Below are 56,025 nucleotides of genomic sequence, written 5' to 3' on the forward strand. Positions count from 1 at the left end.
GAAGGACAGCTGAGGCTGAGCCCCGGCTGACGACCCGGTAACGGGAACTCCGACGCCCTTCCGGCGCTCGCATCCCTTCCGGGGAGAGACGGTCCCGAGCGACCGCTCTCTCCGGGAGGCCGCTCCGGAGGGGCGTGCCGTCCGGTTAGCCCCTGCCCTGCCCGGATCGGGTGTCACAGGCCCCCACTCCCCCCTCTTTCGACACGACGCCCTGCACCGGACAGTCCCCCGAAGGGACCGCCCGCACACACAAGCGCGTGCCGCGCGCCATGACCGACCCGCGCCGTCAGCGGGCCAGCTGCAAGCCGGGCAGCCGCGCCCGGTCCGGGACTGTGTTCAGGAAAATGGGGAAGGGTCATGCCGCACGGCCTGCGGCACGAAGCCGCCACACCGCGCGTCCTGCACCAGACCGCTCACGCCCCGCGCAAGACCGCCCGTCCGGCCGGCCCAAAGGCTCAGACCGGGACAGCCGGGCCAAAGGCTCAGAGGGGAGCAGCCGCTCCTAGAGCCATTTCTTGTAGCGGAAATAGGAAAAGGGCAGGATCGCCGACACCAGCATGAGGGCAAGGGCGCCGTAATAGCCGTACTCCCAGTGCAGCTCGGGCATGTTGTCGTAGTTCATGCCGTAGATGCTAGCAATCAGGGTCGGCGGCAGGAAGGCCACCGCGGCCACCGAGAAGATCTTGATGATGCTGTTCTGCTCGATGTTGATCAGCCCCAGGGTCGCGTCCAGAAGGAACTGTATTTTCGAGGACACAAACGTGGCGTGCTCGGTGATGGAGGCCACGTCCCGCAGGAGCGTCTTGGTGCGGTCCCGGTCCTCGCCCTTCATGGCGGGCTGGCTCGACAGGAACAGGACAAGGCGGTTCAGGCCCAGAAGGCTGTCCTTGATCTTGGAGCCCAGATCCCCCGTGCGCCCGATGCGCCGCAGAATGTCGGTAAAATCGCAGCCCGCCCCCGACTTGCCGGTGGCCCGGAAGATCTCCTTGGACAGACCCTCGAGGTCCGCAATAGAGGTCTCCAGGATATCGGCAAGGCGGTCCGTGACCTGCTCCAGAAGCCCCAGGAGAGCCTGCTCTCCGGTGGCGATCAGGGCGTGCTCGCGGTTGATGCGCCGGGTGAAGATCTTGAAGGACAGGGGATCCGTGTAGCGGATCGTCAGAAGCTGGTGGCGCACGAGAATGAACGTGATCGGAGCGGACTCCGGCTCGTCCGCCGCCGAGTTGTTCAGAACCGGCATGGTCATCACCAGAGCCGGGCCGTCCACGTACAACCGCGACGACAGCTCAATCTCTGCCATTTCCTCCCGGGAGGGAAGCTCGATATCCAGAAGGGCCTCCACCGCGGAAATCTCGTCGGTGGTCGGCATGAGCATGTCCAGCCAGACGGTCTGGCCGGGAAGACGCGGAAGCGTGCCCCCGGGGCGCTTTGCATTCAGTTCCTGCGCGTCCATGACGGCCCGCGACAGCACGCCGGTGCCGGGATCGTAGCCAAGGAGTGTCAGCATGGGGCGCCTCCAGTTCTTTTGGAAAAGGGTCTTGTGGCGATACGCTCGCCCGCCTTTTTTGTCAATCCCGAAGCGGCCTTGCAGCCCGCTCCCGCCTGGCCGCGCCTCCGCGAACGCTGCCCCCGAACCCGGCTTCTCGGTGCGCTCCGAGCCCGCAGAAACGGGCCCGCCGTCACCGCACCACGCCCCCCGGGGTGGGCCGGACAGAGCCCCGCCCTGCCCGTGGCCCCGGGGAACCGCGCACCGGGGGACGGATCCCCCGAGCGGGCGCCGGGCCCCAAAAAGAAAACGGGAAAGACGCCGTTCAGGCACCGTTCCCGCTTATCCTGAACCGGAGCCGGGACCGAACCGCACGCTGGCGCGGGTCCGGTCTGGCTCCCAACCCCGAGGCGGACCCTAGCGGTCCGGCCCCTCGTCTTCCATGTCCGGGAAGTAGTCCACGAACGGACCCGTCGCCGAATCCAGGTTCTGGACCTTCGCCCGCCGGTTCTGGGTGTAAAGGCTGCGAATGGTGGCGTAGAAGTCCAGCGAGGTCGCCCGCAGGGCGTCCAGCTGCGGCGTGGCCTGCCCGAGATCGTTGGACAGGCTGGCGTAGGCCCGCGCCGCCTGAAGGGAGTTCCCCCAGGTCTTGTCCGGCAGCCAGAAGAACGGGTCCGAGACGATGTCCACACCCGTACCCACCGCATCACGCGGGCTGGAGGGCCCGAGCAGCGGCAGGACAAGGTAGGGGCCGTCGCCGACGCCCCAGACGCCGAGGGTCTGGCCGAAGTCCTCGGAGTGGCGCGGCATGTCATGATCCGCCGCCACATCCGCGATGCCCAGCACACCCACGGTGGTGTTCACCGCAAAGCGCTTGGTCGTGGTCCAGGCCCGGCTGAACTCGCCTTGCAGCAGGTCGTTCAGAAGAATGACCGGAGTGCTGAGGTTGTGAAGAAAGTTGTCAATCGCCCGCTGGCCGCCCTCGGGGAGCACCATGTACGGAGCGATGAACGGCTGCGCCATCATGTAGACAAAGTCGTTGACGGCAAACACGTAGCGGTTCCAGGGCTCCAGCGGGTCATCCACCTGGTCCGAACCGGCAACCTGCGTGCCCGTCGATGCGCAGCCCGCGAAAAACGAAAGCGCAACAGCGACCGCCGTCACCCGCGCCAGCGAACCGAACGGTCTGCTCCTATCGATATGAGAACGGCCCATGCCCTGTGTTCCTCAGTAAAAAGGCTAAAACGAATGACGAGAGGCGCCGATTTGGACACAAAACAACTGTTAAGGGCCTGAATAGGCTCTAACAAAGGCAAGATTGGGTCCAAAATGCGACGCCTTTTGCGGTATTTTCGACTTTACGTGGTTTACAGCCGGCTCTCAAGGAAAAAAGGCCAAAAACTGCGGCTTTCCGGACGCGAGGACCAAAAAATCGTCTCCGGCCCCGAAAGCTGCGACGGAAAGGTGCGCCACACCCCCGATACCCCTGCAAACGGGCCCGGGCGAGGTCCGCAGCAGCGACGGAACCGGCGCCGCTCTACGCACGCCTAACGGGAATCGGGTACGAGCCCCGGCCCGGACGCATGCAGCCCGGGAGACCCGGGCACACCCCGGCGCTCCGTGACCGGAAACGGGGCCGGGGATCCCCTCCGGCCGGACAGGCCAAAGACAGGATCCGGTCCGGCGCCCTGTGGGTGCCCGCCCCCACCGGATGTTTTTTTCACGTCCCAGATTGACTTTAACCAGGGCACGGCCTACCAATCGGCAGGGTTCCCTCGCGGAACCTGCAGGGGAACGACCCCGCCTGCAACGGCCCCGGAGAGGTGGCAGAGTGGTCGATTGCGCCGGTCTTGAAAACCGGAGAGGGGCAACCCTCCGTGGGTTCGAATCCCACCCTCTCCGCCACAGGCCAGCGCGAGGGCCTGGCACCGCCGAAACCCCACACACCACACGCACACGTCAGACCGCACTCCCCGCCTGCAGGCAGGAGCCGGGTGTCCCGCTCCATCTCCTGTTCGGTTGTCGGGGGAAGGGCCCAGCCGGGCCAGCGGCGAAGAGCGGCCAACCCGCCGTACAGCAGGCGAACACCGCCGGGGAACGTGGCGGCACGCCCGTCAGACCGGGCACACCCCACGCCCGCAGGCCGGTGGCAAACCCCATCGATGCCGCCCGCCCGCAGACAAGGGGGGCGCGCACCACCGGGATCCCATCACGGACACCGCAGACGGCAGCCCCCTGAAGCCACGGGCGCACGCAAAACGGCGGCCCGCTCGGGACACCGGAGACGGCGCGGAACAGAGCCCAAGGGGCGTACTGATGGTTCGGGGAGGGAAGCTGGTGCGTCCGGCGGGATTCGAACCCACGACCTTTGGCTTCGGAGGCCAACACTCTATCCAGCTGAGCTACGGACGCCCTCTTCGTGAGGCTCCTGCGACCCTGTTCCAACGACAGGCCCGGAGCGCTCTTCAGTCCGGCATCCCCACCGGGAACGCCAGAGCGCGGAACTTAACCTGGAAGAGCCCGTCCGCCAAGGAAAAAAGTGCGCCCGCGGCCCGTAAAGACCAAACCGCCGGAACCGGGCCCGCGAAGAGCCGAAACAGCACGCCCTCCGGTGGCAAGTCGACCGCCACAAACGCAGAGGCAGGCCGGATCCGGCACAGAGCGACGCCCCCCGGGGCGCCCCCCGCTCCAGCCGGGCACACCCGAGTGCGCTTGTCCCTTCCGCTCCGCGTCCTGCCGGCCCTGCCCCGCCCGGGCCCGCGCCGGAGGCACAAAAAAACCCGGAGGCGGAACACCGCCTCCGGGCAGACGCAAGAAACCGGACAGGCCGGGATCAGGCTCTCATGGACCCGGCTTTGACAAACCGGGAGTGCCACGACAGGGCCTCGTCCAGGATGACCGGCGTGTGCTGGCCAACCGACACATCGCGGGCGCGCTTGTAGTAGTCCAGAAGCGCCGGGCGGTAATCCGGGTGCGCACAGTTGCGGATGATGGTCTCCGCGCGCTGCTTCGGGGACAGGCCGCGCAGGTCCGCAAGGCCCTGCTCGGTGACGATGACGCGCACGTCCTGGGAGCCGTGGTCCACGTGGCAGGCCTGGGGCACGATGGCCGAGATGGCGCCTCCCTTGGCCGTGGAGGGGGTCATGAAGACGGAGATCGACGCCGAGCGGGCAAAGTCACCCGAGCCGCCGATTCCGTTCATCACCCGCGAGCCCATGACATGGGTGGAGTTCACGTTGCCGTAGATGTCCGTCTCGATCAGCGAGTTCATGGCAATACAGCCCAGGCGGCGGATGACCTCCGGGTTGTTCGAGACGTCCTGGGGACGCAGGATCATCTTGTCCTGGAACTCGTGCATGTGGTCGTTGATGTACTTGGCCATGTCCGGCGACAGGGAGAACGCGGTGGCCGAGGCCATGCGCAGCTTCCCGGCCTTCAGCAGGTTGATCATGCCGTCCTGGATCACCTCGGTGTAGGAGGTCATGTTCTCGAACGGCGAGTCCATCAGGCCGCACAGCACCGCGTTGGCGATGTTGCCCACGCCGGACTGGAGCGGGAACAGGTTCTCCGGCATCCGGCCCATCTTCACCTCGTGGGACAGGAAGTCCAGGAGGTTGGCGGCAATCTTCATCTCCACCTCTCCGGGATCGGAGAAGGGCGCGTTGCGGTCCGGGATGTGGGTCTCGACCACGGCCACGACCTTGGACGGATCCACGGTCATGTAGGGCGAGCCGATCCGGTCGTCGGCCTTCATGATGGGGATGGGCTGGGTGTTCGGCGGGGGCGCGATGGTGTAGAAGTCGTGCATGCCCTCCAGGTCCGCATTCTGCCAGGAGTTGACCTCCAGGATGACCTGCTCGGCCGCATCAAGCCACGCCTGGTTGTTCCCGGCGGACGACGAGGGGACAAGACGCCCGTCGCTCTTGATGGCGGTGACCTCGATGACCGCGGTGTGAAGGGGCCCCATGGCGCCGCTCTTCACCAGGGGAGTGGAGTGGCTGAGGTGATAGTCGAAGTAATGCGCCTCTCCGCGATTGATCCGGTCGCGCATGTGGGTGTCAGACTGGTAGGGCATGCGGAACTCGATGCCGTTCACTTCGGCAAGGGCTCCGTCCAGCTCGGGGCCGGTGGACGCGCCCGTCCACAGGTTCACGCGGAAGGTCCGCCCGGAGTCGGCTTCCTCCTTGATTTTGGCGGCAAGGGCCAGGGGAACGGCCTTGGGGTAGCCCGACCCGGTAAATCCGCTGGCACCAATGGTCGTGCCGGGCTTGATGAATGCGATGGCTTCCTCGGCGGTCATCACCTTGGAGCGCATCGTCTCGCACGCAACGCGGCTGTCTTTAAGCAAAGCTTAGTCTCCTTCTTCCAACATCCAGCTTCATGCCTGTGGGAGGCCCGAGGGAACGGGCCGGCTATCGTGAAGTGACACTGCGGATCCCTGGGGCAGGTCCGCGCGTTTCCCGAAGGTGGGGCCGCACCCGACGGAAAGGAACGGGGGCGGCCGGGAATATTTCAGCTGCGAGGCTCTTCAGCGCACCTCACATCTTTTCGGGTGTGCAGTACTGCCCGCGGCTTTTCAGCGCCAGGCAGAGATTCGTCGCCACGCCGGACTCCAGCGGTCCGGCCAGCAGGCGGATGAAACGCCCCTCCCCTGTCAGGGTCACGGCGCGCAGCACGGACTGGCTGCTCCCGAGAAGGGCGGGGTATCGGGCCTGGAGTTCCTTCCATCCCTGCCGGGCCGCATCATCGGAGCGGTACGAGGCAAGGTGGACCAGGGTCGTGCGGGGCGGGGTGCCATCCGGCGCCCCCGCGGTCCCGGCGACCGGTCCGGCGGACGCTCCCGACGTTGCCACGCCCGATGCCGGGCCGCCGGACGCTGCCGGGCCGGACGGACCCGTGGGGCGGGTCGCGGCCGGTTCGGCCGAGGCTGGCCGGGCTCGCGGTCCGGACAGGGCCGCAAGCTCCCGTTTGGCCTCCGGCTCGGTCACCAGTCCGGTGGCGAGCAGGGTGTTCAGGCGCCTTGCGTATGTGGCCCGGGCGGCTTCCGACGTCCCGGGCTGGGCCACGGGCTGCCAAGCCGTGGGGCGGTCCGGCAGCAGGGCGTCCAGGATGGCGGTCCGCTCGGCGTCAAAGCGGCTCTGGGTGATCCCCCCTTTCTGGAGGGTCAGGCGAAGGTCGTTCAGGCGCCCGGACACCTCGGACGGACCGGGTGCTGGCATCAGGGCCCGGGTCGAGGGCGGCGGAAAGGTCAGGGGCAGCACCGCGCCCAGATTGGCAAGGCGGCGGGCGTCAAACTCGCCGCGGGAGATCAGCTTCTCGTCATAGAGGCGATGCAAGATGCGCAGCCGCTCCATGGCCGCCTGGGACAGGCCCTGGGGCCCTGGGGCCTGTGCCGGGGACGTCCTGGCCGCTGTCCGGTCCGGCTCCGCCACGGGGCCGACCACATCGGACCAGCCCGCGGCCGGGGTCATGGCGGCTCCCGCCCTGGCCCTCGGCTGCCCGGCCCTGGAGGCCGAAGCCTGAGCCGGATCCGGCTTCGCCAGTCCGCCGGAGAGAATCCGGTCCGCAACGGCCCGGGATCCGGTCACCGTCGGCTGGAGGGCAATGGCCGTACCCCCCTGCCCCTCGGTCAGGGCACGGGTCTCGGGAAGCATCTTCAGCACATCCAGATTCTTGCGGGCAATCTCGGTGATGGGAACGGCCTCCAGCGTGAACCACTGCCCGAGGACCGCCTCGGCGCCCGGTTTCAGGGCCAGAAGCGTCTGATAGGTCTGGATGGCCTCGGCCGGGCGGTCCGTGTTCTGATAGACAAGGGCCTGGGCCAGAAGCGCATAGGGGTTCCGGTCATCCGCGACCAGGGCGCGGCTGGAATAGCTCTCGGCGTTCAGGAAATCGCCCTTGGCCAGGGCCGCCAGGGCCACGTCCGAGGCCCGGATCGATGTGGTGATATAGGTTCCGTCCCGGGAGACTCCGGGACCGCAGGCGCCCACAAGAAGGGCGACCGAGAACATCAGACCCGCAGGGAATGCACTCTTTCGAAGCATGGCCATGTCTCTGTTCCAGAGTCCGTTCAGTTCCGTTCAGTAATGACACCCCATCGGGCACCATTGCGCAAGGCAAGGTAACCACGGAAGGTGAACAGAAGACAAGCCGGGAACTGTGCTCCCGGTCTTTTTTCGCGTTTCCGCCTGCCGGACCGGGACAGTTCCCGGGGAAAAACGCCCTGCAAGGCCCTCAAACCGCTTACAGATCCGTATCAAGCCAGCCTGAGAACGGATCGGGCGCATCAGAGAGGTGAAAGCCCAGCGCGGCCATGGAGGCCCGGAAGTGGGCCGGGACCGGGGCGGTGACCTCGAGGCGCCCGCCGTCCGGATGGGGGATCGACAGGGCGCGGGCGTGAAGGTGGAGCTGGCGGGCAAAGCCGTCCCCGGACAGGAACGCCCCGACCCCGGCGTACTTGCCGTCGCCCAGGATCGGCGTCCCGAGCGCGGTGGCGTGGACCCGCAGCTGGTGGGTCCGGCCGGTGCGCGGGCGCATCTCCAGCCAGGCGGCCGCCTTGCCCGCATGATCCACCATGCGGTAGTCCGTGACCGCCGCCCGTCCGTCGTCGCTGATGGTCATGCGCTCGCCCCGGGCCGCGGCCTCCTTGGCAAGGGGGGCGTTGATCGTGCCCTGCTCGAGCTCGGGCACCCCCACCACCAGAGCCCAGTAGATCTTCTGGGTGTCCCGGTTCCGGAAGGCGCGGGTCAGGAACTGGGCCGCCCGCAGGGTCCGGGCCAGCACAAGAACGCCGCTGGTGTCCTTGTCCAGCCGGTGCACCAGGCGGGGGCGCTCGCTGCCGTCGCGAGTGAACAGGTCCAGCAGGGCGTCAAGGTGCCGGGTTGTGCCCGTGCCGCCCTGAACCGCCAGCCCGGCCGCCTTGTCCAGCACCAGGACCGAGGCATCCCGGTGCAGCACCGAGGCCTCGAGGGCGCGCTCCTCCTCCGGTGTGGGCGGGCGCGGAGCCCGGGGCGCCCGCGGAACCCGGGGCTCTGTCCCGTCCCCGGACGCGGTGTCCGCGGAGACCTCACCGATATCGTGGGGCACCTGCACCCGGTCGCCTCCGGCCAGACGGTCACTGCTTTTTTTGGCCCGGCTTCCGTTGACCCGGACCGCCCCCTTGCGCAGGAGCTTCTCGATGCGCCCCTGGGTCAGCCCGGGGAACTGCCGGCGGAGCCAGCGGTCAAGGCGGACGTCGCCCCCGTCCTCGGGAACATCAAGGGTCAGGGGAGACTGGCGGGGCATTTCGGCGTGGATCATGGAAACCTGTCTGTACGGAAAAAAGGAAACGCGCGCAAAAAAAAAGCGCCCGCCCTGTTTAGCACCGGACGGGGGCCGGGGAAATGATTTCAGGGCCCGAAAAAGCTTTCCGCGCCGTGAATTTACTTAAATCTCTGTTTTTTTTGTCGAACAATTCGCCGAAGCTGATATCCTCAAAAGGTTGGCGAAGGAACGAGACGGCACGCCGGGCGACCCGGATCCTGCCGGGCGTTCACAGCCCGGAGCAAAACGGGCGGCAGCCGGACACGGCTCGGGCCGTCGTCGCTGGAGTGTACGCAGGTTCCATGTCGACCATTTCCCTGTATCGAGAAAAAACAACGTTCTACAAGATCTCGACCGCGTCCCTGCGACGGCTGGAGGACAAGACCTCCTACCTGCGCTCGAACCGGATCATTCTCGACATGAAGCCGTTCCGGGACCGGGTGGTGATCCGGGCCAACTCGGTCCACAACACGCTGCGCTGCGCTCACATGATCCTGGAACAGTTCTCCGAGAACTCCGCCGCCCTGAGCGAAAGCGCCGAAATCGACTGGAGCAGCCTGTGGCAGACGCGGCTCAGCAGCTATGACCGGGAGTGGAACCCCAGCGCCTGGTGCTCGGTTCACGTCAACGGCCGCCACCTGTTTGCCAGCCGCAAGTCCGAGCTGATCGACCAGATCGAGAAAGTCGCCCGCGGCGCCGACCTCTCGGAGGAAATCATCCGCGAGGCCGTGAAGCCCTACTCCCGGCCCGGGGAAGACCTGTTTGTCGAGCACGAGAGCCAGACTGCGGTGCTGTTCTCGATGTTCCCCACCTCGGTGCGAGCGACCGTTCTGGAGCGGGAGCGGGGCCGGACCCGGTCCTTCTCGGTCACCATGCCGTACAAGGAGGATCTCCTCCCCCTGTTCGGAACCCGCATGAGATTCGTCGCCGACGTGGTCGAGGCCATCGCCCTGCGGGAAATGCTGGAGGGCGCGGGAATCGCCTATGTGGGCTCGGTCCCGGCGGAACAGCTGCACTGCGCCCGGGAGCGACGCATCGAGTGCCTCCAGGATATTATCGAATTTGAACAGGCATCCAGTGTCGTTTACCGGCCCGAACGGCCCATCTGAGGCGGCGCGCCCGCACCGGGCGTTTTTTGCTTTTGCATCCCCCGTTGCATGATGCTAGGTTCGCGCCCGGAGCCGCTTTAGCTCAGTTGGTAGAGCAACCGCCTTGTAAGCGGTAGGTCGTCTGTTCAAGTCAGACAAGCGGCACCATTCTTCTCAAAGGGTTGGGGGCTGTTGCCCACAAAACCGCATGCCGGTTAGACACCCTTTTCGGAAAACTTAGACACCCTCCCCCCCTGAAACCGGCGCCTTTCAGCAGGCGGATCGCCTGTTTTTCCCGTGCCCTGCAGACCGCCACCGGCCACTCCGGGCTCTCGGGCAAACGCCCCCTGTGGTCGGGATCGGCCCGCAGGGACTGTGCGGACCTGCGGACCGCCCCGCCTTGACCGCCAAAGGTTGCCAGCACAAATTGACTCGCCTTAAAGTACATTCCATACTTCCCCGCTGGAACGTCCTGTCCGCACGCCAAGGGGGTAGATATGATGGAACTGACTGCCAGACTGAAAGATCTGGCTGAGAAAAGTCGCGCAATCGGCCCGACCCTGAAAACTGAAGAGGCCACAAAAATGGCCCTCGTGATGCCTCTTCTGTCCCATCTGGGTTACGACGTCCACGACCCCAGGGAAATCTGCCCCGAGTTCATCTGTGATGTCGGCGAGAAGAAAAAGGAGCGTGTCGACTACGCGATCATGCAGGACGGAAAGCCGATCATCCTGATCGAGTGCAAGCAGTACGGAGGATGCCTGGACCTTGCGCCCGGAACCCAGCTTGAACGCTATTTCAACACCACCTTCTCCCACGTCGCAGTCCTGACCGACGGGAACCGCTACCGGTTCTTTACGGACCTTGAGGCCCGCAACCGCATGGACAAGGTTCCCTACATGGAGTTCACCCTTGAATCCATGGACGAGGGCCTGATCCCGGAAGTCTTCAAACTTGCGAAAGGACGCTTTGATCCGGCAACCGCCATGAGCGCGGCAACCGACCTCAAGTACACACGCGAGTTCCGAAAAATTCTGGAAGAGCTGTTCCAGGAGCCGGACGAGGAGTTTGTCCGGTTCCTCGTCGGCAAGGCGGACGAGCGGGAAAAGGACGCACCCCGGCGCCGGTTCACCCCGGGGGTCATTGCCTCCTTCAGCCCGCTTGTCAAACGGGCCATGCAGCGCTGGATCAACTCCAAAATCAACGAGCGGCTGAAAAGCGCAATCCAGCCGGACGAGGAGCACCCGGCCAACGCGGCACGCGCGCAGGAGATTGCCCCCGCCGAGGAACTCGGGGACAAGATCGTCACAACGGACGAGGAATGGCAGGCGTTCTTCCTCGTCAAGTCCATCCTGCTGGGAACCGTCGCTCCGGAACGGATCTTTATCCGTGACGCCCAGACCTACTGCAGCGTCTTTTTCGACGACAACAACCGGCAGCCCATCTGCCGCTTCTGGTTCAACGCGCGTCAGAAATACATCGGACTGTTCGACAAGGGTGACCCGAATGAGCGACCCCGCCAGGAGGACCGCATCCCCATCGACACCCTGGACGAGATCCTGCCCCTGGCCGACCGACTCCGCGAAACCGCCAAACGGTATCTCTAGGGGCAGGGCCGCCACCGCCCCCCGGAGCCGTCGGGCCGGCGTTCCCTGTTGTCCGGATCTGCCCGCAGGGACCGTGCGGAACTGCGGGCCGGCTTCCGACCGGCTCCCAACGCTGTGGCCACAGCCGTAACGGACACCGGCCCTCACCCGCGCCGGCCCGATTGCCCCGACCGCTGCCCAACACCCCACATTCCATGAAAAGGCGCCATACTGTCAGGGCCACCCGCGCACGGAGTGGCCGCACTAGTAAAACAGGCGGCCGGACACAACCCAAAGCCTCAGCAAGCTTCCCACGAAGACGAGAAAGGCAAGCATGAGAAAGACCGTCGCATAATTCAGAGCCCGCTCCCGTTGACGTGAACGCTTCTGAACCGCCTCAAGCTGCCGTTTCCGTAACGCCGCCTCGGTGTCGACGTCCGTATCCGGAGCGCCGAACACCGACGAGACAGGCGCCACGAAGAAGCGCAGCGCCAAAACTCCAACAGCCACCAGAGACAGCATGAATATAGAAAAACTCGTAACAAACAATGCGCTCGATGGATAAAAAACGGACTCTTCTCCATAGAAAGAAATTGTTACACGCGTGGAACTGAGCACAATTGCTGAGACCACCATCACCAGCAAAGCCAAAGCCAGGGTGCCTCGAAATGATTTTGAAAGCTCCGTGTTCCAGTACTCGGCGATTCGGAGCCTTTCTCTTTCAACCGCGTCCTCGCTCATATGTCCCTCCCATAAGAATGGAGAGGGAATCATACGAGCAAAGCAGTCGCTTATCACTCAAAACGATCGGGCGCGGTGATAATTCTCCGTGCGCCCCCTTTTTCATCCCACGACGAACGCCGGATGCCCGGAGCGCGGGAGGGAATGCAATGTTCAGGGGCGACCACCCCCGGACCCGCGGAAAGGAGCAGACGCACCTGTGACGCTCCCACAGGGAAAAAAGGGCCGCCCCCGGGCAAGATAGCGGGGGCGCCGCTGGCATGGCTGTACCCAGTCCCGGCGCGAGATTGGGGGCTGGGCGAGGCACGGGCTGAGTGATACCCTTTCCACCCCTGATCACTTTATGGATGAATTGCCATGCCCAGAGGTATTGCCCTGTTTCTCGCAGCCGTGCTGTGCGTAATCCTTGCGGCAACGTCCGAAGGGCTGGCGGGCGACAATCAGCCGGGGCAAGAGCGGAGCGGAAACGACAGTCTCGCTACTCGCGTCGAAACGCTGGAACAGAGACTGCAACTCAAGGATATGGAGGTGCGGCTCCACCAGTTGGAAACCGAGAATCTCGACCGCCATCTTGAGGCCGACCGTTTCTGGAGCAGCTCAGCAATAAGCGCTGCCGCCTTAATTGTCGGTCTTTCCGCAATTGTAGTCACGGGAGCGGGAATTTTTTCGTCCGTGCTTGCCTGGCTGACTTTTCGCCGAAGCGACGAAGCCAAAAAGCATGAAGAGGAAGCAAAAAGGTGTGCGGAAGAAAGCAGGAAGCACCTGAAAGACGCACAGGAAAGCGCCCAATCTGTCTCAGAGCTAGTAGGCGACATCCCTATCCAAACCGGGGAGGTTATCGAGCCGGAAGCCGGACGTAAAACCGAGAGCATCATCGAAATGCCTGATGCAATTGCGTCTTTGCGTGCCTTTGCAATCGATGCAAGCAACAAAGAGAACTGGCCAGCGTCAATTGAGCTTTGGAAACAGGTTCTAGGCATGCTCCTAAGCAAGACCGGGGATGTAAATCGAGCACAGATTAATGAGGCCCGCTCCCGCCTGGGCGTGGCCCTCGGCATTTTTGGATCCCAGGAACGCAGCAAACCACACCTGCTTGAATCCGTCGCACTTTTTTTAACCGTTTCAAACGACCTGCAACGTCAACGCGAGCCTTTAGAGAACGCCTCAACTCAGAACAACCTTGGCAATGCGCTTTCTGCCTTGGGCGAACTGGAAAACACTGCAGAGTTCTTTGAGGAAGCAGAGGAGGCCTACCGAGCAGCAATCATAGAATACGAACGCATGGGTCTCCACTTTGACGTGGCTGCAACCCAAAACAATCTCGGCAATGCACTTTACAGACTGGGTAAGCAGCAAGGAGACCCGGAACGCCTGAACGAGGCGTTGAAAATCTACAACGCCGCCCTTCAAGTGCTAAGTCCTGAGCAGACCCCCGTCCCGTGGGGTAACGCCATGAACGGCATGGGCAACGCACTGCACGAACTCGGTGTTCTGACGGAAAATACAGGGTACCTAGGGGAAGCAGAGGAGGCCTTGCGCAGCGCAATGAAAGTGCGGGCACGCGCCCAATCACCTAGAGATTGGGCCATGACACAGAACAACCTGGGCAACGTCCTCCGGACCTTGGGCGAACGGGAAGCCGGCACAGAGCGCCTGGAGGAAGCGGCAACATGTTACCGCAACGCGCTCCAGGTATTCCACGGGAACAGTGCCCCTTATTACCTGGAGCACACAAGCGAGAGCCTGGAGAAAGTCGAGGCTTTGATCCGCTCGCGGAACAACGGTGGCGGAGACGACAACAGGGACAACGGCGGGAACGGGAACACACCGCCCCCGACGGATCAATAAAAAAAACCCGGCACCGGGGAGTGTCGGGGTTGAGGATGCCAGAGGAGCCGAAAAAGGCGGACAGCCCAGCACTATGGGCGAAAAACCGATTCGACAGTAGTTTATGATCCCCAATCTGGTTTCAGAATTCACAGGGAAAAGAAGATGGAGAAGCTTCTCAGCCCTCTGGTTTCCATCGCCACCATTGCCGGAGCCGCAGTGGCCGTTTATTCCGCATGGGATTCACGCCAATCGACCCGAAAGCAGGAACGCGAGGGCGAAAAACAGAGACTGGAGACGAAACGCCAGGCCGCCATCGCAGCCGAACTCCTCCACACCCGGCATGTTGAAGCCCGACGGGCATGGGTCAACGATGTCATTGACATGATGGGCCGCGCCATTTCGCTGTGCCGAAGCGACGACACCCTCTTCCCCGGCAACGACCTTTTGCGGGAACGGGAGCACATTGCCATGCACTTGTCTTCCTTGCTGGACAAGGGGCGCCTTCTCTTCCCCAATTACGCTCATGAGACTTATGGAGCCAAAAAACCGCCGGCAAACAGGGGATTCAGGGAACCGATACTGGAATTCATTTTTGAAGGCTACGCGGAAGTGGCTGCCCTGGAACGCCTGCCCGACCCAAGGCGTGCCGACGCGATTTTTGAGATCCGGCGCAATTTTGTCGGCCACGCGCAGGAGGAACTCGACCCGAGGCAACAGCAGGCCCGGCTTAAAGCCGTCCTTGGCGACGCCCTGACTCAAACCGACTGATGTTCTTCCGCCCCTACGCGGCCGGCGGTTCGAGGGCAGTGCCCCGGAAGCGGATCACGTCCTCGCCCAGCCAGAGGTTCAGGTCCAGGAACACGGCCTAGAGCGGCGCAATCTCGTTGATGGCGAACACCCGGGCGGCCTTCTCGACATCGCCAGAGCCCCCCGTATTGTTGGGGATGATACCCAAAAGTTGGGGCGGTACCCGGTGGGCGGCCAGGGACTCGGGCAGGCCATAAATTTCCCGCGAGACATCGGGCTGCATCACGTGGAAGACCGGGTTCCCAATCCGGGTTTCCCGGCCCCAGTCCGGCACGAAATAGTAGCGCGCGAGATCCTCGCCGCGGCGGGCGTCTTTGGCCAGCGGCACCTCCAGCCGCAGGGGCTGGTCCAGCCGGTTGTCGATCCGCTCCCGGTAGGCGTTTCCGAAAATCAGGACGTCCTGGGCCAAACGCCGGAACAGGGCGCGGGCCCGGGTGCGGGGATCCCGGGAAAAAGAGAGCACGTCGTTCATCACCGCACGGAGCCACGGAGCCCGGCGCGACGAACCTCGGTGGTGTTGTAAACTGCGAGTTTACAACAGGGCCCGTTTGCTCCCGGGCCCGGTTGGGGGGATCCTGAGGAAAAGAGATCACGTCGTTCGTCGCCCCACGGTGGCAGATCGGGAACGCGCTTTCCCGGGCCTTAACTTGTCGGCCGCCTGTCTACAAGTTCCGGTGTTTGCTCCCGGGCCCGTTTTCTGACCTTACTTGCCCCACACCATCCCAAGTTGCATGGAGCTCACTGATGACCTTTTCTTCCGACCCCAGGCCCGCCTCCCGGCCCCGGACCTTCCGCGTGGCCACCGAGGGCGCGACCTGTGACGGGCTTGCCCTGTCCCGCGCCCGGATCGAGCAGATGGCGAAAAACTACGACCCGAGGCTCTACGGCGCCCGGGTCAATCTTGAGCATTACCGGGGCATCCTGCCCGACGGGCCCTTCCGGGCCTATGGCGATGTGATTGCTCTGAGCACCCGGGAGGTGCAGGACGGCAGGCTGGCCCTGTACACCACCATCGACCTGCCCCCGGATCTGGTGGCTTTATGGAGGGCCCGCCAGAAAATCTACATGTCCATCGAGATTGAACCGAAATTCGCAGATACGGGCGAGGCCGATCTGATGGGCCTGGCTGTGACCGATTCCCCGGCGCCCCTGGGCTGCGAGATGCTGAAGTTTGCGGCCGGAGCCCAAGTGAACCCGCTGGCGCCCCCCAAGACCGCGCCCGGCACCCTGTTCGCCAAGGCCGAGCCGGTGGAGATGGCCTTTGATGCGGATGCCCCGGCGGACGCCACTGCCCCGGACACCCCGAGCCTGCTCGAGCGGGTCCGCGGTCTGTTGTCCCGAAAGGAACGCACAGACGCGGCCGCCCTGGCCGATGTACACACCGCGGTCCGCCTGGTGGCCGAGCAGACGGACCAGACCGTGGCGGACGTGGAGCGCGCCGCTCGGGCGAGCGTATTGACGCCCTGAGCCGCCGCCTGGACGACCTGACCACCGCCCTGTCCCGAGAGCCCGCCCGCCCGGAAACCACGACCCGGGCCCTGGCCACGGGCGCCCCGCCCCCGCCCAAACCGACTTCTGATCCAGACCGGAGACCCGAAACCATGCATCCAGAGCTTCGTCACGCCCTGCGGACGTATTACAACCGCTTGGCAGAAATCAACGGCGTCGATGACGCCTCCAAACTTTTCACCGTTGATCCCTCAGTCCAGCAGCGGCTGGAAACGAGAATACAGGAACACGCCGAGTTCCTGAGCCGCATCAACATGGTCGGTGTGCGCGAGATGGAGGGCGATAAGGTGGGCGACCCCACGCCCTCACCCACCCGCTATGACGGCGGTGCGGCACTCCAGCCCCATGCGGCCCACTCCCTGGACGCCCGGCGTTACCGGTGCAGAAGGATCAACTACGACACGTTCATTTCGTTTTCCACCCTGGACGCCTGGGCGAACTTCCCGGACTTCCAGCATAAGGTGGCGGACCTGTTCCTCCTCCGGCAGGCCCGGGACCGAATTATGATCGGGTGGAACGGTGCCCGACACGCGGCCCAGCCCAACCCGGTCGCCAACCCGCTGCTGCAGGACGTGCAGGTGGGCTGGCTGCAGCACTATCGAAACGAGGCCCCGAAGCGGGTTCTCAAAGGCGTGAAGGTGGGCCCGGACGCCAACACGGACTACAAAACCTTGGACGCGGCGGTCTGCGACGCTGCGAGCACCCTTCTGGACCCCAAGCACAGGAGACGCACGGACCTGGTGGCTGTTTGCGGGGAAACGCTGCTGCACGACAAGTACTTCCCTCTGGTGAACGGCGCCGAGAAACCCACCAAGCCCCTTACGGGGCAGGTGTTCATGTCTCAAGAACGCCTCGGCAGACTGCCAGCCGTGAGCGTCCCCTTCTTCCCGGAAGACGCGGTTTTCGTGACGCCCCTGTCCAACCTCTCGATTTACTGGCAGACCGGCGCCCGGCGCCGGTACCTGAGGGAGGAACCAGAGCGCAACCGGCTGGTGAACTTTGAGAGCTCCAACGACGCCTTTGTGGTGGAGGACTACGGCGCGGGCTGCCTGATCGAGGGCATCCGCCTCCCGGGCTCCGATACCGATCCGGGCGAAACCGCCCCCGCTGCGGCGGAGGCCAAGCCGTGAGGATGACCCCCGCCCAACGCTCCCGGGACCGGATCCTCGCAGCCCGCCGCTGTTCCTCAGGCACGGGCCGCCTGGTTCACACCGAACGGCAGTTTTTCCTGCCTGATGACGGGCGCCTCTCTACCCGTTACCGTAACGCCTCCGGTCTGTCACCAATCCTGTCTCAGGAGGAATGCCCCATGATTGAGGTCGAGACCCCGGTTCCAGGAACCATGTTGACGGCGCCGGTTTCGCTTCTGGCGTATCACGACACACAGAACGCCCCGGTTGCGTCCGGCATGACAGCCGTCGACGCCTATTGGACAATGACGAGCCGCTTGCCGGATCTCTATCGCCTTTTGTTTCGCGTGCGTGACGCGTTCGGATCGTCTGTTGGTATCCGGCCAGTCGGCGGTTTCGAGGGACCATGCAGCCGCGAGGTTGTCTCCGGTGGCCGGGTGGACTTTTTCGACGTTGTCCGGGTCTCCGATGAGCGCCTTGTACTGAGCGCAAATGATCATCACCTGGATGTCATGATTTCCATCAACATTCACGGAGAGCCGGGAGCGCGCCGGTTGCATCTGACGGCTTCGGTCCGGACACACAACCGGGTTGGGAGGGTCTATATGCTTCCCGTGCGTCCGATTCACCGACTCCTGGTGGCCTCGATGCTGAGACGTCTCTGAGCGCCCGGACCCGTTGTGCGCCCTGGACGGCGGGCTCTGCCACAGGGTTGCCCGGGCAGCGAAAAGACGCGCGCGGGCCCACGCCGGGGGGCAAAACGGGAGAGCCGCCGGGCATTTTGGAAACCGCCGCTGACCGTTTTGGAAAACACGAAAAAAGGGGCTGCCCGACGCCGGACAACCCCTTGTTTTCAAATCAAAAAACTGGTGCCGTTGAGAGGATTTGAACCTCCGACCTACTGATTACGAATCAGTTGCTCTACCCCTGAGCTACAACGGCAACGTTTGGCAATCCCGCTCCGGCTGTGGCCCGAAAAAAACCGGAGCCGCTGGAGGAACGAGGCCGGACCATAAAAGGCATGCGGCTGGAATGCAAGCCTCTTTTTCCGGAACCCGCACCAGAAATCCGGAAAATGCCCCGGCGGCCACGCGCCCCATAAAACGCCCCGCGATTCCCGCCAAACCCTCTGGCAGAGCCTCCGGAACAACGCCCTGCCCATCAGGACAGACCGTCGGAACGACGTCCGGCCACCCGGCAGCAACGGCGCACCATCCGGCGGCCACGGAGGGGCGCTCTCGCACGACCGAAAAGGCCGTCGGCATCGGGCTCCCCGACAACGCACCCCGCCTCGCCGCCCCACCGCCGGTCGGGCGTGACGGCCGAAAATGGACGCCCCCACGCGTCAGCCGGCATGGAGCGGGGCACCGGACACCGGAGCTGCGCCGATCCCGCCGCCAGCCCCACGCCCCCAAAAACGGCCACCGAAGCAGGCCCCGGGCCCAGGCAGGGTCCGCAACGCAAACAGGGCCCCGGCCCCACACATCGACCCGACACACCTGGCCCCAAGCCCGCAGGGCCCGCAGCGCACAGAAAAAGCCCCGGAGCACAGGCCCCGGAGCTTTTTTCAGTCAGGAGGACCGGAGCCGCGGGCGGACACAGGCCCGCACCGCCACTCGTTCCGGTTTGTCTGCCCGATCAGCGGGAGTCGTCGTGACCCTGGGTACCGCCCGCCTCGATGGCGTCATTCAGGCGACGCAGCGCGTGAATGTAGGCCGAGGTCCGCATGGAGGTCTTGGTCGCCTTTGCAAGCTCCCAGATCGCCCGGCTTTCGCGGTCCATGATGGCCTTCAGGCGGGTGTGGATTTCATCCAGCTCCCAGTAGAACATCTGGAGGTTCTGGACCCACTCGAAGTACGACACGGTCACGCCACCGGCGTTGGCCAGAATGTCGGGGACCACGATCACGCCGTTGTCCTCGAGGATCTTGTCAGCCTTCGGAGTCACGGGGCCGTTGGCCAGCTCGAGAATGACCTTGGCCTTCACGCGGTGCGCGTTGTCCTTGTTGATCATCTCCTCGAGCGCTGCCGGAACCAGGAGGCAGCAATCGGCGGCGATCAGGTCATCCGGATCCATGGTCTGGATGCCGTTCATGCCCGCAAGGGCGCTGACCATGCCGGTCTCGTGCTTGACGCGGACGGCCTCGTAGGCGTCGATACCGTCGGCGCAGTAGACCGCACCGCGGGAGTCGGACAGGCCAACGATCTTGTAGCCGTCGTTGTGCAGGAACGTGGCCATGTGCTGGCCGGCGTTACCGAAGCCCTGGATGCAGACCGTCTTGTCGCAGTCCGCCAGGTTCAGTTCCTTCTCCAGGTTCTTGACGACGTGGAAACCGCCGCGCGCCGTGGCGTCGGAACGGCCCAGCGAGCCTCCCAGCGCAATGGGCTTGCCGGTGATGAAGGCCGGCTGCGGCTTGCCCGCAAGGGCACTGTACTCGTCAACCATCCAGCCCATGACCGACGCGTTGGTGTTCACGTCCGGCGCGGGAATGTCACGGTCCGGACCCATGAGCGGGTAGAACGCCCGGACATAGGCACGCGACAGGCGCTCCAGCTCGGCCCGGGACAGGGTCCGGGGATCGACCCGCACCGCGCCCTTGCCGCCCCCGAAGGGAAGGTTCATGACGGCGCACTTGCACATCATGCGGAAGGCGAGCGTCTCGACCTCGTCCAGGCTGGCATCGGGGTGGAAGCGGATACCGCCCTTCGTGGGGCCCTTGGTATCATCGTAACGACAGCGCCAGGCGGTAAAAGAGCGTTCGGTGTTATCATCCATCCGCACCATCAGGCGCGCCGTCATGCTTTCTTTCGGCGAGCCCAGCTGCTCGATAATCGAGGGGTGGACGTCAAGGTGCCTTGCGGCCTCGAGAAGGAGGCCCCGGGCGTTGTCCAGCTGGGGATGGAATTCTTCAACAGGAGTAACCATCGTAGCGGTTTCCTTTTTTGTAATCATATCAGGGACTAGCGTGCGAACGTCATCCGCGGCACGGCGCGGGAGTATGGTGGATTTCCTCCTGGGAAACCACCACTTTGCAAAAAAAACATGGGGAGCAAGAAGGAAAACGTCTATGCCAGTTTTTCGATTAAAGTGACCAGAGCGCGTACATCCTTCATCCGAAACCGTAAAAAAGGCTTGCGGTTTACAATTTTCAGGATGCGATAGCGCGCCAGAATGCTCCCGAGGCGCTCTGCAGACCGCCCGCTTGCATCGTAAATCGAGCAGACGGCAACCGGGTCGAGTTGCGAATCGCGCTTGGACAGTGAAATCAGGAACTGAAGAAGATCGCGGAGCTTCATGTGCTCGAGCGGAGCGCTCCCGGTGTTTTCCTCAAAGTCGATCAGCACGATACGTCCGTCCTGGCGCACCAGAAAGTTCCGTATCTGCGCTCCGCCATGGGCGTGGCCCTTCTCGTGAAGGGCCCGCAGTGCGGCCAGAGCTTCTGCAATCAGATCCTGGCTTCGGGCGGACCGCGGGTTGTCCCTCAGGAAGGATTCAAGCGGCTCGCCCTCGTGGGACAATACCAGATAGGAGGGGTCCTCGTACAGCACTTTGGGCACCGGAAGCCCCAGCGCCCCATACCGCCGCAGAACCCCGGCCTCGAACGTGGCCCGGGAGACGTCCGGCGCCAGAACCGTGGGCGCCAGAAGGGGAGCCCCGGTGAGCCGGTAGGCTACCCGCTGCAAAAGATGCAGGATTCGGCCCCGAGGCTCGTTGTCCTGTTTCACCACGACCCGCTCGCCCGAGTCGAGGACATGGACAAAGACCCGGGAACGGCCGGCACGCACAGTTTCGGGAATTTGGTACGTCATGAGCTTTCCAAAGAACGGGGCGGGACAGCCCTCCGGCTCCCCCGCCCGCATCGAATCCAGTGTGAACCCTAGCCGCGATTCAGGACTTTGGGAACGAAATTCCTGCGCAGCCGGTACGCGTCGGGCATGCCGCGGCCCAGAAGCGGGCGCAGGTACATGAGAAACGCGTCGGTCACGTCGTGGCCGTTGGCGGCAATGAACTCGTCGGGCATGGTGCGGGTCTTGCCGGCCACCTCGGTCAGCTCGGTGAACTGGTAGTCAACCGAGTAGAAGCCGGTACGGTGGATGGTGACCGAGCCGTCCCGGTCCTCCCACATGGCGAACTGCACCGCCTTCTCGCCCACCTCGCGGGCCTCGCGCTGGTCCACGTCCGAGACGCAGCCCACAAACGAGCGCTGGAGGTAGCCCAGGGTGTCGCCCCGCACGCGCTTGATGCCCGTGCGCTTCTTGACCAGGTCCACCAGCAGGTCCGCCAGCGCCCCGGTTCCGGAAAGCTGGACGTTGCCGTGGTCGTCCCGCTCCACCTGCTCGGCGAGCTGGGTGATGATGGGCTGGCCGGTGCTGTCGTGGATCCCCTCGGAGACCGCCACAACACAGCGGCCGTGCTTGGTGTAGTACTCGCGCACCTGCTCGACGAACTTGTCCACGTCGAACACCCGCTCCGGCAGGTAGATCAGGTGGGGGCCGTCGTCCGGGAACTTCTTGCCAAGGGCCGAGGCGGCCGTCAGGAAGCCTGCGTGGCGCCCCATGACCACCGCGATGTACACTCCCGGGAGGGCGCGGTTGTCCAGATTCGCCCCCATGAAGGACTGGGCCACAAACCGGGCCGCCGAGGGATAGCCCGGGGTGTGGTCGTTCACCATCAGGTCGTTGTCGATGGTCTTGGGGATGTGGACGCAGCGCAGGCCGTACTCGGCCCGGCGGGCCTCCTCGGAGACAATGCGCACCGTGTCCGAGGAGTCGTTCCCCCCGATGTAGAAGAAGTAGCCGACCTTGTGGGCCTTCAGAACCTTGAAGATCTCCTGGCAGTACTTCAGGTCCGGCTTGTCGCGGGTGGAGCCCAGGGCCGACGAGGGCGTTTCCGCAACCATTTCAAGGTTGTGCGTGGTCTCCTGGGTCAGGTCGAGGAAGTCCTCGTCCACGATGCCCCGCAGACCGTGGGACGCGCCGTAAACCAGCTCCACGTTCCGGAACTTCCGGGATTCCAGGACGGCCCCGACCATGGACTGATTGATAACCGCCGTCGGTCCGCCGCCCTGCGCCACGACCACCTTGCCACTAAACATGCTCACCGGTTGGTTCCTTATCCTGCTGTTCCGTCAACCCGAGGGATCCGGCCCGCCGCGCATGCATCCTGGCCGCGCGGCACGGCCTGCCCCGTATCCGGAGCGGGGCTTCCCCCCGGAATCCGGACCGGATGAACTGTAGCGCATCTTCGAAAGGCTCGAAACCGCTTTATTTTTGCCATGATCGGAACGCGGGAACGGGAGGCACCCGGCACCACCTCGCGTCACCGTCTGCGGGCCACTCCGTATCCACCCGGGGCCCCCTCTCCGTGCCCACCTCCCGGCACACCCTTCCGGCGCCACCGTCCCCGTGCCCACGCGTGCAGGGGGGTGCCGCTCCCGGTCCTGTGCCCACCGACAGAACACCGCTCCCGGACCCGGCCGGCAACACGGGAGCCTGCGGGGCCTGGCGTGCCCTGCCCCGGCGTGTCGCACCATCGCTGCACCCCGAGGCCGCCCCGGTCCGGAGCCGGGACAGCGCCAGCCATCCGCACCCTTTTTTTTCCCCGGAAAATTTGCAAGACTCCTCCGGTCAACGGGCGCCGGGGTGAGAAAATTCTGGACCCCGCCCCCTTAATTCTTTCAAGAGGCTCTTGATGCGGAAAGTATTTACCGGTCTTTTTTCGCTCGTCATGATTGGTTCCGTCATATCGGCGGGAGCCCTTCAGCTCTCCTTCTGGACGATACCGGCATTCCTCGGCGCTTTTGTGCTGATGTATGCCCTTCAGAAATGGTCATCGTGGCGGATGGCCGCTGCGACCGGGATGATGTCTCTTGTTCTTCTGGGTTTTGTGGCCAACGTGATTGCCCAGACCCTGATTGTCGCCCTTCTTTATTTCGTTCCCTTCGGGATCGCGGCTGCCGTGACCGGAAGCGCGGCCACGCCCCCGGGCTTCGGCGAGCACGAGGGGATTGCCCTTGCCGCCTGTCTGATCGGCGGGCTTGGGGCCTTCCTGCTCTACCGGCCGGAGCCGGGACTGGGCGACTCCTACGCATCGCTCCTGCGCCAGGCAGAGGAACAGGGCCGCGCGTCGATGGCTCCGGCGGAGGCCGTGCCTGCGGCTGCGACGGCGCTGCCGCCCGCCTCCGCACCGGCAACGCCCGCCCCGCCCCCCGCCCCGACGGTTCCCGAGCGTCCGGACAGCTATGAGCAGCTGATGGAGGATCTGCTGGACGTGGCGGAGAGCGAGATTGTCATGCCCGCCAAGCTCTACGAGATGGGGCGGCGCTTCGCGGTCCTGTCCCCGATGGAGCGCACCGTCGAGGTGCTGCGCGAGCAGCTCTCCTTCTCCGAGAACATGAACCTGCGGCGGATTGTCCAGATTGCCCTGCGCTTTTTCGACCGCCCGGACTTCGATCCGGCCAGCGTGCACGACCTGGTCCTTGCGGGGCTCGAGGACGGCGAGGACTGGGTCCGCTTCGACGCCCTGCGGGCCGGTGATGTCCTGGGCTACCGGGATGACGCGTTCCTGGCCCACGTGACGGCCATCGCCGACGGGATGGAGGCCCCGCCGCTGGACGAGCAGATTCCCGCCTCGGATGCGGCGCTCCAGGCCCGGGTGCGGGCCGCACGGCTGCTGGAAAAGCTGGCGGCCGCCTGAGCCTGCCCGCAGACCCCGGCCCCATGCGGGCCGGGCGCTCCCCCGGGCTCCTGCAACGGCGGGGCCCGAGCGGACAGCCGGACCGGCAACACAGCCGGAAAGACGGGGCCCCGAGCGGACAGCCGGACGGGCGGCTCAGCCGGAAAGACAGCCACCCCCCGGTGGTTCGGGGCATTCAGCCCCGGTGCCAGGCCGGGATCAGGGTCTGGGCCCTCTCGAAATCCGCGGGGGTTCCGATGTCCAGGAAGGCGCCATCCGTCAGGTGGGCGTAAATCTCGTAGTTCCGGGCGTGACCGAAGATTTCCCGCTCCAGGCTGAACTTCTCCGGCATGGGAAACCGCTCCGGCAGGTCGGCCCGCAGGACATAGACCCCGGCGTTGATCACGGCAGGGCCGGGAGCGTGGTCCGCATCATCGTCGGTGCAGAGCCCCAGAACCCGGTTGCCCTCCAGGATCAGGCCGCCGAAGCGCGAGCGGTTTTCGATCTCCCGGGCGGCAATCACGATATCCGCCTGCGGGTGGGCTGCGGACAGGGCCGCCAGGTCCAGGCTGGCCCAGGTATCGCCGTTCAGGGCGAGAACCCGCTCCTCCCGGCTGTGACGCAGAGCCGCCCACAGGGCGCCCCCGGTCCCGCGGGGATTTTCCTCGCGAACGTGGTCAAGGCGCAGGGTGCCGTGGGTGTCCCCAAGGGTCCGGTAGAGCACGTCGGCCATGTAGCCGCTGGCCAGGATCACCCGCTCGACCCCCTGACGGGCCAGGGTGTCCAGAAGCCAGCACAGGAACGGGCGCCCCGCCACCGGCGCCAGAGGCTTGGGCACATCGCTGACCACCGGCTTCAGGCGAACCCCGAACCCGCCGACCAGAATGATGGCCTCCCGGAGCATCAGGCCGGCTCCCGCGGGAACATGCCCGCCTCGATCATCTGGCACAGGGTGTGGCCCAGAAGCTCGTGGCCCTCCTGGATGCGCGGCGTGCAGGTGCTGGGCACCCGAAAGCAGATGTCGCACAGGTCCAGCATCTTCCCGCCCGCCTGTCCGGTGAAGCCCACGGTGAGCATCCCCCTTGCCCGGGCGACCTCAAGGGCCCGCACCACGTTCGGCGAGTTCCCCGAGGTGGACAGGGCGAACAGCACGTCTCCGGGGACGCCCAGGGCCTCGACCTGCCGCGAGAACACGTGGTCATAGCCGTAGTCGTTGCCCACCGCCGTGAGAATGGAGGTGTCGGTGGTCAGGGCCACCGCCGCCAGGCCCGGGCGGTCGTAGTAGAACCGGGCGACCAGCTCGCCGGCCCAGTGCTGGGCGTCGGCCGCGCTGCCGCCGTTTCCGCAGAACAGGAGCTTGCCCCCGTTGCGGAGCGACGCCAGACTGGCATCGACGGCCCGGAGCAGGTCCTGGCACAGACCCCGGTCCTCCATCATGGCTCCGATCAGATCCCGGGTTTCCGAGAAGGCCTTGATAACGTCGTCTACACGCGCCATGAGGTGACGCCCTCCTTCGTATACTGGATTGTTTCCGTGCGGAACCCCCGCGCACCCAGGGCCGCAAGGACACTGCGCCGGTGCTCGAAGGGAACAAAAAACATGATGAAGCCGCCGCCTCCGGCTCCCGACACTTTCCCGGCGGACGCCCCGGCGGAGAGGCCCGTGTGCATGGCCTCCTCAATGTGGGCGTTGCTGATGGACGATGCCATGTCCTTCTTGCTTTCCCAGCCCGCCTGAAGCGTGGCGCACACCCGGGCGATGTCACCCTTGAGCAGGGCGTTTTTCATCTCCACGGCGGTCTGCTTCAGGGCGTGCATGGCCTCGACGGACTTTTCGGCGCCCTTTTTCACGTTCGCGGTCTGCTCGTTGATGATCTCGGCGCTCTGGCGGCTGACCCCGGTGAAGCACAGGATCGTCTGGAGCGTCATCTCGGCGATCACCTCGGGTCGGATGCGCAGAGGGTTCACAATCACCGCGTCGTTGGCCGAGAACTCCATGTAGTTGAAGCCCCCGAAGGACGCGGCGTACTGGTCCTGGCGCCCCCCCGCAAGACCAAGATCCTTGCGCTCGATGGTGTAGGCCAGGCTGGCGACGTCGTACTCGCCAAGCGGCAGGGCGAGCAGGTCGGCCAGCGCCTGCACCACCGAGACCACCAGCGTGGACGACGAGCCCAGGCCCGATCCGGCCGGAGCCTCCGAGTAGGTGGCGATCTCCAGGGGGAGAGGCTCCCCGTCGCAGTAGTCGCGAACGATGCGGTTGTAGATGGCCTTGAGCAGGGCAAGGGGGCCCACGGCCGGAACGGGGTGCGCGGCCTCCAGGGTCTCGGAAACCCCCAGGTCCTGGCTCACGAAACGCACCTGGCCGGGCTCGATCAGGCGGACGCTGGAATAGATGAAGCGATCAATGGTGGCGTTCATCACCGCGCCCCCGTACAGATCGCAATAGGGCGAGACGTCCGTGCCCCCGCCCGCGAGCCCCAGCCGCAGCGGCGCCCGTGCGCGGACACACGTGCTGCGGATACCCGGGCGGCCCAGGCTTTCGCGTCCTTGGATCATGCGGCCCTCCGCCGTTTCTGCCCCCATCACTCCCCTGCCCGTCATCCGGGACGACCGGTCCCCGGCCGGCTCATGCCGGGCCCACGGCGGGGTGCCGGACCCGCACGCAAGAACCGCTCCCCGTCCGGGAGAGCCAGAGCCCCCGCGCAGGCGAAAGCCGGTCTGCCAACGTGTCCAGAAGAGGTTATAACACCCGGAGAACCAAAGGCATAGGGAAAGCGCCGGAGCCCCCGGGGCCTTCGGCGGCGCACCGGGGCCCCACCGGAGCGCGCGTCCGGCAGGCCACTCCACACAGACCCGGACCCGCGCCCGGCCCTGCGTCCGGCGGGCCGCTCCACACATACCCGGCCCTGTGTAGCCGGGGCCCCATGCCGCCCCCGTACCCGTCCCTCCTACCCGGACCCGGACGGCACGGTCCGGGGCCATCCCCCGGCTATTTCCCCTTTTCGCGGCGCAAAAGCGCATCGGTGTTTGACCGCACGCAAAAGGCGGCGTATACCTTTGCGAAAGCGCCCAGCCCTCGGGAGCTGCCGGGCCGGATACCGAGTCCCGACTGCCGCTTTTCCCTTCACAACTGAGTTCGAAGGGCTCCGCAGGCCCCGTCCCGGGCAGGCGGAAGGGGGGCTCTGTCGCGTTCACGCCCTGCCGGCCAACCTTCACACGGTCGCACAACACACGAAGAGGTAAGACGATGTCGCTTCCGCTGATGCCCAAAGCCACCGCCGTGTGGCTCGTGGAGAACACGTCCCTGACGTTCGAGCAGATTGCCGACTTTTGCGGAATGCACGCGCTCGAAATTCAAGCCATTGCGGATGGCGAGGTCGCGATCGGCATTACCGGCCTGAACCCCATCGCCAAGAGCCAGCTGACCCCCGAGGAGATCCAGCGCTGCGAGGCCGATCCGGACACCCGCCTGAAGCTGCGGCCCGCCGAGAGCCACCTGACCCGTGCGCGCAAGGGCGCCCGCTACACGCCCGTGTCCAAGCGCAACGACCGTCCGGACGGAATCGCCTGGCTTCTGAAAAACCACCCGGAAATCAGCGATGCCCAGATCTGCAAGCTGATGGGCACCACCCGCCCGACCATCCAGGCCATCCGGGACAAGAGCCACTGGAACTCGGCCAACATCAAGCCGCGCAACCCGGTCACCCTGGGCCTGTGCTCGGAAGCGGACCTGGAGAAGGCCCTTGCGGTCTCCCAGCCCCGCAGCTCCTCGATCTTCCTGGTGCGCGCCTCCGAGGCCAGCGCCCTGTCCCAGCCGGCGGCCCCCGCGGACACCGGCCACTACGGCCGGACCGAGCCCCAGGACGCCCACTCCGAGGCGGAATCCCTGTTCCGCCGCCCCGCCAGCCCGGCTCCGGCCGAGAGCGGGACCGAGACGGATCCGGACGACAGCGCGGACTTCTGAGCCCGCTTCAGACTGCACCGCGGACGTCAAAGGCCGCGTGACACGACACAGCACCGGGGCACCGGGGGCAACACCCCCGCCCCGGACGCTGGCACCCCGGGCCACCCGTGAGGCGTCCCAAAAGGCCCCCGGCGCGCATACCCGCCCGCCCCGGCCTCTCCCCCGTCCGGACCCGGTTTGACCGGACCGGCAAGCCGCTCCCGACACAGTCCGCTCCCATGGCATGCGGCCCTGCCTGGCTCGCGCCGCCGGCTGCCATGGCCCCTGCCCTCTCCCAAAACGCAAACGGCGCCCGAAAACCGGACGCCGCGTGCACGGGGGACAGGCACCCGGCCTGCACCCCACATCCCGATCCCGATACCCCGGGCTACTTCACCACAATCGTCGCCCGGCGGTTCTGGGGCTCGCGAACCCGGTCGGCCGTGTCCACCAGAAGGTCGGTCTTGCCCTTGGCCTCCAGGGTGATGGCCTCCGGGGGCACCCCCTTCTTCACCAGCTCGTCACGCACGGCCTCGGCCCTGGCCTCGGACAGCGTGGCACAGCGGTCCTCGTCGTGCCAGGTGTCCGTGTGCCCGGCGACATGGACCTGAACGGAGCCGTTCTCCTTGCTGGCGTTGCGGGCCTTGTCCGCGGCTGCGTCCACAATGAGAAGGCCGCCCGGGGTCAGGTCACTGGAATTGAAGTCAAAGAACACGTTGTAGGGCCCCTGAACCACGGGGCCGCCCGGAACCCCGCCCAGGGTCCGGACCGACGGAGCGGGCGCCTGGGCAGCCGCTGACCCGGAGGGATCTGCAGCCGTCTGGGCCGACACGCCCGTGGCAGCACACACGAGAAACGCAACACCAAGAACAGGACGGAGGATAGTTTTCATCAGACGCTCCTTGTTTTCTGGGTCTTCCTGGTTTTCTGGCAAAAAGAAAGCGCTCCCCGGCTCTCCCGGGAAGCGCTCTCGAAGTCCTGATGCGAACGGCCTCAGTTCAGGACGATCACAACACGACGGTTCTGCGGCTCGCGCACGCCGTCGCCGGTGGCCACCAGAGGCTCGGACTTGCCCTTGGCGTACACAGCAATGGCGGAGCGCGGGATCCCGTTGCGCTCCAGCTCGGCCATGACGGACTCGGCACGGCGCTGGGACAGACGGAGGTTGTAGGCCTGCGAGCCAACCGTGTCGGTGTGGCCGGTCACGTTGATGACCGAGCTGCCCTTGGACTGGGCGTTGGACGCCGCCTGGGCGATGATGCCCGCCGCTTCCGGCGTCACGTTGGAGCGGTCGAAGTCAAAGAAGACCATGTAGCTGTCGGGAACCGCATAGACTTCCTGCTGGGCAACCGGGGCCGGAGCCGCAGCCGGGGCGCCGAACGCATAGCGCAGGCCCACCATGACCGTGTGGTTTCCAAGACCCTCGTACTTCACGCCGCCGTCCTTGAAGGACGTGGTGCCGAGGTAGCGGTAGTCAACCGTCATGCCGAAGTTGTCGGTGATGTTGTACCCGACACCGGCAATTCCCTGGTAGCCGAACGCCGTGTCGCTGCCATCCTTCACGCCGCGGGGCATGTCGATCCAGCCCAGCACCGCACCGACACCACCACCGATGTACGGGTAGAGAGCCGTGCCCGTGTCGAAATCAAAGAGGGCGTTGACCATGAGGGCCGCGGTGTTGATATCGATATTCTTCTTCTCGAGGTAGTTCACACCACCCCACTTGAGCGAGTCGATCCCGTTGGAGCGCCAGGTTCCCTCGAACTCGACGCGCGGGCTGCCGAAGCCCACGTTTCCGAAGGCATAGCCGATCGCGCCACCCACGGCGTAGCCGGTGTCCTTCTTGGACTTCAGGGTGATGCCCTCTGATGTGACGTCAGCGTCCTGCATCCAGTTCACACCACCATGAATAGCAACATAAGGCCCCTCCGGCGTCTGGGCGCCCGCAATGGCCGGGGCAACTGCCACAACTCCAGCCAGTGCAAGGGAGGAAAAAATCTTTCTCATTGGTTGTCCCCTCGTTTGATACAACTGGAAAGACGAGAACAACGGCGTTGGCCCATTGCCCAGTTTCCATAATCGGATTCCCAAAAAGCTTTCTATAAAACCCTCTGGAAAGCAAGCCGGTCCGGGGGTTCCGAATCGTTTTGCATCCGCCTGTGCCTTTTTTGCAACAGAGAACCCGGGGGAATTTCGGGGCCTGAAGTATAGTTTGAATAATTCCCAAGAACAGCGCCGCCCGATACCGGAAGACGGTCAGGGACGGGGAACGCGCTTTCGGGCGCCGCGGCCCGGAGGAGGTGTGGAACGACCCGCCAAAGTTGTTCGCGCGTCCCGATTCGGGACACCCCTCAGGTCGTAGGCATCCGATCCGGTGATCCGAACCGGCACCAGGTCTCCGGGGCGAAGATGGAACGCCGTCTCCACCACCACGGTGCCGTCCACCTCGGGCGCGTCCCCCACAGAGCGGCCCACCGCCACACCGCCGGGGCGCACCGTATCGATCAGAACCGGCATCTCGCTGCCCACCCGGGCCCGCAGCTTCCGGGCGCTGATCTCCTTCTGAAGCGCCATGACCCGATCGCGGCGGGCCTCGCGCTCGGAAGCATCCACCGCGTCCGGCCAGGTGGCGGCCTCCACGCCACGGACGGCCTCGAAGGCGAACACACCCACCCGGTCAAGCCGGGCTTCCTCCAGAAACTCCATCAGAAGACGGACGTCCTCCTCCGTCTCGCCGGGGAAACCGGTGATGAACGTGGAGCGCAGGACAAGGTCGGGGCACTGCTCCCGCCAGCGCCCGATGCGCTCCAGGGTCCGGTCCAGCGCGGCCGGGCGGCGCATGCGCTTGAGGACCGCGGGGCTCGCATGCTGGAGGGGCATGTCCAGGTAGGGGAGGATTTTCCCCTCGGCCATCAGGGGGATGACCGCATCCAGGTCCGCGCCCGGGTAGGCATACATCAGGCGCACCCACACCCCCAGATCCCCCAGCGCCCGGGCCAGGTCCGGCAGGCGGCTCGCCAGGGTCTGGCCCTTCCAGGGGCGCTGCTCGTGGCCCAGGTCGCGGCCGTAGGCGGTGGTGTCCTGCGAGACCACCACAAGCTCGCGGACACCGGCTTGGGCCAGGGTCTCGGCCTCGGCCATGACCTCATCCAGGGGGCGGCTGACAAGGCCGCCGCGCAGGGCCGGGATCAGGCAGAACGAGCACCGGTTGTCGCATCCCTCGGAGATCTTCAGGTACGCATAGTGGGGCGGCGTCAGGCGCAGCCCCTGGGGCGGGAGAAACGAGCACGACGGATCCCGGGGCGGCGCCACCACACGGTGGACCGCATCCACAACGGCCGCGTACTGGTGGGGGCCCGTGACCGCCAGAACCCGGGGATGGGCGGCCCGGACCGCCTCGGGATCCGCGCCCAGACAGCCGGTGACGATCACCTTCCCGTTCTCGGCCAGAGCCTCGCCGATGGCGTCCAGGCTCTCGCACCGGGCGGAGTCCAGAAACCCGCAGGTGTTGACGATCACCACATCGGCGCCGTCGTAGGACGGGGACAGCCGGTAGCCCTCGGAGGCCAGGTGGGTGACGATCCGCTCCGAGTCCACAAGGGCTTTGGGGCAGCCGAGGGAAACAAGGCCGATGGACGGGGCGGCTGAGGCGGTGCTGGTGTTCATGGGATCTTCCACAGGCCGCGCCCGGACAGCCCGGGGGGCGGCAGATTGTATCGGACAGGGGCACCCGGGCCGGGAAGCCGGACGCCGGGAAACGGCGCGGGGGTCCTGGGCCCGGGAGCGGTGGGCGGAGCCGGAAGCGGATGCCGGAGGGTCACCGGATGCGGGAAGGCGGGATGCGAGAGACGCGTGAACCCCGGCGACCGCAAACCGGAGCCCCAGGACACCGCCAAAAGCGGCCGGGCACCCGGGACGGGGAAACCGGAGGCCGCGCATCGGGAGGCCGGACCGGACAGGCCGTATGCGGATGTGTGCTTACGCCAGTGCGGCGCCCCGCGCAAGTGAAGCCTGCGCCGCCCGGGTCCGGGCGCCCCCGGAGCGCACGGCATGGGAACCGCGCGGGACAGGCCCGGGATGATGATGCTGACAGCAGGGCCACGGGCAGCACGCCGCACGGAAGGGGCGTGGGGCAGAGCCCGGGCTGTCGGGCGGAGGGCAGACTCAGAACACGGGCCCCACGAGAAGGCCGGAGGCCAGAGTCCGGAAGCCAGAGGCAAAACTGCCCCGCCGCACAGCCCCGTGTGTGAAATGCGCTTGAACCGGCGCACGCGGACAGTGCATGCTCCCCCCATGACCGACACCTCTGTTTTTCTGCACCTTTTCCTGTTCGCGCCCCCGGCGCCCCTGGTCCTGGCGGCAGCGCTGGCCCTGGACGCCCGGTTTGGCGAGATGGGCCCCCTGTTCCGGATCGTACCGCACCCGGTGGTGATGCTGGGCACGGTGATCGGGCGCGCGGACGACCTTCTGAACCGCCCGTCCCTGAGCCCGGCGGTGCGCCGCCTTCTGGGGGTGCTGGTCCTGGTCAAGCTGGTGGGGCTGTTCGGGCTTGCGGGCCTCGCGATCCACCACCTGTGCGCGGCCCTGCCCCTGGGCTGGGTGTTCGAGGCCTTCTGCGCCGCGGTGCTGCTGGCGGGACGGAGCCTCCTTGACCACGTGCAGGCGGTCCGGACCGCCCTGGACACCGGGGGCCTGAACGCCGGGCGGCTGGCCGTGCAGGCCCTGGTCAGCCGGGACACGGCCTCCATGGACGAGGCAGCCATCTCCCGCGCGGCCATCGAGAGCCTGTCCGAGAACTTCTGTGACGCCCTGGTATCCCCGGCCCTGTGGCTCCTGGTCGGGGGCCTGCCGGGACTGTTTGCCTTCAAGGCGGTCTCGACGCTGGACAGCATGATCGGCTACCGCACCGAGCGCCACGGCGCCTTCGGCTGGGCCTCGGCCCGGCTGGACGATGTGGCCAACTGGCCGGGCGCCCGCCTGAGCGCGCTTCTGCTGGCGGGGGGCGCCCTGCTCCCTCCCTGGGGCCCGCGCCACGCCGCCGACGCCCTGCGGGTGGCCCTGAGGGACCACGCCCTGCACCGCTCCCCCAACGGAGGCTGGCCGGAGTCGGCCATGGCCGGGGTCCTGGGCATCTGCCTCGGAGGACCGCGGGTCTACCCCGGCGAGCCGGTTCAGGATCTGCCCTGGCTCGGCAGCGGACGCACGGACACCGACCGCAACGACATCGGCCGGGCGCTGGACATCTATCGCAGGGGCTGGTGGCTTGTGGGCGCGGGGGCACTGGCCGTCCTGGCCGCCCGGATCGCCCTGATCTAGAGGCCGGAAGGCGCCGGCGGACGCCGCAACGCCCCCGAGGACAGGGGAACGAGGACAGGGGAAAACGCGGGAAAAGCCGGAAGGAACGGGCAGCCCGGGAAGAAACCGGGCGGAACCCGAAGAAACCTGACGGAACCGCCTGGTGCCGAATACTGGCGCCGCGAAGCCCCTAAGGACACGGTAGAAGCCGGGAGAAATCAGGCGCCCCGAAAGAAAGCCGGCGACCCGAAACGACCCCGGAGAAACCGGCCGGTGCCGACGGACGAGCGGCCCCACCGGACCACCCGGGCTCAAAACCGGGCCGGGCAAACGGGCGCAAGCCCCCGCAAAACGCAAAACGCGGGAGACCGGACAACCGGATCCCGCGTTTCCTGGCCGGGCGGATCACACCGACCGGCAGCATACCAGGCGATCACAGCGCCGGGCCTGTGCCCCGCGCCTGTCCCCCCGAATCAGGGCAGGACCGAGGAGGACGGCCGGGGCGACTCCATCGGATCCAGGGTGCCCTTGATGACGGCCCCCTCCTCGACGGTGATGGCCGCGGTCTTGAGCGTGCCCTCGAACCGGGCCGTCGAGTAGATGACCGCGCGCTGGTGCGCCACCAGGTCACCCTCGAAGTGGCCGTGGATGTGGGCCTCCTTCACGTCGACCCGGCCCTTGAACTCGCCGCCCTCATAGACGCTGAGGGACGTGGCATCCTCGAGGTTTGCCTGGATCCGGCCCTCGACGACCAGGTGATCACACTTGGAGATCTCGCCCGAAAGGCTGATATCGCGCCCCACGGTCAGGGTCTTTTCCGATACGGACCCCGCCTCGTGCGGACGCAGCGCGCCGGGCAGGTCCATCATGCGACGCGAGAAATCGGGGGTCTTCAAGGAGGCAACGTTGGGGCGGGATGCCATGGGGGTTCCTCGTGTGGCAGCAGGTTTGAAAGCCGTCGGCTCCAGGTCGTCCGAAGACAGGACCGGATCGTCGTCCGACGGAAGCGGCGGGATATCGTCGTCCAGAAGGGCGTCGGCCCCGTCCGTAGAGGACTTATGCACCCCGAAAACGTCCTTTTCAAGGGGGCCGGTCTTTTTTGCAGCGCCTTTCGTCGGGTCGGACGACAACTTTTTTCTGGCTCCGAACATGGCAAACCTTCCTGTTCCATCTCGAGGGCTGTTGAGGGAAAAAGGGATCCCCTGAGAACAGTATCGCGGTCCATTCCTTACTTTTCCCTAAAAAACTCCCGTATTCAGGATTTAAACAGCCCTTTTCTTTGTACAAAGTGCGTGAAGACCGCTGTACCGATCACGGGAGTCACAAGGTTGACAACAGGAATACTGGCGAGAAAGGCAAGGCCGAGCCCCTCGACCCAGAGAGCCCGGGCGTTCTGCTCGCGCACCCGATCCGCAACCCCGGGCGAAACCCGCCGGAACGCGGCCTGCTCGAAGTACTCCCGGGAGAGAAGCCAGGCGTTGACCGCCCAGAACACCAGCACCCCGATCCCCGCAAGACCCAGAAGCAGGTAGACCGGCAGAAGAAGCAGGTTCAGTCCCAGGCTCACCAGACCGAACCGGACCGAGCGCACCAGGGGCTCGACCACCCCGGCGTCCCGGGGCGCGGGCAGGTCCGGATACCAGCGCGCCTCCACAGCCCGGGAGACGGGATCCAGAAAGAAGCCCGCGACCGACACACACAGGGTCGGAAAGAACAGGACCGACAGGATCACCGCGGTTCCCGTCCCCACGACCCCGTTCACCACGCCGTCCCAGCGCTGGTAGCCCTCCTGGAGGCTCTCCAGGCCGAACAGGGCGCTGGCCCCGGACACCAGCCAGGGCAGAAGCGCGGCCAGCCCCACGGACAGAAGCACGATGCCCACCACCGACAGCAGGGCGGAGCGCACCAGGGGACGACGCAGCTCCCGGTCCGACAGAAGCTGGGAGAACGCCCGGATAAAATCTCTGAACATGCTGGAAGGGCTCCTTTTTTCCGGATGTGCGATCCTGGCGGGCCTCCGGCCTCCCGGAGCCCCGGCGCGACAGGATACCCGAGCGCGCAACCGCCACACAATATAAGGGAGTCTTTTTTCTGTTCATCCGGGAAAGGAATGTGTATGGTGCGCTCCATTATTTTTGCGCCCCCTCCACCGGAAGGGGCCCGCCGGGCGCGTCTTCTGCCCCGGGTACCATTTCCTGATCCAATCGCGAGAGGTTAAATGACGGACCCCCGTTTCGACGTTGTCGGGATCGGCAGCGCTATCGTGGATATTCTTGCCCACGCCGACGACTCTTTCCTGGCCGCCCAGGACCTTCCGAAGTCCGGCATGGTCCTGATCGACGAGGCCCGGGCCGAGGCCCTCTACACGGCCATGGGCCCGGCGGTGGAAATCTCCGGCGGCTCGGCAAGCAACACGATGGCGGGCATCGCCTCCCTCGGGGGCCGGGGCGCCTACATCGGCAAGGTTCGCAACGACACGCTGGGCGGCATCTTCACCCACGACATCCGGGCCATGGGGGTCCACTTTGACACCGCCCCCCTGAGCGAGGGACCGGCCACCGCGCGCTGCATGGTGCTGGTGACCCCGGACGCCGAGCGCACCATGGCCACCTACCTCGGGGCCTGCACGCGACTTGGCCCGGACGATATTAACCGCGAGGTTGTGGCGGACGCCGCCATTACCTATGTTGAGGGCTACCAGTGGGACATGGCCGCGGCCAAGGACGCCATCCTGGTTGCAGCGGACACGGCCCGCGCCCATAACCGGCGGTTTGCCTTCTCGCTTTCCGACTCCTTTTGTGTGGACCGGCACCGGGCCGAATTCCTGGACCTGATCCGCAACCGCGTGGACATCCTGTTTGCCAACACGGCGGAAGTGCTCGCCCTGACGGAAACAGAGGACTTTGACGCGGCCTCCCGGGCCATGCAGCAGCTCTGCCCCCTTTCGGTGCTCACGCGCTCCGGGGACGGCTGCCGGATTGTCACGTCGGAGGGGATGGTCGATGTCCCGGCCCACCGGGTTGACACCATCGTCGATATGACCGGCGCCGGCGACCAGTTCGCCGCCGGCTTTCTCTGGGGACTGTGCCGGGGTCACGATTACGGGACCTGCGGCCGCATCGCCGCCGTCTGCGCGGCAGAGGCCATCTCGCATCTGGGTGCCCGACCCAACGTCCCCTCTCTTGCTGCCCTCGTTCACGAGACGCTGGGCCTGAACGGAACCCCTCAATGATCGAATTGCGCAATATCGCCATCATCGCCCACGTCGACCACGGCAAGACCACGCTCGTCGACTCCCTCCTGCGCCAGAGCGGAGCCTTCCGGGAGAACCGGAACGTTGCAGAGCGTGCCCTTGACTCCGGCGATCTGGAGAAAGAGCGCGGCATTACCATTCTGGCCAAGTGCACCTCGGTCGAGTGGAACGGAACCCGCCTGAATATCGTCGACACCCCGGGCCACGCCGACTTCGGTGGCGAGGTGGAACGCATCCTGTCCATGGTGGACGGCGTCATCCTTCTGGTGGACTCCGCCGAGGGCCCGCTGCCCCAGACCAAGTTCGTGCTGGGCAAGGCCCTGGCGCAGGGCCTGCGCCCCATCGTGGTGATCAACAAGATTGACCGCCCGGACGCCCGCCCCCACGAAATTCACGACGAGGTCTTCGATCTCTTCGCGAGCCTGGACGCCAACGACGAGCAGCTTGATTTCCCGTGCCTGTTCGCCTCCGGGCGCAACGGCTGGGCGGTCGAGAGCCTGGACGATCTGGCCAACGGCACCGAGGGCCTGACCCTCGAGCCCCTGTTCCGCCTGATCACGACCCACGTGCCGGGCCCCCAGCGGGATCTGGACGCCCCCTTCGCCATGCTGGCCACCACCCTGGATGCGGACCCGTACCTGGGCCGCGTGCTCACGGGCCGGATCGTCAGCGGACGGGCCCGGGTCAACATGCCCATCAAGGCCATGCACCGGGACGGACAGGTCGTCGAGACCGGCCGCGCCTCCAAGCTGCTGGCCTTCCGGGGTCTGGCCCGCGTTCCCGTGGAGGAGGCCGAGGCCGGCGACATCATCGCCATCGCCGGGCTGACCAAGGCCACGGTGGCCGACACCCTGTGCGCGCCCGAGATCACCACGCCGGTTGCCAGCCTTCCCATTGACCCGCCGACCCTGGCCATGACGTTCTCGGTGAACGACTCGCCGCTGGCCGGCCAGGAGGGCGACAAGCTGACCTCGCGGGTGATTGCCGCCCGTCTGGCCCGGGAAACCGAGGGCAACGTGGCCATCCGCATCACCGAGACCGAGGACAAGGACGCCTTCGAGGTGGCCGGTCGCGGCGAGCTTCAGCTGGGTGTTCTCATCGAGACCATGCGCCGCGAGGGCTTCGAGCTGTCCATCTCCCGCCCGCGCGTGCTCTTCCAGACCGACGCCGACGGCAACCGCGAGGAGCCCTTCGAGGAGGTCGTCATCGACCTGGACGAGGAGTTCTCCGGCACGGTGGTCGAGAAGATGGCCCTGCGCAAGGCCGAGCTCACCGAGATGCGGTCCTCGGGCGGCGGCAAGACACGCCTTGTGTTCCTGGCCCCCTCCCGCGGCCTGATCGGCTACCACGGCGAGTTCCTGACGGACACCCGCGGCACCGGCGTCATGAACCGGGTCTTCCACAGCTACGGCCCCTACAAGGGCGCCATCGAGGGCCGCCGCGAGGGCGTGCTCATCTCGAATGGCGCGGGCGAGGCCGTGGCCTACGCCCTGTTCAACCTCCAAGACCGGGGGCCCATGTTCATCGAGCCCGGCATGCGGGTCTACGAGGGCATGATCGTCGGCGAGCACAACCGGGCCAATGACCTCGAGGTCAACGTCCTGAAGGGCAAGCAGCTGACCAACATCCGTGCCTCTGGCAAGGACGAGGCCGTCCGCCTGACACCCCCCATCTCCCTGACCCTGGAGCAGGCCCTGGCCTACATCCAGGACGACGAGCTGGTGGAGGTCACTCCCAAAACCGTCCGGCTGCGCAAGCGCTGGCTTTGCCCGCACGAGCGCAAGAAGCGCTCCCGCGCGGCCAGCGCGGCGTAATCGGAGGGCGTTTGATGGTCCACAGCCTGGCCCTGTCCCGCCTGTCTCCTCTCCTGCCTCCCTTCGAGGCCGGAACTGTCTGGCTGGCGGGCGCAGGCCCCGGAGACCCGGGGCTTCTGACCCTGCTGGCGGTTCACGCCCTGTCCGAGGCGGATGCCGTGGTTCACGATGCCCTCATCGACGGGCGCGTGCTGTCCCTGGCCCGTCCGGGAGCCGAGATCATCCACGCGGGCAAGCGGGGCGGCCTTGCCTCCCCCACCCAGCCGGACATCTCGGCACGCCTGGTCACGCTGGCCCGGGAAGGCAAGCGGGTTCTGCGCCTGAAGGGCGGCGACCCGTTTGTGTTCGGGCGGGGCGCGGAAGAGGCCCACACCCTGGCGAAGGCGGGAATTCCGTTCCGGGTGGTCCCGGGTGTCACCGCGGGAATCGGGGGGCTGGCCTACGCCGGCATCCCGGTCACCACCCGCGACACCAATGCGGCGGTCACCTTTGTCACGGGGCACGCCGCCAGCGGCCTGCTGCCGGAAAACCTGGACTGGGGCGCCCTTGCGCGGCTTCCGGTCCTGGTGTTCTACATGGCGCACAAGCATCTGGGTGTGATCGCCGGGCGCCTTCTGGCCGAGGGCAAGCCGGGGAACACCCCCGCGGGCTTCCTGACGGACGCCACCACCGCGCGCCAGTGCTTCCACGCCACGACGCTGGAAACCGCCGTGATCGACCGGGACCGCCTGGGCGTCCGCCCTCCGGCCCTGTTCATCGTGGGGGACGTGGTGGCCATGGAGAAAACCCTCGGCTGGTGGAGCCCGCCCACGCTCGGGGACGATCCCGCCTCGGCGTTCTTCTCCCAGGGCGGATCGACGGAACCCGCGCACAGCGCCGCAAGCTGACCCGCACACAGACCCGACGGACGGGGCCCCACGGCCCCGGACGCACCCGACAGGCACCGCACGCCGGACCCGGTCCGACCCGCGCGGTGCTTTTCTTTTGGGGGGACAGGAGCCCGGGGAGAGTGTGGGCAGGCGCAGGGGACAGCGCCGCAGGTCAGGGGCGGGGACGCATCCGGGCCTGCAGACGGCCGCGCGCCCGCATCCCGACAATGCGGACGGCCACACAAGCCGGTCCCGAAACAGTGCGGGGCAGGAAGCGCCCGGCTCCGGTAGGGACAGGGGGCGCGCTAGCGGGCTTCCAGAGCCCGGGCCAGGGCGGCAAAGCCCTCCACCGGAATGGTCTCGGCCCGGTCGGTCGGAGCAAGGCCCGCGGCCTCGCACAGGGCCTCCGGATCCCCGAGGGGCGCCAGGCTGGAGCGGAGCATCTTGCGCCGCTGGCCGAAGGCCGCCGCCGTCACCCGTTCCAGCAGGTCGATCCGGGCCGGTGCCAGGGGCTCGGGCAGCGGATCCAGGCGCACCACGGTGGAGACCACCTTGGGCGGCGGCACAAAGGCCCTGGGGTTCAGGTCAAACTGGGGCGAGACCCGGCAGAGCCACTGGGTCAGCACGGACAGTCGCCCATAGGCCTTGGTTGCGGGGCGGGCTGCCAGCCGGTCCACAACCTCTTTCTGGAACATGAGCACCAGACACTGGAACTCGGTGATCTGCTTCAGCCAGCCGATCAGCAGTTCGGTGGCGATATTGTAGGGCAGGTTGGCCACGATCACGCGCGGAGCCTCGCCCAGGGCGGCCACGTTCACCTGCAGGGCGTCCCCCTCGATAATCTCGAGCCGCCCGCCGGACACGGCCGCAATCTGGTCCAGAGCCGCCCTCGGACGGGGATCGCGCTCGATGGCGTACACCCGGCACGCACCGGTGCCCAGCAGGGCCCGGGTCAGACCGCCCGGACCGGGGCCGACCTCGATCACGGTGGCCCCGTCCAGATCCCCGGCACACCGGGCAATCTTGGCCGTTAAATTCAGATCCAGAAGAAAGTTCTGGCCCAGGGACTTCCGGGCCGCAAGGCCGTGGGTCTCGATCACCTCCCGCAGGGGAGGCAGCCGGGACAGGTCATCCCCGGCGCTCATGAGGCACCGGCTGCGAAAGCGCGGCGGGCACGGACCATGCTGCACGCAAGGTCCAGCGCGCTCACGAGGCTGTCCGCACGGGCGGTTCCGGCGCCGGCCAGGGCATAGGCCGTGCCGTGATCCGGAGAGGTGCGCACAAAGGGCAGCCCCAGGGTTACGTTCACCGCCCGGTGGAAATCCAGCGTCTTGATGGGGATCAGGGCCTGGTCGTGGGTCATGCACAGGGCCGCATCATAGGTGGCGCGCGCCTCCTCGTGGAACAGGGTGTCGCAGGGAAAGGGACCGTCGGCCTGGATGCCGGCAGCCTGGAGGTGCTCGACGGCGGGACGGATCACGGTGTCCTCCTCGGTTCCCATCAGGCCGCCCTCCCCCGCGTGCGGGTTCAGGGCCGAAATCGCCAGACGGGGATGCTCGAGCCCGAAGTCCCGTTTCAGGGCCGCGCTCACCGTGCGGGCAGTCTGGACGATCCGGTCTGTGGTCAGGCTTGCGATGGCCTCGCGCAGGGACACGTGCACCGTCACCGGAACCACCCGAAGGCCGGGCGCTGCCAGCATCATCACGGGCACACCGTCACAGGGCCACAGGCGCCGGGCCAGCACCCCCAGGAAATCCGTGTGCCCGGGATGGGGAAAACCGGCCGCCTGGAGCACGGCCTTGTTGACGGGCAGCGTCACCAGCGCCGACGCCTCGTCCCCGGCCACCAGGCCAACCGCGTCCTCGATGGCCGCAAGAGTGTGGGCAGCGCTGGCGGGGTCGGGCACGCCGAACCGGACAGACGCGGCCAGGGGCACCGAGGGCTCGAGCACCGGAAGCGCATGGGAGAACACCTCCCGGGCCTCCGCCGCCGACGAAATGCGCCGAACCGGGCCAGCGCCGGTGTGCCGGGAGACGGACTCCAGCCAGTCGGCCGAGCCCATAACGAAGAACGGAACGGTGTCGGGAGTGCCGCGCCGGACGCAGACCTCCCAGGCCTTCAGGGCCAGCTCGGGGCCGACCCCGGCCGGGTCTCCCAGGGACACCGCAAGGGGCGCCGGAAACGCGGGAGACCTGTCAGGGCAAAAACAATCAGAGGACACGGGCGGAAGACGCCTTACATTAGATACGGATATCGATAATGGCCTGCTGTCTCAGGTCACGAAGGCGACGCTGGGAGAGGCCCTCCAGCTTCCGCTGGACGAGACGGTCGCGCAGTTCGTCGCGCGGCGGGATCCCCTCGGGCGGGCGCTCGCACACCATGAAATAGGCCTCGCCGTCATCAAATTTGAGAGCCGGCGAGACCTGCCCAACGCCAAGCCCCTGGATGCGGCTGCGGATCTCGGGCGCAAGGGACTCGGGCCCGACCATGGCCACCGGAGCGGACGGCGCGCCCAGCTCCTCGGCCAGGCGGTTGAAGGCCTCGCAGCCCCGCAGAGTGGACACCTGGGAGCGCAGGGCCTGGAAACGGTCCGGCGGCAGGGCCTGGGGACCGGCGGAGGGCAGAACAATGCGGGCCAGCGGAGTGCCGTTCCCAGCCGAGCCCGCCGTGCGCTTGGAGCGCAGAAGGACGATCTCGTACCCGCCGTAGGTCCGAATGGGGCGGGACACGTTGCCCGCCTGCATGGTGGAGAGGGCCTCCAGCACCTCGGGATCGAAGTCACCGGGGGCGACCCAGCCCATGTCACCGCTGCGCTCGGCGCTGGCCGAGCGGGAGAACTGGCGGGCCAGGGCCCCGAAGCTGGCCCCTTTCCTGAGCTGCTCCAAAAGGCGGTCCGCCAGGGCCCGGACCTCGGCCTCCTGGCCGGGCGAGTCGACCGCAAGGAAGATGTTGGCAATCAGGTACTCGGGCTGGCCCAGGTTGCGCTTGAGCTGGTTTTCATAGATGGCCAGCTCCTCCGGCGAGACGCTGGCCCGACCGAGAAGGGTCCGGCGCACATAGTTGACCCAGCTGATCTCGGCCTTGACCTGCCGCAGCACCGCATCCCACTCGAGACCGGCGGCCCTCAGGTTCCGCTCCAGGGCGCCCGGAGGCATTCCGTTCTGCTGCTCCAGACGGCGGACACCGCCCTGGATTTCCTCGGGGCTGGCAATCGTGCCGGCCCGGGTGGCCTCCTGAAGCTTGAGGGTCTCCTCGATCAGGGCCCGCAGGATCTGGGGCGCAACGCGCTGGGCCACCTCCGGCGTGTTGGGCATTCCCGAGGTCGCCATCACCAGGGCCATGCGGGTGTTCAGATCCCGCACGGAGATCACGTCGTTGTTGACGACGGCAGCGATACGCTGGGCCGAGCCGCTCTGGGCACGGGGGTCGGGGGCCCGGGCAGACACCGGGGCGGGAGCCGCAACAGCGACAAGAAGACTGCACAGGCAGGCGAGCACAGGCACACCCGAAAGGATTCGCACCGAGATCAGTTTTGAAAACACGGCCATAGTCCTCAGTAAACGCGCTCAGTCCAGTCCGGGCGCCGGCGAGAAGGAATAGCTTCCCAGGGTCTTGAGGGTCACGGTCATCATCAGGGAGGTTCCCCCCTTGATCCCGTACTCCCGGGTGAAGTCCTTGGAGAACTTGGTAGCAACAATGAGACACTCATCCTCGTAGTTCAAGCCGAAGGCCGTCCGGACGGTCTCTTTTTTATCCAGGTTGTAGATATAGCCACCCCGCAGCGACCAGTTCTCGCCAAGCTGGAAGCGCAGCGTTCCGGAGACCTCCTCCAGGCTGGTGTGGGTGTGGCCGTCAATGGCGGTGATATCCTCGGCGTAGACGTAGCCGATGTCCCCGGAGATCGGGCCGTAGTCCCCGTAGACCTTCAGGTCATGACGCCGCGGGGCCAGGTTTTCCTGGGACAGCTGGGCATCGTACTGCAGCGTGACATGGTCCGCCGGGTAGACCCGCATCCGGGTGAGCAGGTTCGAGAGGTTCTTCTCCTGCCCCGAGCCGGGACGAAACAGGGCCCGGTCCTTCTGGAAGCGGTAGGACTGGCCCACATCCAGATCGAAGCTGGGGCCGCTGTCCCCGATGTAGCCGTAGTGAAGCGCGTAGGACACCCACTGTCCGCCCTCCACCCGGTCGTAGCCGGGCACCCGCGAGGGCCGGAACAGGTTGTTCATGTCGAGGGCAAAGTAGCGGCTGTCCTCGTTGGCGATTTCCTTGGGGTTGTTCGAGGGCAGAGCGGCGAACACCCCCACCTTGGGCTCCAGAATGTGGGTCGAGGTGGCCGAGGCCCGCACCAGCGGGTGGCGCCAGACCAGGCTTCCCTGGGGCACAAACCGGCCCCTGGACCCCGAGAAGGTCTCGCCATTGCGCATGACAAGATCCCGGGCGTGGTAGATGTCGCCACGCAGACCGGCGGAAAGGGTGTAGGCACCGCCCAGGCCGTCGTAGAACGGCAGCTCGTAGGCCACCCGCCCGATCAGGCGCGAGGAGTCCGTGCCGGTGCGCCGCTGAAGCACCATGGAGTTGAGGCTGGCCTCAACGTGTCCGTTGCTCCACAGGGGATCCGAGCGCAGCAGCACATCCGTGTAGAACGGAATGGCCGGGAGGGTCTTCTGGTGGAACTCCTCGGTCACGGTCTGGAAATAGAAGCCCTCGACGCTGGCCCGGGAGCGGTTGCCGTAGCCCTCGATTGCCAGGCGGTTCACAAGGAAGTCCGCGTCGTTGACCGGGTTGATATCCATGCGGCGCAGATACTTGGCCTCCCGGGTCAGGCCGCTCTCGAAGCGCGCGGACCAGACCGGGTTCAGGTTGAAGGCACCCTTGGTCTCGTAATAGCCCTGGAAGCGCTCGTTGCGGTCCAGCGGCGTGAACACGGTCCGCAGCCACAGCTCCCCGTCATCGAAATTGCGGGCCACGGTGCCGTCAAAGCTGAAGTGGTCCCGGCTGCCGAAGCGGGGCACAAGAATGGCGTCGCCGTAGTCGTCCATCACCGCGTAGTACGGCAGCAGAAGCTCGATCCCGCGGCGGCTGCCCGTGCCCACGGACGGCGCCATGATCCCGGAGCGCCGGTACACCGTCGGATCCGGCTGGGTCAGGAACGGCACATACAGCGTGGGAATGCCCAGGAGCTCCAGCCAGGCGTCCCGGAAGATGATTTCCTTTTTTTCCTCGTCGTGGATGACCTTGGCCGCCTTGATCTGCCAGATGGGCGGACGGGTCGGGCCGCTCTCGGGCAGGGTCGAGCACGGACGGCACATGGTGTACACGCCCCGGGACAGCTCCTTGCGCCGGGCCCCGGAGTCCTGCTCGGCGTAGGCGCCGGCCATTCGGCCTCCCTCGCCGGTCAGAACCTGGACGTTGCGCACAAAGCCGTCCTTCAGGTCGTCGGAGAGCTCCATGTACTCGGCGAACGAGGCGCCGCCCTTCGGATCGTCCAGCTTCACCAGCGAGACGTTGCCCGAGGCGCTCAGGCGGTTCTGGGCCCGGTTGAAGCTGACCACATCGGCGCGAAGGGCGTTCTCGCCGGACACCACAAGCACGTTGCCCCGGGCGGTGACCAGATCCAGGTCGTCATCGCGGACCATCTCGTCCGCCGAGATGAACACCTGTCCCGGAGCCAGAATATCCGAGGCCCGGTCCTCGTGCTCCTCGTGGGGGTCCAGCCCCATGGACGACGGGTTCGGAGCCAGGCCCGCCGGAAGACGCAGGCCCCCGGTCTCGCCGTACCCGTAAATGCCGACAATCGACGGCGCCCCGAAACTGCGAGCGGACCGACCGGACCGGGAGGACGCGCCGGAAGAGGCCATCGCCGCCGATCCGGGATACGGGGATCCGAAAGTGTTAAAGGAGGTCGCGGGACTGGACGATGTGCCCATATCCAGGGCGCCCACCATAGGCAGGGCCGGAGCACTGGCCCCATAGCCGCCGGAGCTACCACGAGCACCGGTGGACGCCGGGCGCCCTCCACGCGTCGGGGCCTGATAGCCGCCGCTCGTGCCCATGTCCAGGGCGCCCACCATAGGCAGGGCCGGAGCACTGGCCCCATAGCCCCCGGAGCCACCACGAGCACCGGTGGACGCCGGGCGCCCGCCACGCGTCGGAGCCTGATAGCCGCCGCTCGTACCCATATCCAGGGCGCCCACCATAGGCAGGGCCGGAGCGTTCGCCCCGTAACCCCCGGAACCACCGCGGGAACCGGAGGACGCCGGGCGCCCGCCACGCGTCGGAGCCTGATAGCCGCCGCTCGTACCCATGTCCAGGGCCCCCACCATGGGCAGGGCCGGAGCGTTCGCCCCGTAACCCCCGGAACCACCGCGGGAACCGGAGGACGCCGGGCGCCCGCCACGGGGCGGGGCCTGATAGCCGCCGCTCGTACCCATGTCCAGGGCCCCCACCATGGGCAGGGCCGGAGCACTGGCCCCATAGCCCCCGGAGCTACCACGAGCCCCGGAGGACGCGGACCGCCCGCCACGCGTCTGAGCCTGATAGCCGCCGCTCATGCCCGGATCCAGAGCCCCCACCATGGGCAGACCCACGGCGCCTTGCTGGGCCCAGGCCGGATTACTCCCCAGCCACCCCCCCGCCGCAACCACTCCGGCGCAGCAGCATGCAAGGGCTCCCGGCCGGAGCCACCCCTTCTGGGGGAGGGCCCGGTCATGGGAGCGCTGGCCCGGGCTACCCGGTGCCGGTCGTCGCTTTCGTTCAAACCGTGTCATAAAGGGCTTTCGCGGCTTTTTCGGGAACCGGGAGGAGGGCGGCAGAAACACACTGAATACTGTTTTGTTTAATCGAAGCGCAGGGGCTTTTGAAGCCCTTTGAGCAGGAAAGGATACCCGGGACCGGGTTTCCATAACCTTTACGGCGCACGACCCTTCTCGCCAGGGAGGCTTGCGGGGTATAAGAGCACACACCCCCGTGTCCGGACCGGGCCCGCCCGCTTCGGACCAAGGCAAGGATCTGCGCCCCATGACCCCTCCCCCTCCCCTTCAAAACCCGGACTGGATCCGCTGTCTGGATCCGGTTTTGCAGGCGCCCTGGTTTCGCGACCTTGTCGCCTTCGTGGACGCGGAGCGCCGCCAGGGGAAACAGATTTTCCCGCCCCCGGACCGGGTGTTCCATGCCCTGGAAGCGACCCCTCCGGACGCGGTGCGGGTCGTCATTCTGGGCCAGGACCCCTACCACGGCGCCGGACAGGCGCACGGGCTGGCCTTTTCCGTGCCTGACGGGGTGCGCGTTCCGCCGTCCTTGCGCAACATCTTCAAGGAGCGCGAGCGGGATCTGGGCCTGCCCCCTCCCAAAAGCGGAAACCTGGAGCACTGGGCCGCACAGGGCGTGCTGCTGCTGAACACCTCCCTGACCGTGGAGGAAAGCTCCCCCGGCTCCCACGCGAAACGGGGCTGGGAGCGCTTCACGGATGCGGTGGTGGAGACCGTCGCCCGCTCGGGTCGCCCGGTGGTGTTCCTGCTGTGGGGCAATCACGCCCGCTCAAAGCGCCCCCTGATCGGGAACGCCGACGGCATCCTGGTGCTGGAGGCCGCCCACCCCTCCCCCCTGTCCGCCAGCCGGGGCTTCCTGGGCTGCGGGCACCTCTCGCAGGCGAACGCGTTTCTTGCGGACCGGGGCCTTCCCCCGGTGCAGTGGTAGGGCGCCGCAGAACCGCCGCCGCCCCACCGCCACCCGAGGCCGCTCCCGCTCCCTGCCCCGCAGTGCGTCCGCCCGCAAGGCCGCCGGACCGGACCGGACAGGAGCGCCACCCCAAGGCCCCGGCCGCCAGTTTCTGCACCGCAAACCCAGACGGTTCTTGCGTGCAGCCCCGTCCCGGGGCAGTGTGCGCACGGGCCGTTCCCACAGACTGCAAGGACCGACGTTCATGAAGAAGCCTTTGATCGGCATCACCGCCGACAGCGAGGAAAACGGAGGGGGCTACTCCGCCCTTCCCTGGTACGCGCTGCGACACAACTACGCGGGCGTGATCGTCCGGGCCGGAGGCGTGCCGGTGATCCTGCCCCACGAGCCCGAGACCGTGCCCGATCTTCTGGACCGGATCGACGGCCTGATGATCACGGGCGGCGCCTTTGACGTGGACCCGGCCCTGTTTGGTGCCTCCAGCCGTCACGAGACCGTGACCCTCAAGGCGCGACGCACGGCCTTCGAGCTGGCCATCACCCGGGGTGCTCTGGAGCGGGACATGCCGGTTCTGGGCATCTGCGGTGGCGAGCAGCTTCTGGCGGTGGCCCTTGGGGGCACCCTGATCCAGCATATCCCCGACTCGGTGCCGGACGCCCTTGCCCACGAGCAGCCCAACCCCCGCACCGAGGCGGGCCACACGGTCGCCCTGACACCGGGGAGCCTTCTGGCCCGGATCGCGGGACAGGACACGATCCCGGTCAACAGCGCCCACCACCAGGCCGTCGAGGCGGTGCCCTGGACGCTGGTCGTGAACGCCGTCGCTCCGGACGGGGTGATCGAGGGGATCGAAGACCCGTCCCGCCGTTTTTGCATCGGGGTCCAGTGGCACCCCGAGTACAGCATCTCTCCCGCGGACGACGCCCTCTTCCGCGCCTTTGTCGAGGCGGCACGCTCATGAGCACACCGGAAAAAGAACGCATAGCCAAGGTCATCGCCCGGGCGGGGGTCTGTTCCCGTCGCGAGGCCGAGACCCTGATTTCCGAGGGCCGCGTTGTCCTCAACGGAAAACCCCTCTCGACCCCGGCGACGCTGGTGGGACCGAAGGACCAGATCCTGGTCAACGGCAAGCCCCTGCCGGACAAGGCCCCCACCCGGCTGTGGCGCTACCACAAGCCCGCCGGCGTCCTGACCAGCAACAAGGATCCGGAGGGCCGCCCGACCCTGTTCGAGCGCCTCCCCGCGGACATGCCCCGGGTGGTGAAGGTGGGGCGTCTGGACCTGGACAGCGAGGGCCTTCTGCTTCTGACCAACGACGGCGCCCTTGCCCACGACCTGGAGCGCCCGTCCCAGGGCTGGCTCCGCCGCTACCGGGTGCGGGTGTTCGGCACGCCGGACCCGGTGCGCCTTGCCGCCCTCGAGGACGGCATCACCATCGAGGGCGAGCGCTTCGGCCCCATCCGCGCAGTCCTGGAGCGCCAGCAGGCCTCGAACGCCTGGCTCTCGGTCTCCCTTCGCGAGGGCAAGAACCGCGAGATCCGCCGGGTCATGGAGCACCTGGGGCTTCCCGTCAGCCGCCTGATCCGGGTGGCCTACGGACCGTTCCAGCTGGGGCACCTGGCCCCGGGTCAGGTCGAGGAGGTTCCGGGCAAGATCCTGCGCGAGCAGCTGGGCAAGAGCGCCCCGCCCCGCCCCGAGCGCCCCCGCACCCGGCACCCGGCGAAACGGGCGCCCTCCGCATGAGGATCGTGGCCGGACGCCTGAGGGGCAAGGCCGTGGCCGTTCCGGACGGAGTCGCGGTACGGCCCACCAGCGACCGGTCCCGGGGCGCCCTTTTCAACATTCTGGAGCACCGCTTTCAGGGGCGGGATGGCTTCAGCCTTCACGGCGCCCGGGTACTGGACGCGTTCGCCGGGTCCGGCGCCCTTGGCCTGGAAGCCCTGTCCCGGGGCGCTGCCTTCGTGACCTTTATCGAGCAGGCCGCTCCCGCCCGCGCGGTCCTGGGCCAGAACATCCGCGCGTGCGACGCCGGGGCCAACACACGCCTGGTGGCGGGGGATGCCCTGCGCCCGCCCAGGGCCGACTCCGCCGCCGACCTGATCTTTCTGGATCCGCCCTATGGGCTCGAGCTTGTGGTCCCGGCGCTTCGGGCCCTGGAAAAGGCGGGGTGGCTGACGCCCCGAACGCTGGTCTTTGCCGAGACCGATGCCCGCAGCCCGGCGCCCTCCTGGCCCGGGGGAACCGTCCTCCTTGACGAGCGTGTCCACTCCCGCGCCCGCCTCACATTCCTGCGCGTGGGCCCCGCGCCGGACGACCGCGCCACAAATCCAGGCTGAGCACCTTGAACTTTACCTCCGGTCCAGTCTATTTTAGAGCCATGGAACACTCTCTCGAAAACTCGCGGGCTCCGTCTGCGGACTCCGACGCGGTCGTCATCAAGAAATATCCGAACCGCCGCCTGTACGACACGGGAACCAGCCGCTACGTCACCCTCGAGGACGTGGGGCGCATGGTGCGCGAGGGCACCGAGTTCATCGTGACGGACGCGCGCAGCGGCGAGGATCTGACCCGCTCGGTCCTGACCCAGATCATCCTGGAGCAGGAAGGCCGCGGCGAGTCCCTGTTCTCGGTGGGTTTCCTGCGCCAGATCATCGGCCTCTATGACGAGAGCGTTGGCCGGGTCGTGCCCCAGTATCTGGAGCACACCATGCAGTCCTTTGCCCATAACAAGGAACGCCTGTCCGCGGCCATGAAATCCGCATGGGATGGCATGACCTCCTGGTCCTCCTTCGAGGACATCAACCGGCGCAACCACTCGTTTCTGGAAAGCGCCCTGTCCCTTCTGCGCTCCTTTCCCAGCCAGGACCGGGCGGGTGGCCTCTCTTCCGAGGCAGCCCGTGACCCGAAGGCCCAGGCGGCCCAACGTGAGATCGACGCCCTGAGGGCCCGGATCGCCGCACTCCAGGCGGAACTGGACCGGCGCCTTGCCCAGCAGGAACAGGCCCTGTCCGCGCCCCCGGCCGAGCCCGGCCCCGTTGTCAGCCCCCCGCCGCTCAAGGGCGCCCTCTGAGCCCCGCCCGACACACGCTGGCCCCATAGCAGACCAGCCCGACAAGCGCTGACCCCATAGCCGGCCAGCCCGAAGGCCCGGGGCGTGCCTCCCTTTACGCCCGCACCCGGCCTAGAAGAGATCCCGGGACATGTCCCAGGCGTTCCCCGCCTCCAGAAGGAGCCGCTCGCGCGCGGGGCCCGAGGGCTCCAGCTCGGCGCGCCGGGACAGGGCCGCCCCCAGGGACGACCACAGGGACGCATCCAGCGGCTGAAGCCCCACGGCCTTGCGGTAGTACGCCTCCGCCTCCCGGGCGCTGGTCTTGCGGGCCTCCCCGTCGGCAAAGCGGGCGCGCACGTCATAGGTGAAGCCCACATCGGCCCAGGGGTGCCCGTTCTCCGGCTCGAGCTGGGCCAGCATCCGGGCGGCCATTTCCATGTCCTCGAGGATCCGGTCCAGGTCAGCGGTGCGCACCGTCCAGCCCCGGGTGAGGGTCTCCCCGTGGGCCCGGAGCGCCCCGACCATGCGCCTCCAGCCCTCGGCGCTGGCGGGCTCGATCTTCAGGACGTTGGCGTAGGCTTTCATGGCGCGCTCGCGCAGGGCCGCCGCCCCGGTGTCCTCCGCCGCGCCCAGGCCGTCGGTGCCCCGGCGCATCAGAAGATCCCCCACGTCCATCCAGACCCGGACGTTGCTGAAATCCGTATCGATGGCGGTGTCGATGGCGGTCTCCACGTCCTCGAGCCGGTCCGGGTCAATCCGCCCGCGCACCGCCTGGGCGACAGCGGCCTCGTAGCGGAACTGGGCCAGCAGAGCCCAGCTTTCGCCCCGCACCTGCGGATCGACCTGACGGCTTCGGGCAAAGGTGTCCTCCAGGTCGCGCCAGACCAGGGGCCGGGTGGCGGCCGGCTCGGTGTCCCAGCGCAGCTTGTGGAGATAGGCCAGGCGGAACTGGTTTTCCGCGTTGTCCGGCTCCAGGCGGGCGGCTTTCCCAAAGGCGTCGACGCCCTCGGCAAACAGGGCCTCGCGCTCCTCCCCGGTTTTCCGGGAGCCCCGGGCCGCGAGGGTGTCCCCCAGAAGGCGCCACAGCTCGGCGCGCTTGGGCATGACCCTGAGGGCAGCCTTCAGCCGACGCTCCACCAGGATCCAGCCCGTATCGAAGGCAGCGTCATCGGGGGTGCTGAACAGGCGGGGGTAGACCTCGGAAATCCAGCCGACCCAGGCCTCGTCCAGGCGGGGATTGAGGGAAATGGCGCGGGAGAAGGCGGCCTCCGCCTCCCGGCGCTGGCGCGCCCAGTCCTTGCGGGGCCCCTCGCAGCAGCGCTTCTGAATGGCCTGGGCCCGGGTCAGGAGATCGCGGGTCGCCCGGCTGAGGGGACTGTCCGCGCGGCCCTGAACGGTCCCGACCGCAGGCGCGGATGCGGGAGCCGGACCGGACACAGGTGCAGGCGCAGGCACGGGAACCGGGCCGGATACAGGCGCGGGCACGGAACCCGGGGCCTCACGGGCCGGCGCCTCCGGCGCCCCATCCCGGCCCCCATCCCGACCCCGATCCCGGGCCGCCGCCGGATCCGTATCGGCCCCCACGGCCCGCGGAGGGAGCGCCTCCGGGTCCACGGTCTGCGCCGCCACCGGATCCGGGGCCCAGAGCAACAGACACGATGCCGTCGTGGCGGCCACAAAGAATGAGCGCATTTTCCAAGCCCCTACTGCAAAGACCGAGCCCTGAGGAGCACCTGTGCTGCCTGGCTCTCTTTCTGTTGCCGTGCCTCGCCCTCCAGCGTTTCCGCCTGGGCGCCGTAAACCCCGCCAAGTGCCGCCCAGACCCGCCAGTCCTTCGGGTCCAGATCCCGGGCGGCCCGCAGGGCGTTCTCCGCCCCGTCCAGAAGCGCAACCCGGCGGGCGCCGCTGGCGGCCTCGGCCCGGTCACGCAGCAGGAGGCCCAGCCCCATCCAAGCCTTCGTATACCCCGGATCGAGGGCTGTGGCCTTGCGAAAAAATCCGGCCGCATCGTCAAGAAGGCCGGGCACCCGCTCGTCCTCCAGGTACGCGGCCGCCTCCATGTGCAGGAACGCAAGCTCGGACCATTGGGAGGCCGTGTGGGACGAGCCGTGCTCCAGCGCCGTGCGGTACACCCGCAGCGCCTCGTCCCACCGGGACGCGGCCTCATCCCCCGAGGCCAGACGCGCAAGGCCCCACAGGGACATGGCCAGGCGCTCGTGCCAGAGGTCGTTGCCGCTGTCCACCGCCAGCGCCTTGCGCCAGGCCTCGGCCGAGGAGGCCAGGAACACACGGCGCTCGTCACCGCGGGCCAGTTCCGCCTGCCGGTAATTCAGATCGCCCAGGCTGGACCAGGCAACCGCGTTGGACGCATCCAGGGACACGGCCCGGCTCAGGGCGGCCTCGGCGTCGGCAAAGCGCCGGTCGCGCTCCGTGGATTCGGGACCGGACCGGGCCTGGAGCAGCCGCAGCGCGCCCAGATTGCTCCAGCCGGTGCTGCTTCCGGGATCCAGGGCCGTGGCCTTCTCAAGAGCCTGCTCCGCCTCCCTGACAAGGGTGTGGGCCTCGCCCCCCTCCCCCGCATCCAGGGCCAGCGTGCTCAGGATGCCTCCCAGCGTGCGCCAGCCCCAGGCGTTGTGCGGCTCCTTCTGCACCACGGTGCGCAGAACCCCGGCGGCCCGGGAATGGAACTGCCGGGCCTCGAGGCTGCTTTGGGCCTCGGTGCCCTGCACATGCAAAAGCGAGGCAAGGGAGGCATGGACCCCCACGTCCGCCCCCGGATCCAGGTCGAGCACTTTCCCGTAGGCGGCCGTCGCCTCGCGCCAGAGCCGGGCCCGGTCCGGACCGCTGGACGCGTGGGCACGGCGGGCCAGATCATACCCCCGGGCGAGCCAGTCCCGGGCCCGGGTGTCCTGAAAATCCGGCGACAAAGGCGGAATGGCGTTTGCTCCGGAGGACAAGGCGGGGGGCGCGGTTCCGGACTCGGCCTCGCGGAACTCCGCCCCGGCAGTTGTCTCGCGGGGCTCCGCCACGACACCCGTCTCGCGGGGCTCCGCCCCGGTGGCTGTTTCGCGGGGCTCCGCCCCGGTGGCTGTCCCGGGGGACTGCGTCCCAGTCGGGGCCACCCCGTCCGTCCGGGCCAGGGCCCCGCTGCTCCCCCACGGGGAGGCTGGCAGCAGCAGGGCCAGCGCCAGGGCAAGGACAGCCGATGGGTTCGGGGCCGACATCCGGTGCTACTCTTCCGGGGACAGGGCTTCTGCGGCGGCTTCCAGACGGTCAAACAGGGCGTCGAAGGCCCGCACGGCGGCCTCGGGGCCCTCGGGATGCTCCCAGACCCCGGCCGAAACCGCCAGGAAGTCCGCTCCGGCCTCCACAAGCGGGGCCGCGTTGTCCGGAGTAATACCCCCGATCGCCACACAGGGGACGACCATCATGCTGCCCCACCACCGCAGGACGTCGAGCCCGGCGACGTGCCTCACCTCCTTGGTTCCGGTGGGGTAGAAGGCCCCGAAGGCCACGTAGTCGGCACCGGCCTCGGCGGCCTCCATGCCCAGGTGGCGCGAGTCGTGGCAGGTCACGCCGATAATCGCATCGTCCCCCAGAAGGCGGCGGGCCTCCCGGCACGAGCCGTCCTCCTGGCCCAGGTGCACCCCGTCACAGCCGCTGCGGGCCGCCAGGTCCGCCCGGTCGTTCAGCACCAGCGCCACATCGGCCGCGTGACACACGGGGCGCACGGCCTCGACGGCCCGGAGGATGGCCGCATCCTCGACCCCCTTCAGGCGCAACTGGAAACTGGCCACATCCCCGGCCCGGAACACGGAGTCCAGGCGCGCGGCAAAGGCATCGGGGTCATCAATCTGCGAGGGGGAAATCAGGTAAAGGCGCGTTCGGGCCATGGACAGGTTCTCATTCAGGGGTGGTCCGGGGAGCACGGCAGGCCGGAGGCCCCGGGGCGACAGAAGACAGGAAGGCCACGCGCCGCCCCGATCTCCCACAGGGAAAGGGTGCGCCGCAGGGCCGGATCGGGATCGGACACAACCACGCCGAATCCCGCATTCAGGGACGCCAGAGCATACCCGAAAGCATCCGCACAGTCATTAACCGCGCACACCGGCTCGGGGAGCGGGCACTGCCGCACAAGGGCCGCAAGCCAGGCCGGCCCCATGGAGCCCACCACGTCGGAGGGCACCACCAGGCGGGTGTGCCCCTGCCCCAGGGCCTCCTGAAGGTCCGGCAGCGTGCGCACCGGGTGCCACAGGGAGGCCTCGAACACCGGGGGGACCGATGTCATCACCGCCCCCGGGCGGCCCGGGCGGGACGCACGAGCCGGTCCAGCCAGTTGCGGATCTCCAGGCGGCGGCGCTGCGCATCCAGGATCTCGGGGCTCAGGCCCAGGGCCCAGGCCAGCGCCCGGTTGTCCGGGTTTCGGGCAAGGCTGCGGTAGCGGGCGGCCAGGGTGTGCAGATCTTGTTCGCTTTCAAAGAAGCCCTCCCGGATCAGGTCCGGGGCCGCCCGCTCGAAGGTGGCGGCCATTTCGTCGAGGTCAAACTCCGGGTGCACCTGGATGCCCCAGAACACGCCACGGCCATAGCGGATCTCGGCCGCCTGGACCGCCGAGTGGGCGTTGAACGCCAGCACCGTGCCCCCCTCGGGAAGCCGCTCCACCTCGTCCTGGTGGACGGCGAGTGCGTCCCAGCTCTCGGGGCGCCCCTCAAGAAACGGATGGCCCTGCCCGGCTGCGGTGCGCACCAGATTGCGCGCCACACCCAGCTCGCGGCCCTTCACGGCCCGGCGCACCGTGCCCCCCGTCGCCGCCGTCACAAGCTGGAGCCCCCAGCAGCTGCCCAGAAAGGGAACCCCGGCCTCCAGCAGGGAGCGGGCCAGCCCGATCTGGCTTTCGATCCCGGGGCCTCCGGTGGTGATCCCCAGAAACGAGCCCGTCAGGACCGCGCCGTCCAGGTCGGCAAGCTGCACACCGGGAGGCAGCGCGCTGTCCCCGTCCGCCGGGCGGACGATCTCACAGCGTGATCCGGGCCAAAGCTCCCCCAGAACCCGGGCGTACTGCTCGGCAAACGGCTCGGAGCCGTAGCGCTGCATCAGGCGCGAGGCCGCTTTGGTGTTGCCCTCGATGACAAGAAAAACGGCCGGCTGGCTCATCTCGGTGGTCTCCTGCTGTGGGGGGCTGTCTGCCGGATCGCCCGAAGGCGGGGGCGGACCGGTGCCCTTCGGTGCCGCCCGGACCCAGGGCCCGAGCCGCCCTCATACCACGGGGCAGCGGGGGCGGAAAGCGCCCGCGCGCTCGCCGGGACAGGGGCAGGCCGGCGGCCTTCGGTGCCGCCCGGAACGGGGCTTGACAGGAAGCCGGGCACAGGGGCCGGGCAGCGCGCCGCCCGCTCGCCAGGCTCAGAGGATCGGATCCTCCAGGGGCGCGGACAGGTCAGGGGTCTCGATCTCCAGGATCCAGAGATCCCGGTCCATGCGCTTCTGGGACTCGAGGCAGGCGTCAGCGGCGGGCTCCTCCACCGGATCCGGGCCCGTGACCCGCATCCAGGCGGCCGCGCCGGTGGCATCGCGCACCGGGGTCAGCACCATGAACCCCCGCCCCAGGCCATTGAGCTTGAGGCAGACCGTCCCGGAATCCGCGTCGCCGCGCTTCAGAAGGAAGGCGCTCTTCTGCTCCGCCTCGCAGCGGCGGATCAGCGCCTGCACAAACAGGCGGGTTTTCAGACGGCCCGTATCCATCACGTGTCCCGAACTTGCAGAAGTACCGCCCGGGGCTCGCCGGGCACAGGGGCGTCCGGGCCGTGCCCGACGCTTTCCCGGACCGGGATACCGAAAAAATTTCGCCCGCGCGACAATATTTCGATCGCTGAAACGTCTTCCCTTACAGGATCACCTCTCACATGGAGACGAAAATGAGTGTAACACTGTCAAACGGACCGGTCGATGAGGCCCCTGTGTCCCGCCCCGGGCGG

General features: G+C 67.1%; 47 protein-coding genes and 4 tRNA genes (1 of these 51 only partly in view). 21 read left to right on the top strand and 30 right to left on the bottom strand.

Features of this window, described 5'->3' with window-relative positions; genetic code table 11:
• Positions 1-502: 502 nt before the first annotated feature.
• Together IHV25_RS09400 and IHV25_RS09405 are read right to left on the bottom strand one after the other, a co-directional pair.
• Entirely contained in the window at positions 503-1,507 is a 1,005-nt protein-coding gene (locus tag IHV25_RS09400) for a magnesium transporter CorA family protein (protein WP_242018908.1), read from the bottom strand.
• 396 nt (positions 1,508-1,903) lie between these two features.
• Positions 1,904-2,701: an MlaA family lipoprotein gene (locus IHV25_RS09405; RefSeq protein ID WP_192534875.1), complete on the bottom strand. Its 798-nt coding sequence runs from the start codon at positions 2,699-2,701 to the stop codon at positions 1,904-1,906.
• Between the two features lie 602 nt (positions 2,702-3,303).
• Between IHV25_RS09405 and IHV25_RS09410 the strand changes: the two genes are divergently transcribed.
• Positions 3,304-3,391 (top strand) — tRNA-Ser (locus tag IHV25_RS09410).
• A gap of 430 nt (positions 3,392-3,821) precedes the next feature.
• On the opposite strand, the gene IHV25_RS09415 is transcribed toward IHV25_RS09410, so the two are convergent.
• From IHV25_RS09415 to IHV25_RS09430, 4 genes are all read right to left on the bottom strand, one after another.
• Positions 3,822-3,898 (bottom strand) — tRNA-Arg (locus IHV25_RS09415).
• 421 nt (positions 3,899-4,319) lie between these two features.
• Positions 4,320-5,834, bottom strand: a complete 1,515-nt coding sequence (locus tag IHV25_RS09420; protein ID WP_420825423.1) for an acetyl-CoA hydrolase/transferase family protein — start codon at positions 5,832-5,834, stop codon at positions 4,320-4,322.
• Between the two features lie 190 nt (positions 5,835-6,024).
• Entirely contained in the window at positions 6,025-7,530 is a 1,506-nt protein-coding gene (locus tag IHV25_RS09425) for a hypothetical protein (RefSeq protein WP_192534876.1), read from the bottom strand.
• A gap of 199 nt (positions 7,531-7,729) precedes the next feature.
• Positions 7,730-8,785, bottom strand: a complete 1,056-nt coding sequence (locus tag IHV25_RS09430; RefSeq protein WP_242018909.1) for an RluA family pseudouridine synthase — start codon at positions 8,783-8,785, stop codon at positions 7,730-7,732.
• A gap of 305 nt (positions 8,786-9,090) precedes the next feature.
• On the opposite strand from IHV25_RS09430, the gene IHV25_RS09435 reads away from it, so the two are divergent.
• The 3 genes from IHV25_RS09435 to IHV25_RS09445 all read left to right on the top strand — a co-directional run bounded on the left by IHV25_RS09435 (position 9,091) and on the right by IHV25_RS09445 (position 11,483).
• A complete protein-coding gene (locus IHV25_RS09435; protein WP_192534877.1) occupies positions 9,091-9,897 on the top strand; it encodes a hypothetical protein in 807 nt (268 codons plus the stop codon).
• A gap of 71 nt (positions 9,898-9,968) precedes the next feature.
• A tRNA-Thr gene (locus IHV25_RS09440) sits at positions 9,969-10,044 on the top strand.
• A gap of 329 nt (positions 10,045-10,373) precedes the next feature.
• Complete coding sequence (locus IHV25_RS09445) at positions 10,374-11,483, top strand: type I restriction endonuclease (protein WP_192534878.1); 1,110 nt, start codon at positions 10,374-10,376, stop codon at positions 11,481-11,483.
• 243 nt (positions 11,484-11,726) lie between these two features.
• On the opposite strand, the gene IHV25_RS09450 is transcribed toward IHV25_RS09445, so the two are convergent.
• Positions 11,727-12,203 (bottom strand): hypothetical protein, encoded by a 477-nt coding sequence (locus IHV25_RS09450; protein ID WP_192534879.1) that lies wholly within the window; start codon positions 12,201-12,203, stop codon positions 11,727-11,729.
• A gap of 357 nt (positions 12,204-12,560) precedes the next feature.
• Between IHV25_RS09450 and IHV25_RS09455 the strand changes: the two genes are divergently transcribed.
• The gene (locus IHV25_RS09455) at positions 12,561-14,051 is read left to right on the top strand and encodes a tetratricopeptide repeat protein (RefSeq protein ID WP_192534880.1); all 1,491 of its coding nucleotides are present in this window, start codon (positions 12,561-12,563) and stop codon (positions 14,049-14,051) included.
• A 144-nt stretch (positions 14,052-14,195) separates the two neighbouring features.
• Complete coding sequence (locus tag IHV25_RS09460) at positions 14,196-14,801, top strand: hypothetical protein (RefSeq protein ID WP_192534881.1); 606 nt, start codon at positions 14,196-14,198, stop codon at positions 14,799-14,801.
• A 97-nt stretch (positions 14,802-14,898) separates the two neighbouring features.
• Here the strand turns inward: IHV25_RS09460 and IHV25_RS09465 are convergent, their stop codons facing one another.
• A complete protein-coding gene (locus tag IHV25_RS09465) occupies positions 14,899-15,312 on the bottom strand; it encodes a phage portal family protein (RefSeq protein ID WP_192534882.1) in 414 nt (137 codons plus the stop codon).
• Positions 15,313-15,584: 272 nt separating this feature from the next.
• Here IHV25_RS09465 and IHV25_RS09470 point away from each other — a divergent pair, with 272 nt between their 5' ends.
• The 3 genes from IHV25_RS09470 to IHV25_RS09480 all read left to right on the top strand — a co-directional run bounded on the left by IHV25_RS09470 (position 15,585) and on the right by IHV25_RS09480 (position 18,144).
• Positions 15,585-16,307: a GPO family capsid scaffolding protein gene (locus tag IHV25_RS09470; RefSeq protein ID WP_192534883.1), complete on the top strand. Its 723-nt coding sequence runs from the start codon at positions 15,585-15,587 to the stop codon at positions 16,305-16,307.
• 134 nt (positions 16,308-16,441) lie between these two features.
• On the top strand, positions 16,442-17,479 hold the full coding sequence (locus IHV25_RS09475) for a phage major capsid protein, P2 family (RefSeq protein ID WP_192534884.1): 1,038 nt from the start codon (positions 16,442-16,444) through the stop codon (positions 17,477-17,479).
• Positions 17,480-17,658: 179 nt separating this feature from the next.
• Positions 17,659-18,144, top strand: a complete 486-nt coding sequence (locus IHV25_RS09480) for a DUF2867 domain-containing protein (RefSeq protein ID WP_192534885.1) — start codon at positions 17,659-17,661, stop codon at positions 18,142-18,144.
• Positions 18,145-18,346: 202 nt separating this feature from the next.
• On the opposite strand, the gene IHV25_RS09485 is transcribed toward IHV25_RS09480, so the two are convergent.
• The 4 genes from IHV25_RS09485 to IHV25_RS09500 form a co-directional block, all read right to left on the bottom strand.
• Positions 18,347-18,421: transfer RNA gene (locus IHV25_RS09485), tRNA-Thr, on the bottom strand.
• Positions 18,422-19,117: 696 nt separating this feature from the next.
• A complete protein-coding gene (locus tag IHV25_RS09490; RefSeq protein WP_192534886.1) occupies positions 19,118-20,404 on the bottom strand; it encodes a Glu/Leu/Phe/Val family dehydrogenase in 1,287 nt (428 codons plus the stop codon).
• Positions 20,405-20,544: 140 nt separating this feature from the next.
• Positions 20,545-21,288: a lipopolysaccharide kinase InaA family protein gene (locus IHV25_RS09495; protein WP_192534887.1), complete on the bottom strand. Its 744-nt coding sequence runs from the start codon at positions 21,286-21,288 to the stop codon at positions 20,545-20,547.
• Between the two features lie 68 nt (positions 21,289-21,356).
• A complete protein-coding gene (locus IHV25_RS09500) occupies positions 21,357-22,574 on the bottom strand; it encodes a 6-phosphofructokinase (RefSeq protein ID WP_192534936.1) in 1,218 nt (405 codons plus the stop codon).
• Positions 22,575-23,320: 746 nt separating this feature from the next.
• On the opposite strand from IHV25_RS09500, the gene IHV25_RS09505 reads away from it, so the two are divergent.
• The gene (locus IHV25_RS09505; protein ID WP_192534888.1) at positions 23,321-24,175 is read left to right on the top strand and encodes a hypothetical protein; all 855 of its coding nucleotides are present in this window, start codon (positions 23,321-23,323) and stop codon (positions 24,173-24,175) included.
• Positions 24,176-24,350: 175 nt separating this feature from the next.
• Here IHV25_RS09505 and IHV25_RS09510 read toward each other — a convergent pair whose 3' ends face one another.
• Genes IHV25_RS09510 through IHV25_RS09520 form a run of 3 tightly spaced genes read right to left on the bottom strand, consistent with a single transcriptional unit; the run spans position 24,351 to position 26,709 of the window.
• Positions 24,351-25,058 (bottom strand): sugar phosphate nucleotidyltransferase, encoded by a 708-nt coding sequence (locus IHV25_RS09510; RefSeq protein ID WP_192534889.1) that lies wholly within the window; start codon positions 25,056-25,058, stop codon positions 24,351-24,353.
• Positions 25,058-25,651 (bottom strand): D-sedoheptulose-7-phosphate isomerase, encoded by a 594-nt coding sequence (locus IHV25_RS09515; RefSeq protein ID WP_192534890.1) that lies wholly within the window; start codon positions 25,649-25,651, stop codon positions 25,058-25,060. Before IHV25_RS09515 ends, IHV25_RS09510 begins: the two co-directional genes overlap by 1 nt.
• Positions 25,639-26,709, bottom strand: coding sequence for a GHMP family kinase ATP-binding protein (locus tag IHV25_RS09520; protein WP_192534891.1), 1,071 nt, complete (start codon positions 26,707-26,709; stop codon positions 25,639-25,641). Before IHV25_RS09520 ends, IHV25_RS09515 begins: the two co-directional genes overlap by 13 nt.
• Positions 26,710-27,400: 691 nt before the next feature.
• Between IHV25_RS09520 and IHV25_RS09525 the strand changes: the two genes are divergently transcribed.
• Positions 27,401-28,117 carry a DUF1013 domain-containing protein gene (locus IHV25_RS09525; RefSeq protein WP_192534892.1) on the top strand — a complete coding sequence of 239 codons (717 nt, stop codon included), beginning with the start codon at positions 27,401-27,403 and terminating at the stop codon, positions 28,115-28,117.
• A 367-nt stretch (positions 28,118-28,484) separates the two neighbouring features.
• On the opposite strand, the gene IHV25_RS09530 is transcribed toward IHV25_RS09525, so the two are convergent.
• From IHV25_RS09530 to rimO, 3 genes are all read right to left on the bottom strand, one after another.
• Positions 28,485-28,988 (bottom strand): OmpA family protein, encoded by a 504-nt coding sequence (locus IHV25_RS09530; RefSeq protein WP_192534893.1) that lies wholly within the window; start codon positions 28,986-28,988, stop codon positions 28,485-28,487.
• Between the two features lie 101 nt (positions 28,989-29,089).
• Complete coding sequence (locus IHV25_RS09535) at positions 29,090-30,103, bottom strand: OmpA family protein (RefSeq protein ID WP_192534894.1); 1,014 nt, start codon at positions 30,101-30,103, stop codon at positions 29,090-29,092.
• Positions 30,104-30,352: 249 nt separating this feature from the next.
• On the bottom strand, positions 30,353-31,762 hold the full coding sequence (rimO, locus tag IHV25_RS09540; protein WP_192534895.1) for a 30S ribosomal protein S12 methylthiotransferase RimO: 1,410 nt from the start codon (positions 31,760-31,762) through the stop codon (positions 30,353-30,355).
• A gap of 627 nt (positions 31,763-32,389) precedes the next feature.
• On the opposite strand from rimO, the gene cbiB reads away from it, so the two are divergent.
• Positions 32,390-33,412, top strand: a complete 1,023-nt coding sequence (cbiB, locus tag IHV25_RS09545) for an adenosylcobinamide-phosphate synthase CbiB (protein WP_192534896.1) — start codon at positions 32,390-32,392, stop codon at positions 33,410-33,412.
• A 452-nt stretch (positions 33,413-33,864) separates the two neighbouring features.
• Here cbiB and IHV25_RS09550 read toward each other — a convergent pair whose 3' ends face one another.
• Together IHV25_RS09550 and IHV25_RS09555 are read right to left on the bottom strand one after the other, a co-directional pair.
• A complete protein-coding gene (locus IHV25_RS09550) occupies positions 33,865-34,455 on the bottom strand; it encodes a polymer-forming cytoskeletal protein (protein ID WP_192534897.1) in 591 nt (196 codons plus the stop codon).
• 191 nt (positions 34,456-34,646) lie between these two features.
• Positions 34,647-35,363 carry an EI24 domain-containing protein gene (locus IHV25_RS09555; protein ID WP_192534898.1) on the bottom strand — a complete coding sequence of 239 codons (717 nt, stop codon included), beginning with the start codon at positions 35,361-35,363 and terminating at the stop codon, positions 34,647-34,649.
• Positions 35,364-35,609: 246 nt separating this feature from the next.
• Here IHV25_RS09555 and IHV25_RS09560 point away from each other — a divergent pair, with 246 nt between their 5' ends.
• From IHV25_RS09560 to cobA, 3 genes are read left to right on the top strand one after another with little or no spacing between them, the layout of a single operon-like run.
• Entirely contained in the window at positions 35,610-36,623 is a 1,014-nt protein-coding gene (locus tag IHV25_RS09560; RefSeq protein WP_192534899.1) for an adenosine kinase, read from the top strand.
• Positions 36,623-38,458 (top strand): translational GTPase TypA, encoded by a 1,836-nt coding sequence (gene typA, locus IHV25_RS09565; RefSeq protein WP_192534937.1) that lies wholly within the window; start codon positions 36,623-36,625, stop codon positions 38,456-38,458. Before IHV25_RS09560 ends, typA begins: the two co-directional genes overlap by 1 nt.
• Positions 38,459-38,472: 14 nt before the next feature.
• Positions 38,473-39,345, top strand: a complete 873-nt coding sequence (gene cobA, locus IHV25_RS09570) for a uroporphyrinogen-III C-methyltransferase (protein ID WP_192534900.1) — start codon at positions 38,473-38,475, stop codon at positions 39,343-39,345.
• A gap of 287 nt (positions 39,346-39,632) precedes the next feature.
• On the opposite strand, the gene rsmA is transcribed toward cobA, so the two are convergent.
• The 4 genes from rsmA to IHV25_RS09590 are packed head-to-tail and all read right to left on the bottom strand — an operon-like array spanning position 39,633 to position 45,914.
• Complete coding sequence (rsmA, locus tag IHV25_RS09575; protein WP_192534901.1) at positions 39,633-40,472, bottom strand: 16S rRNA (adenine(1518)-N(6)/adenine(1519)-N(6))-dimethyltransferase RsmA; 840 nt, start codon at positions 40,470-40,472, stop codon at positions 39,633-39,635.
• Positions 40,469-41,548, bottom strand: a complete 1,080-nt coding sequence (gene pdxA / locus IHV25_RS09580; RefSeq protein ID WP_192534902.1) for a 4-hydroxythreonine-4-phosphate dehydrogenase PdxA — start codon at positions 41,546-41,548, stop codon at positions 40,469-40,471. Before pdxA ends, rsmA begins: the two co-directional genes overlap by 4 nt.
• 19 nt (positions 41,549-41,567) lie before the next feature.
• Positions 41,568-42,875, bottom strand: coding sequence for a peptidylprolyl isomerase (locus IHV25_RS09585; protein WP_242018910.1), 1,308 nt, complete (start codon positions 42,873-42,875; stop codon positions 41,568-41,570).
• 18 nt (positions 42,876-42,893) lie between these two features.
• On the bottom strand, positions 42,894-45,914 hold the full coding sequence (locus IHV25_RS09590) for an LPS assembly protein LptD (protein WP_192534904.1): 3,021 nt from the start codon (positions 45,912-45,914) through the stop codon (positions 42,894-42,896).
• 430 nt (positions 45,915-46,344) lie between these two features.
• On the opposite strand from IHV25_RS09590, the gene IHV25_RS09595 reads away from it, so the two are divergent.
• The 5 genes from IHV25_RS09595 to phaR all read left to right on the top strand — a co-directional run bounded on the left by IHV25_RS09595 (position 46,345) and on the right by phaR (position 50,074).
• The gene (locus IHV25_RS09595) at positions 46,345-47,022 is read left to right on the top strand and encodes a uracil-DNA glycosylase (RefSeq protein ID WP_192534905.1); all 678 of its coding nucleotides are present in this window, start codon (positions 46,345-46,347) and stop codon (positions 47,020-47,022) included.
• A gap of 226 nt (positions 47,023-47,248) precedes the next feature.
• A complete protein-coding gene (locus IHV25_RS09600) occupies positions 47,249-47,965 on the top strand; it encodes a gamma-glutamyl-gamma-aminobutyrate hydrolase family protein (RefSeq protein WP_192534906.1) in 717 nt (238 codons plus the stop codon).
• Positions 47,962-48,747, top strand: a complete 786-nt coding sequence (locus tag IHV25_RS09605) for a pseudouridine synthase (RefSeq protein ID WP_192534907.1) — start codon at positions 47,962-47,964, stop codon at positions 48,745-48,747. Before IHV25_RS09600 ends, IHV25_RS09605 begins: the two co-directional genes overlap by 4 nt.
• Positions 48,744-49,340, top strand: a complete 597-nt coding sequence (gene rsmD / locus IHV25_RS09610; protein WP_192534908.1) for a 16S rRNA (guanine(966)-N(2))-methyltransferase RsmD — start codon at positions 48,744-48,746, stop codon at positions 49,338-49,340. Before IHV25_RS09605 ends, rsmD begins: the two co-directional genes overlap by 4 nt.
• A gap of 5 nt (positions 49,341-49,345) precedes the next feature.
• Positions 49,346-50,074 (top strand): polyhydroxyalkanoate synthesis repressor PhaR, encoded by a 729-nt coding sequence (gene phaR / locus IHV25_RS09615; protein WP_242018911.1) that lies wholly within the window; start codon positions 49,346-49,348, stop codon positions 50,072-50,074.
• A 111-nt stretch (positions 50,075-50,185) separates the two neighbouring features.
• Here the strand turns inward: phaR and IHV25_RS09620 are convergent, their stop codons facing one another.
• The 6 genes from IHV25_RS09620 to IHV25_RS09645 all read right to left on the bottom strand — a co-directional run bounded on the left by IHV25_RS09620 (position 50,186) and on the right by IHV25_RS09645 (position 55,792).
• On the bottom strand, positions 50,186-51,745 hold the full coding sequence (locus IHV25_RS09620) for a hypothetical protein (protein ID WP_192534909.1): 1,560 nt from the start codon (positions 51,743-51,745) through the stop codon (positions 50,186-50,188).
• Between the two features lie 11 nt (positions 51,746-51,756).
• Positions 51,757-53,082, bottom strand: a complete 1,326-nt coding sequence (locus IHV25_RS09625) for a tetratricopeptide repeat protein (protein WP_192534910.1) — start codon at positions 53,080-53,082, stop codon at positions 51,757-51,759.
• Between the two features lie 201 nt (positions 53,083-53,283).
• On the bottom strand, positions 53,284-53,946 hold the full coding sequence (gene thiE / locus IHV25_RS09630) for a thiamine phosphate synthase (RefSeq protein ID WP_192534911.1): 663 nt from the start codon (positions 53,944-53,946) through the stop codon (positions 53,284-53,286).
• Between the two features lie 14 nt (positions 53,947-53,960).
• Positions 53,961-54,341 carry a hypothetical protein gene (locus tag IHV25_RS09635; protein WP_192534912.1) on the bottom strand — a complete coding sequence of 127 codons (381 nt, stop codon included), beginning with the start codon at positions 54,339-54,341 and terminating at the stop codon, positions 53,961-53,963.
• A complete protein-coding gene (locus IHV25_RS09640; RefSeq protein WP_192534913.1) occupies positions 54,341-55,207 on the bottom strand; it encodes a type 1 glutamine amidotransferase in 867 nt (288 codons plus the stop codon). The genes IHV25_RS09635 and IHV25_RS09640 overlap by 1 nt, the downstream gene beginning before the upstream one ends.
• Before the next feature lie 246 nt (positions 55,208-55,453).
• Positions 55,454-55,792: a DUF1491 family protein gene (locus IHV25_RS09645; protein ID WP_192534914.1), complete on the bottom strand. Its 339-nt coding sequence runs from the start codon at positions 55,790-55,792 to the stop codon at positions 55,454-55,456.
• Between the two features lie 173 nt (positions 55,793-55,965).
• Here IHV25_RS09645 and IHV25_RS09650 point away from each other — a divergent pair, with 173 nt between their 5' ends.
• A protein-coding gene (locus tag IHV25_RS09650; protein WP_192534915.1) for a hypothetical protein crosses the window boundary here: on the top strand, positions 55,966-56,025 show its start. 240 nt of this gene lie beyond the right edge of the window; 60 of the gene's 300 nt are visible here — the first part of the coding sequence; it begins with the start codon at positions 55,966-55,968; its stop codon lies beyond the right edge, outside the window.

Origin of the sequence: Phaeovibrio sulfidiphilus, assembly GCF_014861485.1 — a bacterium.
Lineage (GTDB): Bacteria > Pseudomonadota > Alphaproteobacteria > Rhodospirillales > Rhodospirillaceae > Phaeovibrio > Phaeovibrio sulfidiphilus.

Bases quoted from the DNA above. Each gene is read 5' to 3' on its own strand.
- IHV25_RS09400 (WP_242018908.1), bottom strand. From the start codon at position 1,507: ATGCTGACACTCCTTGGCTACGATCCCGGCACCGGCGTGCTGTCGCGG.
- IHV25_RS09405 (WP_192534875.1), bottom strand. From the start codon at position 2,701: ATGGGCCGTTCTCATATCGATAGGAGCAGACCGTTCGGTTCGCTGGCG.
- IHV25_RS09425 (WP_192534876.1), bottom strand. From the start codon at position 7,530: ATGCTTCGAAAGAGTGCATTCCCTGCGGGTCTGATGTTCTCGGTCGCC.
- IHV25_RS09430 (WP_242018909.1), bottom strand. From the start codon at position 8,785: ATGATCCACGCCGAAATGCCCCGCCAGTCTCCCCTGACCCTTGATGTT.
- IHV25_RS09435 (WP_192534877.1), top strand. From the start codon at position 9,091: ATGTCGACCATTTCCCTGTATCGAGAAAAAACAACGTTCTACAAGATC.
- IHV25_RS09445 (WP_192534878.1), top strand. From the start codon at position 10,374: ATGATGGAACTGACTGCCAGACTGAAAGATCTGGCTGAGAAAAGTCGC.
- IHV25_RS09450 (WP_192534879.1), bottom strand. From the start codon at position 12,203: ATGAGCGAGGACGCGGTTGAAAGAGAAAGGCTCCGAATCGCCGAGTAC.
- IHV25_RS09455 (WP_192534880.1), top strand. From the start codon at position 12,561: ATGCCCAGAGGTATTGCCCTGTTTCTCGCAGCCGTGCTGTGCGTAATC.
- IHV25_RS09460 (WP_192534881.1), top strand. From the start codon at position 14,196: ATGGAGAAGCTTCTCAGCCCTCTGGTTTCCATCGCCACCATTGCCGGA.
- IHV25_RS09465 (WP_192534882.1), bottom strand. From the start codon at position 15,312: ATGAACGACGTGCTCTCTTTTTCCCGGGATCCCCGCACCCGGGCCCGC.
- IHV25_RS09470 (WP_192534883.1), top strand. From the start codon at position 15,585: ATGACCTTTTCTTCCGACCCCAGGCCCGCCTCCCGGCCCCGGACCTTC.
- IHV25_RS09475 (WP_192534884.1), top strand. From the start codon at position 16,442: ATGCATCCAGAGCTTCGTCACGCCCTGCGGACGTATTACAACCGCTTG.
- IHV25_RS09480 (WP_192534885.1), top strand. From the start codon at position 17,659: ATGATTGAGGTCGAGACCCCGGTTCCAGGAACCATGTTGACGGCGCCG.
- IHV25_RS09490 (WP_192534886.1), bottom strand. From the start codon at position 20,404: ATGGTTACTCCTGTTGAAGAATTCCATCCCCAGCTGGACAACGCCCGG.
- IHV25_RS09495 (WP_192534887.1), bottom strand. From the start codon at position 21,288: ATGACGTACCAAATTCCCGAAACTGTGCGTGCCGGCCGTTCCCGGGTC.
- IHV25_RS09500 (WP_192534936.1), bottom strand. From the start codon at position 22,574: ATGTTTAGTGGCAAGGTGGTCGTGGCGCAGGGCGGCGGACCGACGGCG.
- IHV25_RS09505 (WP_192534888.1), top strand. From the start codon at position 23,321: ATGGCCGCTGCGACCGGGATGATGTCTCTTGTTCTTCTGGGTTTTGTG.
- IHV25_RS09510 (WP_192534889.1), bottom strand. From the start codon at position 25,058: ATGCTCCGGGAGGCCATCATTCTGGTCGGCGGGTTCGGGGTTCGCCTG.
- IHV25_RS09515 (WP_192534890.1), bottom strand. From the start codon at position 25,651: ATGGCGCGTGTAGACGACGTTATCAAGGCCTTCTCGGAAACCCGGGAT.
- IHV25_RS09520 (WP_192534891.1), bottom strand. From the start codon at position 26,709: ATGATCCAAGGACGCGAAAGCCTGGGCCGCCCGGGTATCCGCAGCACG.
- IHV25_RS09525 (WP_192534892.1), top strand. From the start codon at position 27,401: ATGTCGCTTCCGCTGATGCCCAAAGCCACCGCCGTGTGGCTCGTGGAG.
- IHV25_RS09530 (WP_192534893.1), bottom strand. From the start codon at position 28,988: ATGAAAACTATCCTCCGTCCTGTTCTTGGTGTTGCGTTTCTCGTGTGT.
- IHV25_RS09535 (WP_192534894.1), bottom strand. From the start codon at position 30,103: ATGAGAAAGATTTTTTCCTCCCTTGCACTGGCTGGAGTTGTGGCAGTT.
- rimO (WP_192534895.1), bottom strand. From the start codon at position 31,762: ATGAACACCAGCACCGCCTCAGCCGCCCCGTCCATCGGCCTTGTTTCC.
- cbiB (WP_192534896.1), top strand. From the start codon at position 32,390: ATGACCGACACCTCTGTTTTTCTGCACCTTTTCCTGTTCGCGCCCCCG.
- IHV25_RS09555 (WP_192534898.1), bottom strand. From the start codon at position 35,363: ATGTTCAGAGATTTTATCCGGGCGTTCTCCCAGCTTCTGTCGGACCGG.
- IHV25_RS09560 (WP_192534899.1), top strand. From the start codon at position 35,610: ATGACGGACCCCCGTTTCGACGTTGTCGGGATCGGCAGCGCTATCGTG.
- cobA (WP_192534900.1), top strand. From the start codon at position 38,473: ATGGTCCACAGCCTGGCCCTGTCCCGCCTGTCTCCTCTCCTGCCTCCC.
- rsmA (WP_192534901.1), bottom strand. From the start codon at position 40,472: ATGAGCGCCGGGGATGACCTGTCCCGGCTGCCTCCCCTGCGGGAGGTG.
- IHV25_RS09585 (WP_242018910.1), bottom strand. From the start codon at position 42,875: ATGGCCGTGTTTTCAAAACTGATCTCGGTGCGAATCCTTTCGGGTGTG.
- IHV25_RS09595 (WP_192534905.1), top strand. From the start codon at position 46,345: ATGACCCCTCCCCCTCCCCTTCAAAACCCGGACTGGATCCGCTGTCTG.
- IHV25_RS09600 (WP_192534906.1), top strand. From the start codon at position 47,249: ATGAAGAAGCCTTTGATCGGCATCACCGCCGACAGCGAGGAAAACGGA.
- IHV25_RS09605 (WP_192534907.1), top strand. From the start codon at position 47,962: ATGAGCACACCGGAAAAAGAACGCATAGCCAAGGTCATCGCCCGGGCG.
- rsmD (WP_192534908.1), top strand. From the start codon at position 48,744: ATGAGGATCGTGGCCGGACGCCTGAGGGGCAAGGCCGTGGCCGTTCCG.
- IHV25_RS09620 (WP_192534909.1), bottom strand. From the start codon at position 51,745: ATGCGCTCATTCTTTGTGGCCGCCACGACGGCATCGTGTCTGTTGCTC.
- thiE (WP_192534911.1), bottom strand. From the start codon at position 53,946: ATGGCCCGAACGCGCCTTTACCTGATTTCCCCCTCGCAGATTGATGAC.
- IHV25_RS09635 (WP_192534912.1), bottom strand. From the start codon at position 54,341: ATGACATCGGTCCCCCCGGTGTTCGAGGCCTCCCTGTGGCACCCGGTG.
- IHV25_RS09640 (WP_192534913.1), bottom strand. From the start codon at position 55,207: ATGAGCCAGCCGGCCGTTTTTCTTGTCATCGAGGGCAACACCAAAGCG.
- IHV25_RS09645 (WP_192534914.1), bottom strand. From the start codon at position 55,792: ATGGATACGGGCCGTCTGAAAACCCGCCTGTTTGTGCAGGCGCTGATC.